The following is a 57,671-nucleotide window of genomic DNA, read 5'->3' as shown; positions in this document are numbered from 1 at the left end:
CCACCGGCAACGTGATCTTCGCAGGTCACCCGGGGTGTTCATCGCCGGGATCCTGGCCTGATCGCGGGGTTCGGGCGTGCCACGCCCGTACGGCTAGGCTGTCGGGTATGCGCATCGATGCCCGAGGTCTGCGGTTCGAGGTCACCAGCGGCGGCCCGGAGCAGGGTGAGCCGGTGCTGTTGTTGCACGGGTTCCCGCAGCACTCGGGCCAGTGGGCGGGCATCCGGCCGGCCCTGCACGCGGCGGGTCTGCGCAGCTACGCGCTCGACCAGCGGGGCTACTCGCCACAGGCCCGGCCCAGCCAGGTCGAGGCGTACCGGCTGGGTGAGCTGGTCGCCGACGCGGTGGCGGTGCTGGACGCTCTCGATGTCCCCGCCGCGCACGTGGTCGGGCACGACTGGGGTGCGGTGGTGGGGTGGGCGTTGGCCGCCGCCCACCCGGACCGGGTGCGCACGCTGACCGCGATCTCCGTGCCGCATCCGGCTGCCATGGCACACGCGCTCAGGCACGACCCGCAGCAGAAGGCACGCTCGGCGTACATGCTGCTGTTCCGGCAGCCGGGGGTGGCGGAGAAGACGCTGCTGGCGTTGGGCGCTGCCGGGCTGCGTCGGCTGCTGCGTGGCGTCGGTGACGGCGACCGGGTGGCCGGGTACGTCGATCCGATGCGTCAGCCGGGTGCGCTGACCGCCGCGTTGAACTGGTACCGGGCGATGTCGAAGGCGGACCTGGCGGCGACCGGACCGGTGACGGTGCCGACCACGTACGTCTGGAGCGACGGTGACGTCGCCATCGGCCGGGTCGCCGCGCAGGCGTGCGCCGCGCACGTGACCGGGGATTTCCGCTTCGTCGAACTGCCCGGGGTCACCCACTGGATTCCGGACGAGGCACCGACTCCGTTGGCCGAGGCGATCCTGGCCCGGGTCCGCCCATCGGCCTGAGCGGGTTCGCCGTCGTCCGCCGAGTGGGTTTCGGGTGGAACCCGTTGGGGCATCAGCGTTGCCGTCGGCAGCAACGGTCGGCGCAGCCCCCGGAGGTTTGCGGTGTCGAAGGAAACCGAGAGGCAACGCTGGCAGCGCAACTTCGCCGACCTGCTCCAGGAACTGCGGGTCGCGCAGACCGGCGTGCAGATTCTCTTCGCCTTCCTGCTGACCCTGCCGTTCAGTGCCGGCTTCGGCGAGACGACTCCGTTCCAGCGGGACGTCTACATCGTCGCGTTGCTCGCCGCGGCCGCTGCCACCGCGATGATCATTTCGCCGGTGGCCTTCCACCGGGCGCTGTTCCGGCAGGGGCGTAAGCCGGAGCTGGTGCGTTTCGCGCACAAGATGGCCAGCGGTGGCCTCGGCTTCATGCTGATCGCGATGATGAGTTCGGTGCTGCTGATCACCGACTTCGTGCTGCCCCGACCGATCTCCTTCCTGCTCACCGGGATCACCGGCCTGTGGTTCCTGACGTTCTGGACGGTCCTGCCGTTCGCCCGGCGCAGCTGGGGAGAGGACGTCGACGACGAGGAGGACCCGAGCGGCCTGGCCGAGGAGTGAGGCGACGCCGCTGCGGATATCCGTGGCTACCTTTGGGTAACGAACCCGGGTAGCCTGCTGAACAGGCGGAACAGTTCGACTGTCCGGATCGAGCCCGGGGGTTTGCCGTGGCCATCGCCGAGAACCGTCCATCAGCCACCGACAGCCGTAGCGGCGACCTGTCGTCGGGCCCGACGGGCCAGCCGTCCGAGCCCGACGCCACGGGCCAGGTGTCCGAGAGGGAAGCGCGTCGGGTTGCCGAGGCGGCCCGGCAGGCCGACTGGGACCGGCCCAGCTTCGGCAAGGAACTCTTCCTGGGTCGGCTGCGGCTCGACCTGATCGACCCGTGGCCCCGCCCGCAGCCGCAGGAGCAGGCTCGGGCCGAGGAGTTCCTCGGCCGGTTACGCGACTACCTGATTTCCGAAGTGGACGGCGCGGCGATCGAACGCGACGCGCGCATCCCCGACGAGGTGTTCCAGGGGTTGGCTCGGCTGGGCGCCTTCGGCATGAAGATCGGGCCGGAGTACGGCGGGTTGGGCCTGAGCAACCTGCACTACTGTCGGGCGCTGATGCTGGCCGGCTCGGTGAGTCCGGCGATCGGTGCGCTGTTGTCGGCACACCAGTCGATCGGTGTGCCACAGCCCTTGAAGATGTTCGGCAGCGAGGAGCAGAAGCGGCGGTTCCTGCCCCGGCTGGCCGCCGGGGAGGTGTCGGCGTTCCTGCTCACCGAGCCCGACGTGGGCTCCGACCCGGCCCGCCTGGCCACCACCGCGGAGCCGACGCCCGACGGCACCGGCTACCGGATCAACGGCGTCAAGTTGTGGGCCACCAACGGCACCGTGGCGACCCAACTCGTGGTGATGGCGCGGGTCCCGAAGGCCGAGGGGCGTCGTGGCGGCATCACCGCCTTCGTGGTCGACGGCGACGCCGAGGGCATCACCGTCGAACGTCGCAACGCCTTCGTCGGCCTGCGTGGCCTGGAGAACAGCCTCACCCGCTTCCACGATGTCTTCGTACCCAACGAGAACGTCATCGGTGGCGAGGGCAAGGGGCTGCGGATCGCCCTGAGCACGCTGACCACCGGTCGGTTGTCGCTACCGGCGATGTGCGTCGGTGCGGGCAAGTGGGCGCTGCACGTGGCCCGGGAGTGGTCGGCGGAGCGGGTCCAGTGGGGCCGGCGGGTGGGTGAGCACGAGGCGGTGGCCCAGAAGCTCGCCTTCATCGCCGCGACCACGTACGGCATGGAGACCATGCTCGACCTCTGCTGCCTGCTCGCCGACGACGATCGCAACGACATCCGGATCGAGGCGGCGCTGGTGAAGCTCTACGCCAGCGAGATGGCGTGGCGGATCGCCGACGAGCTGGTGCAGATCCGTGGTGGACGCGGGTACGAGACGGCGGACTCGCTCGCCGCCCGGGGTGAACGACCGGCAGCGGTCGAGCAGATGCTGCGCGACCTGCGGATCAACCGGATCTTCGAGGGCTCCACGGAGATCATGCATCTGCTCATCGCCCGCGAGGCGGTGGACGCGCATCTCTCCGTGGCGGGCGACATCATCGACCCGGAGGCCGGGCTGGCCCGCAAGGCGAGAGCCGGGGCGAAGGCGGGCGCGTTCTATGCGCGGTGGCTGCCGACGCTCGCGGTCGGCAAGGGCCAGCAGCCCACCGGGTACGGCGAGTTCGGCCCGCTCGCCGGGCACCTGCGACAGGTGGAACGCGCCAGCCGGAAGCTGGCCCGGTCGACCTTCTACGCGATGTCGCGCTGGCAGGGCCGGATGGAACGCAAGCAGGCATTCCTCGGCCGGGTGGTGGACATCGGCGCGGAGTTGTTCGCGATGAGCGCGGTCTGCGTACGCGCGCACGCCGAGCGCGACACCCGTCCGGAGAACGTCGAGCTGGCCGACCTGTTCTGCCGGCAGGCGCGGGTCCGGGTCGAGGCGTTGTTCACCGCCCTGTGGGAGAACACCGACTCGATCGACGTGACCGCCGCCAAGCGCCTCCTCGACGGCCGTTACGTCGCGCTGGAGCAGGGCGTCATCACCCCGCCCGCCGAGCTGCCCTGGGTGGCGACCTGGACACCGGGCCCCTCCACCGTCACCGCCGACGCCCGCCGCCGTGTCCCCCCGCCCACCCCCGACGTGTCCGGTTGACCACCACGTCCGGGCGTGCGCTTCTCGATCAGCTCGGCGGGTTGGGGCTGCGCAGGCCCAGGCGACGCAGTTCGAGGGCGGCGAGGGCATCGACGGTGGCCTCGTCGCCTTGGAGCCACGCCTCGGCGACGTCGGGTGAGATCCGGGTGAGTTCGCGCAGCGGTTGACCGGCCAGGGCACGCAGGGCCAGCAGGTCCCGACCGGCGGGCGCGGTGGCCAGTGCCGCCGCCGACCCCGCCCGCCGTATCCAGCGGATCCGCAGCGGCAGCCAGCCGAACACCACGAGTGCGAGCGGCACGATCAGCAGTCCGACGGCCAGCGCCAGCGCCAACTGGTCGACCAGCTCCTGCTGGTCGCGGCCCGCCTCGGCGAGCGAACGGGCAGCGCTCGCCGCCCGTTCGAAGGGCGCGGTCAACTCGTCGCCGACCAACGGCACCCGGCCGACCTTGCCACCGGCCTCGGCCAGGTTGTCGGCCAGGCCGCCGCCCGCGCCCTCCAGCTTCTGCCCGGGTACGGCGAGCTTCTGCACCAGGTCGTGCAGCCAGAGCGCACCCCGGATCGCCGCGTACACCCAGGCGACGACGAGTAGATCGGTGAGTAGCTGACGTAGCGCGGTCGGAAAACGATCAGCGTAGATCTTCACGCCGGACAGCCTGCCACGGACTCCGCCACCCGGCACTCGGGCCGAAGCCCCGTCAGATCGCGCCGGTCGGACCATGGCGGCCGAGGTGCTCTCGCCGTCGACAGCCAGGCGAGGCGGGGTCGGTGGCGGTGGCGGTGGCGGTGGCGGGTCAGGGGGCGCAGGTCGGGCAGGTGCCGAAGATCTCCAGGGTGTGGCTGACGTCGGTGTAGCCGTGCTGGGCGGCGACCCGGTCGGCCCAGTTCTCCACCGTGGGACCGGCGACCTCGACCGTACGCCCGCAGCCCCGGCAGACCAGGTGATGGTGATGCCCCTCGCTGCACCGGCGATACAGGTGTTCGCCGCCCGGCGGGCGCATCACGTCGATCTCGCCCGCGTCGGCCAGGCCCTGCAACGTCCGGTAGACCGTGGTCAGGCCGACCCGCTCGCCCCGCTCGCGCAGCATCGCGTGCAGTTCCTGGGCGCTGTGGAAGCCCTCCACCTGGGCGAGCAGCGCACTCACCGCCGTACGCTGACGGGTGTTGCGCAGCGCCGCACCACGCTCGCTCATGACACCTCCCCTGCGTGGCTGACCGCGTCGGCCACGATGTGCGCGACGTGCTCGTCGACCAGGGTGTACGCGATCTCCCGCCCCCGCCGGGAGCCCCGGACCACGCCCGCCCCACGGAGCACCCGCAGATGCTGGGAGACCAGCGGCTGGGCCACGCCGAGCTTGTCCACCAGCTCGTGCACGCAGCGGTCGCCGTCGGCCAGCTCGCTGACGATGGCCAAGCGGATCGGTGCCGAGAGGGCGCGCAGCAACTCGCTGGCACCCTCGTACGCGTCATAGCCGGATCCGCTGGTCACCTTGCAACGGTAACCAATACCGATGCCCCACCCATGGTCAGGACCCGTTCAGGACGACCTCGTGGGGCTCCGGCGTCGGCGCGGGGTGGGGCCGGACCCGGCGGATCCGACGCCAGCCGACGGCCAGCACGGTGACCACCACGAACGAGGCGATCGCGACCACCACCACCGAGGCGCCGGGCGCGGTGTCGGCGAGCGCCGCCATCCAGATACCCGCCCCTCCGGCGAACAGGCCGAGGGCCATCGCCGCCGCCATCGTGCTGCGGAACCCTCGGGTGACCTGTTGCGCGGTGGCCACCGGGACGACCATCAGCGCGCTGATCAGCAGCACGCCCACCGCGCGCATCGCGATCGTCACCGTGATCGCCGTGGTGATCGCGAGCAGCAGGTTGAGCGCGCGTACCGGCAGGCCGGAGACCCGGGCGTACTCCTCGTCGTGGCAGATCGCGAACAGCGCGGGCCGCAGCCCGATCATCGTGAGCAACACGGCCGTGCCGAGCACCACGATGGTGACGACATCCCCCCGGGACGTCGTGCTCAACGCGCCGAACAGGTACGCGTTGAGGTGGGCGCTGGTGCTGTCGGAGAGCCCGACCAGCACCACCCCACCGGCGATGCCGCCGTAGAAGAGCAACGCGAGGGCCAGGTCGCCGGAGGTCCGGCCGCGTTCCCGGATCAACTCGATGAGGATCGCGCCGATGGTGGCCGCGATCACCGCCATGATCACGGGGGAGGTCTGGAAGAGCAGCCCGGCACCGACCCCGGTCAACGCCACGTGCCCGATGCCGTCGCCGATCAGCGCCAGCCGCCGCTGCACCAGGTAGATGCCGAGTGCGGGCGCGGTCAGCCCGATGACCAGCGCGCTGAGCAGCGCGAGCTGCATGTACTCGTACTGGAAGAGGCTCACTGTGCGCTCCACAGCCCGGCGGGCTCCTCGGGACCGTGCGGGTGCACATGGTCGTGGTCCGGCGCGGCGTGGTGTCCGGCCGGCTCCGGCACGGCGCCGTCGTGCACCACGAGTCCCTGGTGCACGACGATCGCTCGGCTGATCAGCGGGCGCAGTGGACCAAGTTCGTGGGCGACGAGCAGGACGGTGCCCCCGCTGTCGGTGAACTCACGCAACGCGTCGGCGAACGCCTCCTGGCTGACCGCGTCCACGCCCGCCGTCGGCTCGTCGAGGATGAGCACCTCGGGTCGCCCGGCCAGGGCTCGGGCGATCAGGGTGCGCTGCTGCTGCCCGCCGGAGAGGGTGGTGACCGGGTCCTTCGCCCGGTCGGCCAGGCCGACGGCGCGCAACGCCTCGGCGACGGCCGCCCGGTCGACGCGACCGGGCGGGCGCAGGATCCCCCGGCGGGACAGCCGCCCGGCGGCGACCACCTCGGCGACGGTCGCCGGTACGCCGCTGCCGGCACCGAGACGCTGCGGGACATACCCGACGCGGTGCCACTGCCGGAACTGGCGTATCGGCCGGCCGAAGAGGGTCACCTGGCCGGCGCTCAGCGGGACCAGGCCGAGAATGGCGCGGATCAGGGTGGACTTGCCGGAGCCGTTGGCACCGAGCACCGCGACCACCTCACCGGTGGTCACGTTCAGCGATACGTCACGGAGCACGGGACGGCCGTCGTAGCCGACCACCCCGTGCGTGACGGTGATGACGTCAGGTGTCACGAGCAGCTCAACGCCGTCCTCAAGGTCCGCAGGTTGGTACGCATCACCGAAAAGTAGTCGCCGTCGCCCTCGGCAGACATGCCTTCGAGGGGATCCAGCACCGCAGTCCGGGCACCGACCTCCCGGGCGATGGTCTCGGCCACCTTCGGGCTGACCAACGTCTCGAAGAAGATGGTGGTGGCCTGGTGCTCCCGGGCCTCCTCGGCGACCGCCGCCAGCCGCCGAGGGGACGGCTCGTCCTCCGGGGTGAGCCCGCTGATACCGATCTGCTCCAGATCGTACTTGCTGGTCAGATAGCCGAACGCGGTGTGGCTGACCACGATCTCCCGACGTTGGCAGGTCTTCAGCCCTTCGGTGAACTCGTTGTCGAGCTGCTCCAGCTCGGTACGCAGGGCGGTGGCCCGCTGGGTGTACTCGGCGGCGCGGTCCGGGTCGATCGTGCCGAGCCGCTCGGCGAGCTTGTCGCCGATGGCGGCCAGCCGGGTCGGGTCGAGCCAGACGTGTGGGTCCTTGGCGCCGTCGGACACCTGCTCGGCCTCGTGGCCGTGGTCGTCGCCGTCGTGGTCGTGACCACCGGCGGTGACGTCCAGCAGGGGTGCCACGGTCGCCACGTCAAAGACGCGGTCACCGGCGCCGCGTTCGACCGCCTCGTCCACGGCGGGCTGGAACCCGCGCAGCACGAGGACCAGCTCCGCCTCGCTGATCTGGCCGACCTGGCGTGGGTTCAGCTCCAGGTCGTGCGGCTCGGCTCCCGGGCGGGCCAGGTTCGTCACCACCACGGCGTCGCCGCCGACCCGCTCGGCGAGGAACTGCAACGGGTAGAAACCGGCCACCACGTCGACCCGCTGGGGGTCGGCGCCGACGCTGCCGTCGTTCGAACAGGCGGTGACGCCGGTCAGGGCGAGCAGGGCTGCCGCAGCGGTGACCAGGGCGCGCGGAGTCGAGCGGAACGTCATGCCCTCGACTGTCCGTGACAACGACAATGATTGTCAAAAACGCATGCTTGCATGTTCAGAGCAGCTTCACCAGGCCCGCGGTGACCAGCAGGGTCAGCACGATCAGCCGGATCGCCCGGTTCTGCGGGGTCTGCACCGCCCAGGTGGTCACCAGCAGGGCCGCCAACGCTCCGGCCAGCAACAGGGTGAACAGGCCGCCGACCACGCCCGGGGTGAAGAACGCGACCAACGCGAGGAGGAGGGTGACCAGGAACACGGTCGTCGGGTTGGTCCGGGCCAGTCGGTCGGCGATGCCAGGCTGCGTACGCTGCATTCCACAGACTCTACGAGGAGGAGGGCCGGTGCTGGTCACCAACCGGTTCGTGGTCGACGAAGACGTCGCGGAGGCATTCACCGCCCGGGCCCACGCGGCCCTCGCCGCGCTCGCTGCCCGGCCCGGCTACCAGCGCGGCCAGTTGGTCCGGGCGCTGGACGACCCCCGGCACTGGTGCCTGGTCACCGAATGGGAGTCGGTGGGCACCTACCGCCGAGCGCTCGGCGGGTTCGACGTGAAGATCACCGCCGTGCCGTTGCTCGCCGAGAGCCTCGACGAGCCGTCCGCCTACGAGCCGTTGGCGACCGCGGCGCCGGACGGGGACGTGGTCACGGTCGCCAGCGACCGGGCTGCGGGTCCTTACCGCTGAGTCTCCTGGCACTACGCTGGCTCCTATGACCGCCCACGGACCGGCAGCCCCACCACCAGATCCCTCGCTGCCCGGCCAGCAGGCACCGCAGAGCCCCGGCGACAGCGGCGTGCCGCCGGCCGCCTCCGGCCCGCCAGCCAACGCCGGCACCGGACCGCCGCCCGCCTTCGGTGCCCCCGGACCTCCACCCCCCGGACCCCCACCTGTCGGTCCGCCGCCCGCCGGTCCGCCATCGGCCGGTCCGCCATCGGCCGGTCCGCCATCGGCTGGGTCGCCATCGGCTGGGTCGCCGCCCGCCGGACCCCCACCCGCCGGTCCGCCGCCCGCCGGTCCGACCGCGTCGGCCGGTAGCGACGGGCCGCCGCCCGGGCCCGGGGTCGCGCCGCCGTTCGCGGCACCGCCGACCGAGGGCGGGCGGTCACGGCTCTGGCTCGGTCTCGGGGCGGGGGCGCTGGCCCTGCTGCTCTGCTGCGGCGGTGGCGGCACCGCGGTGGTCGGCCTGCTGGTCAGCGGCGTGCAGGCGATCGAGGAGCAGGGGCGTACGGTCTCCTCCGAGTACTACCGGGCCCTCTCCGACGGCGACTACGGCCGTGCCTACGACCAGCTCTGTGACGACGCCCAGCGGCGCGAATCCCGGCAGGAGTTCGAACGCCGCTCCGCCGCCGAGCCGCAGATCTCCTCGTACCGGGTCGGCGAGGTGGACATCGAGACGTTGACCGTGCCGGTAGAGGTGACCTACCGCGGTGGCGGTCAGGAACATCAGCAGGTCGTGCTCGCGCAGGATCCGCAGACCGGCGGCATGGAGGTCTGCGGAGTCAACTGACCGGCCGCGGGTAATGTGCTGGGTTCGGGACCCGACGGGTCGTACCGTGGTCCCGAGTCATCCCCGCCGACCATCACGTCCCCGCCGACCGCCAGTCGGCGTAGGAGGAAAAATGCCAGCCGACCGTATCGACGCCGTCGTCAGCCTCGCCAAGCGCCGGGGCTTCGTCTTCCCCTCCAGCGAGATCTACGGGGGTACCCGGTCGGCGTGGGACTACGGTCCGCTCGGCGTGGAACTGAAGGAGAACGTCCGCCGGCAGTGGTGGAAGACCATGGTCCAGCAGCGCGACGACGTGGTGGGCCTGGACTCCGCGGTGATCCTCTCCCGGGAGGTGTGGGCCGCCTCCGGGCACCTGGAGGCGTTCGTCGACCCGCTGACCGAGTGCCAGTCCTGCCACAAGCGGTTCCGCGCCGACCATCTCGAGGAGGCATACGAGGCCAAGCACGGCCGCCCGCCGACCTCGTTGGCCGAGCTGAACTGCCCCAACTGCGGCAACAAGGGCACCTTCACCGAGCCACGGATGTTCAACGGCCTGATGAAGACCTACCTCGGCCCGGTGGAGAGCGAGGAGGGTCTGCACTACCTGCGGCCGGAGACCGCCCAGGGCATCTTCGTCAACTACCGCAACGTGGAGACGGTCGCCCGCAAGAAGCCGCCGTTCGGCATCGCGCAGACCGGCAAGTCGTTCCGCAACGAGATCACCCCCGGCAACTTCATCTTCCGTACCCGTGAGTTCGAGCAGATGGAGATGGAGTTCTTCGTCGAGCCCGGCACCGACGAGCAGTGGCACGAGTACTGGCTCGCCGAGCGCTGGAACTGGTATCTCGACCTCGGTCTCTCCGAGAACAACCTGCGCTTCTACGAGCACCCCAAGGAGAAGCTCTCCCACTACTCGAAGCGCACCGTCGACATCGAGTACCGGTTCCAGTTCGGCGGCACCGAGTTCGCCGAGTTGGAGGGCATCGCCAACCGCACCGACTTCGACCTGTCCACGCACAGCAAGCACTCCGGCGTCGACCTGTCGTACTTCGACCAGAGCAAGGGCGAGCGGTGGATCCCGTACGTGATCGAGCCGGCCGCCGGTCTCACCCGCGCGGTGCTGGCCTTCCTGCTCGAGGCGTACGACGAGGACGAGGCGCCGAACACCAAGGGCGGGGTCGACAAGCGCACCGTGATGCGCTTCGACCCACGCCTGGCCCCGATCAAGGCGGCGGTGCTGCCGTTGTCGCGTAACGAGGCGCTCTCGCCGAAGGCGAAGCAGCTCGCCGCCGATCTGCGCAAGCGCTGGGTGGTCGAGTTCGACGACTCGCAGGCGATCGGTCGCCGCTACCGCCGGCAGGACGAGATCGGCACCCCGTTCTGCGTCACCGTCGACTTCGACACGCTGGACGACAACGCCGTGACGGTGCGGAACCGGGACACCATGGCCCAGGAGCGGATCGGTCTGGACCAGGTCGAGCGCTACCTGATCGACCACCTCCCCGGCTGCTGAGGTGTAAGGAAGGGCCCCTTCTTAACGCCTGGCGTAGAGAAGGGGCCCCTTCTTAACTCGCACGCACGCCAAGCTGCGGCTGCACCCGGATCCGGCTGGTGGCGCCGTAGCCGCGCCGAGACTCGTACGCATCGGTCACTGTGCGGCGCACTCGGTGCGGATCGCGCCGGATCTGGGCCGGCGTGAAGTGCAACACCAGGATGCCGTGCCGGCTCAGCTCGTTGTGCCGGTCGAGCGTGCGCGCCCAGTCAGCAGGACTGAAGTGGTACTCCTGCGAATCGACCTCCAGCGCCACCGCCGCGTCGGGCAGATAGCCGTCCGGCGACGGCAGGGAACTGCCGTCCGCACCGATCAGGCGCGGATTCCAGTGGATCTCCGCCAGCACCGCACTCTCCGCCAGGCACTCTCTCAGCTCGGCTTCGGGTGCCGACCGCGTGCCCTGCATCACCTCCGAGAACGCCTTTCTGACCAGCGCCGTCCGACTGCGCCGGGCCCGTCGAATCTCCTCGTCGAGGGACGCGAGGTCCGCGTACCCCCGCTGGATGGCCTCGGCGACGAGCGCCCGCACCGGGCGCAGCTGGCGCAGGTCGCGGGCCGCGTCGACCACCGCGCGGGCGGGTGAACACACCGGGTACAGCGGCGTGGCGCGGGCCCGGCTGTCCAGGGCGAGGGCCCGCGAGATCACCGCGTAGCCGGCGGACCTGCGTCGTGCGTGATGTGGCACGACGAGGTGTACGGCGTCGGTACGCGGGCTTTGCCGGAAGCCGTACCAGGCCAGCGCGGCCAGGCCGGTGAGCTGCGCCTCGGCGCCGGCGTAGAGGACTGCTGCGATTCGCCGCTGCTCGTCGGTCAAGGTGCCGGTGACCAGGGCGTACGTCGCGGGTAGCGTCCGCTGCCACAGGCCGCGCCGGGTCTGTCGGTACAGGTACATGTCGTCGAAGCCGGCGGCCAGGAGTTGACCACGGCTGACGATCTGGTGCTGTCGTTCGGCCAGGTCGGAGAAGTCGGGTGGGGGCGTACGCATGAGGCGCAGCATCGGTGACGCGGTGCTGTCGTGTCCGGCCCGGAGCGGCTGCCTGTGGAGGGCCGCGCACGCTGTGGACAACGCTCTGCTCGACGCTCGGATGTGGTATGCGTCGCGTTAGCAGGGGGCCCTTCCTATGCACAAGGCGATAAGAAGGGGCCCTTCCTTACACTTGGGCGGTGCCGATGACGACTGCCGCTGCGGGCCCGCTGAGCATCGGAGCGCACCAGGTGTGGCCGCCGGTGGTGCTCGCCCCGATGGCCGGCATCACCAACGTCGGCTTCCGGCAGCTCTGTCGGGAGCAGGGCGGCGGGATCTACGTCTGCGAGATGATCACGACGGTCGCTCTGGTCGAGCGGAACCCGAAGACGCTCCGGATGATCGCGTTCGGGGCGGACGAGCACCCGCGTAGCCTCCAGCTCTACGGCACCGACCCGGAGACCACCGCCGCCGCCGTCCGGATCGTGGTCGAGCGGGATCTCGCCGATCACATCGACCTCAACTTCGGCTGCCCGGTGCCGAAGGTGACCCGTCGCGGTGGCGGTGCGGCGCTGCCCTGGCGGCGGCGCCTCTTCGCCCGCCTGGTGAGGGCCGCGGTGGAGGCCGCCGCACCCGCCGGGGTGCCGGTCACGGTCAAGATGCGCAAGGGCATCGACGACGACCACCTGACGTACGTCGAGGCGGGGCTCGCCGCCCAGGAGGCCGGGGTCGCCGCGGTCGCCCTGCACGGGCGTACGGCCGCGCAGCGGTATTCGGGCCTGGCGGACTGGGACGCCATCGCCACCCTCAAGCAGGCGCTCGACGTGCCGGTGCTCGGCAACGGCGACATCTGGGAGGCCGACGACGCGCTGCGGATGGTGGCGCACACCGGGGCCGACGGGGTGGTCATCGGCCGGGGCTGTCTGGGGCGGCCCTGGCTCTTCGCCGACCTGGAGGCGGCGTTCGACGGCTCGCCGCAGCGTCGGCTGCCCACCCTCGGCGAGGTGGCGGTGACCATGCGCCGGCACGCCGAGCTGCTGGTCGAGCAGTTCACCGCCGGTGCCCGCAATCCGGCTCGTGGTGAACGCGACGGCTGCACCGACTTCCGTAAGCACGTCGCCTGGTATCTGAAGGGCTTCCCGGTCGGCAGTGAACTGCGCCGCTCGCTGGCGATGATCGACAGTCTGGCCCAGTTGGACGACCTGCTCGGCAAGCTCGACCCGGCGGTGCCGTTCCCGGTGGAGACGTTGGGTCAGCCGCGTGGTCGTACCAACTCACCGGGCAAGGTCTTCCTGCCCGACGGCTGGCTGGCCAGCCGCGACGACGACACCGTTCCCGAGGGCGCCGAGTTGGCCGACTCCGGCGGCTGACCACGGCACCATCCCTCGGGTCGCCGAGGGGAAGACGACGAAGGGCCGGCCCCCGTGGGGGCCGGCCCTTCGCGGTACGGGTGTCAGCTGGTGGCGGTGTAGCCACGGGTGGCGATCCAGTCGGCGAGCGTGTCGATGCTCATCCGGTAGGAGGCCTGGGCGGGGTCGGCGGAGTCGGCGATGGTGACGACGTTGCCGTTGTCGCGGTAGCCCACGACGCTGATGTAGTGGCCGCCCTCGAAGCTGTGCGCGATGCCGTCGGTGTCCGTGGCGGTGCCGGCGATGTTGGCGACCACGGCACGGCCGTCGTCGACGGTGCGGACCACGTCGGCGCGCAGCTTGTCGGTCTGCTTGTCGTCGGCCTTGGCGCCGGAGATCTCGACCGACTTGTAGACGTCCTTACCGGTCTCCTTGTTCAGTACCGGGGTGATGTCGTTGATCGAGTTGGTGCCGGCCTCGGTGGTACGCATCTCCTTGGCCATGGCGTCCACGTCGATGTTCTTGCCCTGCACGCTCAGGGCGTTGCGGGCGGCGGCGGGGCCACAGTAGTAGAAGTTCGGCTGCGCCTCGTAACGCACGTCGAGTTCACGCTCGCCGCCGGGCTTGCGGTCGGCCACCATGGCGGCCTGCACGCCCGGGGTGGCCTGGGCGGCGATGGCGGGGCCGGCGATGCCACCGGCGGTGGCGGCGGCAGCGGCGATGGTCAGAGCGGTCTTGCGCAGGATGGTGTTAGCCATGATGATCCACACCTTTCGTTCGGGGGTGCGCGCGACTGCCCGCGAGAAGGAGAAACGCGGGTGGGTCGTGCGTGAAGGGGGATGTGCTAACGAATCGTCCGGGCGCTCGGTGCCGGGGGAGGCGGCGTCCGGGAGGGTGTAACGCCGGAGGGGTCGCCGGTCATTCCGGGGTGCCTCGCGGGGGAGGCGGATGACCCGTGTCCGGGGGATGTAACGCCCGGCGGTGGGGGGTCATTCCCGCCGGGGGGCGGCGCTCGGAGGCGCTCGTGGTTACGTCATGTACAACGACGGGGCCCGTCCCGTCATTCCGCCGGTGGGGTGGCCCCGGTCACCGGATATCGGACATAACGCCTAAACGATCAAATATCAAATATCCCGGCAAAAAGGATGAAGCGGTCATCCGGGTAGGTTCGCGGGCGGCGCGTGCCCGGTCGACGGGTCGCGCGGCGCGGGGACCGGCCCCGCCGACGTCGGCCAGGGCAGCTCGGGAGCGCGGTGGTACGCGATGCCCGCGGTGGCCCAACGCGGGCCGTGCCCCGCCAACCGTACGCGGAACGCCTCCCAGTCGTGCGTCGACCGGGGTGACCAGCCCAGCTCGGCGATGGCGGGCAGCCGGGGGAACATCATGAACTCGACCTCGGCGAGGGTGGTCACGTACTCGGTCCAGAGCGGCGCCTCGACGCCGAGCACCGCCTCGGCCGGTACGCCGACCAGGTGGTTGGCGGGATCCCAGTCGTACGCCCGGCGTACGTCGATCAAACCGGCCCAGTCGTGCCCGATCGGGGTGTCCGGGGCGTATTTCATGTCGAGGTACGCGTGGTTGGCCGGGGAGAGGACCAGCCGGTCCCCCCGACGCACCGCCTCGGCGGTCACCGGATCGTCGCCGGTGGTGCCCCACCACTGGAGGATCCTCGGGTGGGTATGGGCGGCGGGGGCGATCTGGTGCCAGCCGACCACCTCCCGGCCCAGCCCGGTGACGATGTGCTGCACCCGTTCGACGAAGGTGGCGTACACCTCGGCGGGCACCTTGAACGCCTCGTCGCCGCCGATGTGCAGCCAGCGCCCCGGGGTGAGCGCGGCGATCTCGCCGAGCACGTCGGCGACGAAGTCGTACGTGCGCTGGCTGGTCGGGTCGACGTAGCTGAAGCCGACGTCGGTGCCGGTGTACGGCGGTGGTGCGACGCGGTCGGGGGACAGCTCGCCGTACGCGGTCAGCGCGGCGTGGGTGTGGCCGGGCAGGTCGATCTCGGGGATCACGGTGACGTGCCGGTCGGCGGCGTACGCCACGATCCGCTGGTAGTCGGCCCGGGAGTAGTAGCCGCCGGGGGCGTCGCCGACCGCGCCGGCCCCGCCGACGGTGGCCAGTCGGGGCCACGAGTCGATCGCGATGCGCCAGCCCTGGTCGTCGGTGAGGTGCAGGTGCAGTCGATTGAGCTTGTAACGGGCCAGGTGGTCGATCACCCGCAGCACGTCGGTGACCCCGAAGAAGTGCCGGGCCACGTCGAGCATCGCCCCTCGGTGCGGGTAGCGGGGGCGGTCGAGGATCGACCCGCCCGGCAGCACCCAGCGTTCGTCGACCGCAGTGGTGTTCTCGACGGCGGCCGGTAGTAGCTGGCGCAGCGTCTGCACGCCGTACCAGAGTCCGGCGGCGGTGCCGGCGGTGACGCGTACCCCGTCGGTGGTGATGTCGAGCCGGTAGCCCTCCGCGCCCAGGGCGGCCTCGCCGGTCAGGGCGAGGGCGATGCCGCCCGCCGGGGCGGGTGTGGCGGCATCGGTGACCGGCAGCGGGTAGCCGGTGGCCGGGCGCAGCAGCGCGGCGAGTTCGTCGGCGACCGCCAGGGCGGCCGGATCGGCGCTGGCCCGGATCACCGTGTCGGCGGTGAGCAGGTAGTCGGCCGTGGCGTCCGGTTCGACCCGTTCCGGAGCGGGCACCACATCACCCAGCCGGATCGGTGCCGGCGGTGCGAGCAGCGCCGCCGCCGCTTGCTCCGCCGCCCTGGCCAACTCCCCGGCGGTACGCCCGACGATCAGGGCCGCGTCGTCGGCCGGCGCGGCGGCGGTGGCGCGGGACGGGTCGAGTGGCTCCGGTGTGCTGCTGGGCGGGGCGGACAAGGGGACTCCCGAGGGGTGTATTCGCGGCGGTTGTGGCAATGGTGCGAGGTGGTCACACAACGTGCCGTCAAGCGTACGGGGAGGCTGGCGATTGCGTGAATGTGCGCGTGGAATCGTTCCCAAAAACTGTCATGAACGCGGACAGTCGTGATTGCTGTGCCTATTGTCACCGGATGCTCCCAGGTCACGCGTTGTTCGCTTAGCCTTCGCCCACCGATCGGCACGACTTCCGGATTACCAGGTGATGGGTCCGGGGTACCTGAGAACTGAACCTTCGTTAAGTGTCAATCCGGGCGCGTGGGAGGCTCTGGTGACAGCGCAAGAGACGGTTGAGCACAAGTACGTCTACGACTTCGCCGAGGGCAACAAGGACCTCAAGGACCTGCTCGGCGGCAAGGGAGCGAACCTGGCCGAGATGACCAATCTCGGCCTGCCGGTGCCGCCCGGCTTCACCATCACCACCGAGGCGTGCAAGGCATACCTCGCCACCGGTGCGGAACCGGCCGGACTGGCCGAGCAGATCGCCAACCACCTCGCGTCGCTGGAGCGGGCGATGGGCCGCCGCCTCGGTGACCCGGACGACCCGCTGCTGGTCTCCGTACGCTCCGGGGCGAAGTTCTCGATGCCCGGAATGATGGAGACCGTGCTCAACGTCGGGCTCAACGACCGCTCGGTGGTGGGCCTGGCGGCGCAGGCGGGAGGCAACGAACGGTTCGCCTGGGACTCCTACCGGCGGCTGATCCAGATGTTCGGCAAGACGGTCTGCGACGTGCCGGGTGAGGAGTTCGAGCACGCGCTCGACGAGGCCAAGCACGCCCGGGGCACCACCGACGACCTCGACCTCGACGCGGGTGACCTGCGCGAGCTGGTCGACGCGTACAAGAAGATCTTCAGCAAGCACACCGGGCGGGACTTCCCGCAGGAGCCGCGCGAGCAGCTGGACCTGGCGGTACGCGCGGTGTTCGACTCGTGGAACGCGGAGCGGGCGGTGGTCTACCGCCGTCAGGAGCGCATCCCGGCCGACCTCGGCACCGCGGTGAACGTGGTGGCGATGGTCTTCGGCAATCTCGGGGCCGACTCCGGCACCGGCGTCGCCTTCACCCGCGACCCGGCCAGCGGCGCCCAGGGCATCTACGGCGACTACCTGGCCAACGCGCAGGGCGAGGACGTCGTCGCCGGTATCCGCAACACCGTGCCGTTGCAGGAGCTGGAGCGGATTGACAAGAAGTCCTACGACGAACTGCTCGACTACATGGCCCGGCTGGAACGGCACTACCGGGACCTGTGTGACATCGAGTTCACCATCGAGCGCGGCAAGCTGTGGATGCTCCAGACCCGGGTCGGCAAGCGCACCGCCGCCGCCGCGTTCGTCATCGCCGGTCAGCTGGTCGACGAGGGCCTGATCGACCTCGACGAGGCGCTGCACCGGGTCAACGGCGCCCAACTCGCCCAGCTGATGTTCCCGCGCTTCCAGCTCGACCACGAGTTCCAGCCGGTCGCCACCGGCATCGGTGCCTCGCCGGGCGCGGCCGTCGGCAAGGTGGTGTTCACCTCGGCCCGCGCGGTCGAGCTGGCCGCCGAGGGCGAGGCCGTGATCCTGGTCCGCCGGGAGACCAACCCGGACGACCTCAACGGCATGATCGCCGCCAGGGGCATCCTCACCTCACGAGGCGGCAAGACCAGCCACGCCGCCGTGGTGGCCCGGGGGATGGGCAAGACCTGCGTCTCCGGCGCGGACGAGTTGACCATCGACGTGCCGAAGCGGCGCTTCATGGTGGCCGGGCAGACGGTCGGCGAGGGCGACGTCGTCTCCATCGACGGCACCACCGGCAAGGTGTACCTGGGCGAGGTGCCGGTCAGCCCGTCGGAGGTGGTGCGCTACTTCGAGGGCGAGGTCGACCCGGAGGCCACCGACGACGCCCTGGTCAAGGCGGTGCACCGGATCATGTCGTACGCCGACGCCAGCCGACGCCTGGCGGTGCGCACCAACGCCGACACGGCCGCCGACGCGGCCCGCGCCCGGCGGTTCGGCGCCGAGGGCATCGGCCTGTGCCGCACCGAGCACATGTTCCTCGGTGACCGCCGCGAACTGGTGGAACGGCTGATCCTGGCCCGCGATCCGGCGGAACGCGACGAGGCGCTGGCCGCACTGCTGCCGTTGCAGCGGGCGGACTTCGTGGAGATCTTCCGGGAGATGGACGGGCTGCCGGTCACCGTACGGTTGATCGACCCGCCGCTGCACGAGTTCCTGCCGCCGTTGGAGCAGCTCGCGGTCAACGTGGCGGTCGCCCAGGAACGCGGCGAGGACGTCGCCAAGGAGGAGGCGCTGCTCGCGGCGGTACGCCGGATGCACGAGGAGAACCCGATGCTCGGGCTGCGCGGCGTACGCCTGGGGCTGGTCATCCCCGGCCTCTTCGCGATGCAGGTCCGGGCGATCACCGAGGCCGCCGTGGAGTGCGCCCGCCAGGGAATCCGGTCCTGCCCGGAGATCATGGTCCCGCTGGTCGGCGCGGTCCAGGAGTTGGAGACGGTACGCGCCGAGGCCGAACGGATCATCGCCGAGGTGGTCGGCGGCAGCGAGGTTGACGTGCTGATCGGCACGATGATCGAGGTGCCCCGGGCCGCGCTGACCGCCGGGCAGATCGCCGAGGCCGCCGAGTTCTTCTCCTTCGGCACCAACGACCTGACCCAGATGGGCTGGGGTTTCTCCCGCGACGACGTGGAAGGGGCCTTCTTCTGGCGCTACCTGGAACTGGGCATCTTCGGCATCTCGCCGTTCGAGTCCATCGACGCCGACGGCATCGGGCGGCTGGTACGCATCGCCACCGAGGAGGGCCGGGCGGCCCGTCCGGGGCTCAAGATCGGTGTGTGCGGCGAGCACGGCGGTGACCCGGACTCGGTGCACTTCTTCCACTCCGTCGGGCTGGACTACGTCTCCTGCTCACCGTTCCGGGTGCCGGTCGCACGGCTGGAGGCCGGCCGGGCCACGGTGGTCACCACCGGCTCCGACAGCCGCTGACCACACGCCCCGCCCCCTGGGGTTCCCCAGGCGGCGAACGTCGGGGATGGTGCTGTGTCGAGCCGCCGTGCGGCAGCACCTCCCCGACGTTGGGTGGTCAGATCGGAGGGCGACGCCACGAGGTGGACGGTTCGCGGCGGGGACGTTGGTTCGGCATCGTGGCCATGGGCGTACGCACCGCCAGCGGGGCGTGCGGATCCGGCTGCTGGGGCAGCAGCGTCGGACGCCGACAGGAGGCGAGGGCCGGGCCGGCGCGGCGGACCACACCACGGGCCTCCTCGCGCAGAGCCGCCAGATCGGCTCCGGGGTTGGCGACCAGGGTCAGCAGCGCGTCCCGCCCGGCCGGATAGGTCACCACGCAACCGGCTGCGGTGTGCACCACGGACTCGTGGAACTCACCCTGCCGTACGGTCGCCGCCATCCGGTGCCCGAGGCCGAAGCTGGCTGCGGCCAGCGCCGCCAGGTGGGTGGCGTCGGTCGCGGGCAGGTCGCTGGAGATGAGCAGGCCGTCGGTGCCGGCGAGGACCATGCCGGCGACCTCGGGACGGCGTCGGCGCAGCCCGCGTAGTTCGGTACCCATCATCGTTTCCGCGTTCACGAGCGTGTCTCTCCCACCGGTCGTGTCTCCGCCGCAACAGTGACGTTCCGCGATGGCGACGCTACCCGTGGATGTCGACAAGTGCGATCCTCTCACCGTCGGCAATCGGGCGACAACTCTCGTCTGATCGGAGGATGTGGACCCGCCGGGCCCACGTCGTCGGCGCGCCGAACCCGCGCTGCGGGCGTAACCTGACTTCGCCCATGGACCGTCTTTCGCGAAGGGGTGGCCGGATGGAATCGCGTGCCGAGTTGTCGAAGGCTGTCGGTGCCACGGCGGTGTCCGCATGACCAGCGTGTGGGAGAGCCTGACCGTCGACGCCCGCGATCCGGGCCGGCTGGCCCGCTGGTGGGCCGAGGCGCTCGGGTACCAGGTGGTCCAGGAACGACCGGACGAGGTGGAGATCCGGCAGAGCGTCGACCGGTTGCCCGGCATCGTCTTCGTGCCGGTGACCGGCGTCAAGGAGGGCAAGAACCGGCTGCACCTCGACCTGCGTCCGACCAACCGGGAGGCCGAGGTGGAACGGCTGGTCGACATGGGTGCCCGGCACGTCGACATCGGCCAGGACGGTGATGACTGGACGGTGCTGGCCGACCCGGAGGGCAACGAGTTCTGCGTCCTACGGCAGCGTGGAGATTGACCGCTGCCTCCGGTGAGCCGGACGCGGCGCGTCGGGTGGCGGAGCCGGTCAAGGACTCGGAGCACGGTCGGTCGCCGTACGAGCGGGACCGGGCGCGGGTGCTGCACTCGGCGGCGTTCCGGCGGCTGGCCGCTAAGACCCAGGTGCACACGGCCGGCACCGACGACTTCCTGCGTACCCGGCTGACCCACTCGCTGGAGGTGGCCCAGATCGCCCGGGAGATGGGTGCCCGGCTGGGCTGCGATCCGGACGTGGTGGACACCGCCGGCCTGGCCCACGACCTCGGTCACCCGCCGTTCGGGCACAACGGGGAGAGTGCGCTCGACGAGTTGGCCGCCGACTGCGGCGGGTTCGAGGGCAACGCGCAGACGCTGCGCGTGCTGACCCGACTGGAGGCCAAGGTGTACGCCCCGGACGGGACGTCCGTCGGGCTGAACCTGACCCGCGCCTCGCTCGACGCGGTCGGCAAGTACCCGTGGACCCGGCAACCCGGTCGGCGCAAGTTCGGGGTGTACGCCGACGACCTGCCCGCCTTCGCCTGGGTCCGGCAGGGTGCCCCGGCCGGCCAGCGGCGGTGCCTGGAGGCGCAGGTCATGGACTGGGCGGACGACGTGGCGTACTCGGTGCACGACGTCGAGGACGGCATCCACGGCGGATACCTGACGCTGGAGCCGCTGCTCGCCGACGCCGACGAGCGGCGGGCGCTCTGCGCCGACGTCGCCGCCGTCTACTCGACCGAGCCGCCCGACTACCTGGGGCAGGCGCTGGCCGAACTGCTCGCCGACCCGCTGCTCGCCCCGCTGGTCGGCTACGACGGCAGCCACCGGGCCCAGGCCGCGCTCAAGGCGACCACCAGCGCGCTGACCGGTCGGTTCGTGGCGACCGCCGTCGCCGCCACCACCGAGCGGTTCGGCCCGGGACCACATCGACGGTACGCGGCCGACCTGGTCGTGCCCCGGCCGTTGCGTGCCCGGTGTGCCCTGCTCAAGGGGATCGCCCTGCGGTACGTGATGCGCCGACCCGGCGCACAGGGCCGTTACCGGCGACAGCGGGAGATCGTCGCCGGGCTGGTGGCGACCCTGGCCGCGCGGGCACCGGAAGCGCTCGACCCGGTGTTCGCCCCGCTGTGGCGGGACGCACCCGACGACGCCGCGCGGCTGCGGGTGGTGATCGACCAGGTGGCCTCGCTGACCGACCCGGCCGCCGTGGCCTGGCACGATCGCCTGATCGGGAACTGACCCGGACGGGGTCGACAGGCGAGGCGCTACTGAGGTTAGCCTAACCGAATGACGGATCGCCCGAAGAAGGTCACCTCCGCCCGCGTCCTGCGCACCTGGCGGCCCACGCCGCACGTGGTCCGGTTGGTGCTCGGCGGTGAGGAGCTGACCGGTCTGCCGATCGGCGAGTTCACCGACCACTACATAAAGATCGTCTTTCCGGTCGCCGGAGTCGACCACCCGCGCCCCCTCGACCTCGCCGCCATCCGCCGGGAGCTGCCCCGCGACCAGTGGCCCCGGCTGCGCGCCTACACGGTGCGTGCCTTCGACGCGGCGGCCGGGGAACTGACCGTCGACGTGGTGCACCACGGTGACGAAGGGCTGGCCGGCCCGTGGGCGGCGGCGCTGCGGCCCGGCGACGAGGTGCTGTTCGTCGGCCCGGGCGGGGCGTACGCGCCGAGCCCGGAGGCCGACTGGCACCTGCTGGCCGGTGACGAGAGCGCGCTGCCGGCGATCGCCGCGTCCCTGGCCCGTCTCCCGGTCGGTGCGCCCGCGTACGTCTTCGTCGAGGTCGACGGCCCGGCCGACGAGCAACCACTGCCCAGCCCCGGCGCGGTGCGACTGACCTGGCTGCACCGGGGCGCCCGCCCGGTGGGCGAGGCGTTGGTGGCCGCGGTGCGCGAGTTGGACTTCCCGTCCGGCACCGTGCACGCCTTCGTGCACGGCGAGGCGTCCTTCGTCCGCCAGTTGCGCCGGCTGCTGCGGGTGGACCGGTCGGTGCCCCGCGAGTGGCTGTCCATCTCCGGCTATTGGCGCAAGGGTTTCGACGACGAGGGCTGGCGGGCCACCAAGCCTGACTGGAATCGCCAGGTCGAGGCCGACGAACAGGCACGCGTCCCCGTGCCGCTCGCGTGACCGTCGCAGCGACAACCACCTCTTCGCCCCGCGCCTTGGATGTTAGGAAGGGCCCCTTCCTATACCGGAGGCGTTAACAAGGGGCCCTTCCTTGCGCTGGGGGCGGGCAGGGCAGGATGTAGGTCGAGGAGGTGGCGGTATGGCGGGGCGGATCCGGGACGAGGACATCGCGCTGGTCCGTGAGCGTACGTCCATCGCCGAGATCATCTCCGAGACGGTGACGCTCCGGTCGGCGGGTGGCGGCAACCTCAAGGGGCTCTGCCCCTTCCACGACGAGAAGAGTCCCTCGTTCAACGTCTCGCCCGCCCGTAACGTCTGGTACTGCTTCGGCTGCGGTGCCGGCGGCGACGCCATCAAGTTCCTGATGGACGCCGAGCACCTCAGCTTCGTCGAGGCGGTGGAGCGGCTCGCTGCCCGCGCCGGTCTGCAACTGCGGTACGTGGAGGACGACCGGTCCACGCCCCGGCCGCACCGCCCGCAGCAGGGGCAGAGGCAGCGGCTGGTCGCCGCGCACACCGCCGCCGTCGAGTTCTACACCGCGCAACTGGCCACCGCCGGTGCGCGTCCGGCCCGGGAGTTCCTGGCCGAGCGCGGCTTCGACCGGGCCGCCGCGCAGCGGTACGGCTGCGGTTTCGCCCCCGACGGGTGGGACCTGCTCACCAAGCACCTGCGGCAGCGTGGCTTCAGCCACGACGAACTGGTCACCGCGGGGCTGTCCCGTCCGGCCCGCTCGGGCAGCCTGATCGACCGGTTCCGTCGTCGGCTGCTCTGGCCGATCCGGGACCTGACCGGCGACGTGGTCGGCTTCGGCGCGCGCAAGCTCTTCGCCGACGACGACGGCCCGAAGTACCTGAACACCCCCGAGACGCCGATCTACAAGAAGTCCCACGTGCTCTACGGCATCGACCAGGCCAAACGGGAGATCGCCAAGCAGGGGCGGGTGGTGGTGGTCGAGGGCTACACCGACGTGATGGCGTGCCACCTGGCCGGCGTACCGACCGCAGTGGCGACCTGCGGCACCGCGTTCGGCGCCGACCACATCGGCGTACTGCGGCGGCTGCTACTGGACACCGACGCGGTCGCCGGTGAGATCATCTTTACCTTCGACGGGGACGCGGCCGGGCAGAAGGCCGCGCTGCGCGCCTTCGACGACGACCAGCGCTTCGTCGGGCGTACCTTCATCGCGGTCAGCCCCGACAACATGGACCCGTGCGAGCTGCGCCTGGCCAAGGGCGACCTGGCCGTGCGTGACCTGGTCGCCCGCCGTGAGCCGCTCGTCGACTTCGCGCTACGTCACGTGATCAGCCGGTACGACCTGGACACCGTGGACGGTCGGGTCGAGGCGATGCGGCGTGCCGCACCCCTGGTGGCGAAGCTCAAGGACCGGGAGAAGCGCCCGGAGTACGTCCGCAAGCTCGCCGGTGACCTCGGCATGGAGATCGAACCGGTGCAGCGGGCGGTGCAGGCCGCCGCCTCGGGTCGACCCGCCGACGGCCCGGCGGCCCGCCCCGCGCAGCGGACCGAGCCGAGTGTGGACAGCCCGCAGTCGATGGTCGAACGCGAGGCGTTGAAACTCGCCCTCCAGGAGCCGGTGCTGGCCGGTCCGATGTTCGACGCGGTCGAGGCCGGCGACTACCGGCACCCGGTGCACGTGGCCGTCCGGGCGGCGATCGCCGCAGCCGGTGGGGCCGCGTCGGCGGCCGGTGGCGCGGTGTGGATCGAATCGGTACGCGACGCCTGCGAGGACCTCGCCGCCCAGGCGTTGGTCGGCGAACTGGCCGTGGAGCCGCTGCGGATCGACGGCGAGCCGGATCCGCGCTACGTCTCGGTCACCATGGCCCGGTTGCAGTGGGGGTCGGTCACCGCGCGGATCCGGGAACTGAAGTCACGGATCCAGCGGATCAATCCGGTCAACAACAAGGACGAGTACTTCGCCGCCTTCGGTGAGCTGCTCTCGTTGGAGCAGCATGCCCGTGCCCTGCGCGAGCAGGCGGCGGGAGGGTTGTAGGGATGCCACTGTTCCGCCGCCGGCCGAAGCTGCCGCCAGCCGACCGGCCGCCGCTGGAGCGCGACGAACGGGTGCTGGCCTGGGCCGCCGCCGGCAACGGCGAGGGTGACGGGGTGGTCGTCGCCACCAACCTCGGGCTCTGGCTGCCGGGCCGGGGTCACCGGATCGGCTGGCACGACGTGGTCAAGGCCGTCTGGTCGGGCCGGGAACTGACCGTCACCGCGGGCGAGCAGGTCGCCGAACGGGACGGCTACCTGGTGGTCGCCGACCTGCCCGCCGAGCGGTACCTGCTGCTCGACCCGGGTGACCTGCCGCACCAGGTACGCGCCCGGGTCACCCGCTCCGTCGCGTACACCCAGCACCACGCCCTACCCGGGGGGTCGGGTCGGATCGTCGGTCGCCGGGTCTCCGGCCGCGACGGGCTGACCTGGATGGTGCACTACGACCCGGGTACCCCCATCGACGACCCCGACGTCCTCGCCGAGACCGACCGCCTCGTCGCCGCCGCCCGCACCGCCACCACCCCCGCCGACCTCTGAGAGCGTCGATCCGCGAGGACCGCCACGCGTGAGTAGGCCGATCGTGGACGGCCCCGTCACCGGAACCGTCCACGATCGTGGGACCGGTCAGCCGCCCTGGTAGTAGCGGGCGGCGCCCGGATGCAGGGGGATGGGGTCGGTGGTGGCGGCGGACTCCCGGTCGAAGTTGCGCGCCTCGGGGTGCGCCAGCGCCAGGTCGGCCTGGTAGGTGAAGAGCAGGCGGGTCAGGTCGTACGCCAGGTCGTCGGGCATCTCCGCGCTGACCAGGATCACGTTGGCGACGGTCACGGTCGGGGTGCCCGACGGTGTGTCGTAGGCGTCGCGGGGCAGTTCGCCGGTGGTGTAGACCGCGCCGTGCGTGGCGCTCAACGGCTCGATCAGGTCGGCCACCGGCAGCAGCCGGAACCGGCCCGGCGCGTTGGTGAGCAGGTCGGCGATGCCCGGCGTGGGTAGCCCGCCGGAGAAGAACATCGCGTCGAGGGTGCCGTTGCGCATCCGGGCCACCGTTTCCGGCAGGGACAGCCGGGCCCGGCGTACGTCCCGTTCCGGATCGAGACCGGCGGCGGCGAGCATCCGGGCGGCGATGACGTCGGTGCCGGACTTCGGTGATCCGGTGGAGACCCGTTTGCCGCGCAGCCCGGCGAGGTCGGTGATCTGCGCGTTGGCCCGGACGATCACGTGGGTGTAGTTGCTGTAGACCCGGGCCAGCGCGCGGACCGGTTGCGGACGGCCGTTGAACGCGCCGCGTCCGGCGACGGCGTCCGCCGCGGTGTCGGCCAGGCTGAAGGCGATCTCCATGTCCCCGTCGGCCAGCCGGGTGATGTTCTCACCGGAGGCCCCGGTCGGCTCGGCACGAGCCTCGTAGCCGGGCAGGTGACGGCTGATCACGTCGGCGTAGCCGCCACCGAGTTGGTAGTAGACCCCGGTGGTGTTGCCGGTGGCGAGGAAGATGCGCCCGTCGTGCCATGGACGCGACTCCGAGTCGCCCTCGGCGCCGCAGGCGGTGAGAAGCGCGACCGCCAGCAGCCCCGCCACCAACCGCCGACCCCGACTCATGCCGGTACCTGACCGGGTTGCTGATCCGCCCAGGAGCGGGCGGACGGTTCGAGAGCCTCGGCGACCCGCTGCACCAGCGTCGCCGTCTCGTACCCGATCTGGCCCAGGTCGCATCCGGCGGACGCCAGCACGCCGATCAGGGCACGGTCACCGACCGCCATCACCAGCAGCACACCGCCGTCCATGTCGACGATCTGCTGACGGACCCGACCGGCGGACATCAACCGGGCCGCGCCGATGGTCAGGCTGGCCAGGCCGCTGATCACGGCGGCGAGCTGGTCCGCCTGGTCGGTGGAGAGGTGCGGTGAAGCGGCCAGCCGCAGCCCGTCCCCGGATACGGCGAGGGCATGCGACACGTCCGGCACCTGCTCGGCGAAGTTCGCCAGGAGCCAGTCGAGGCCGGGGCTGCCGTTGGACGTCATCTAAGGTCTCCCGTTCGTCTGCTGGTTTCGTCGCATCGCGTGGGCCACTCCGGCGGAGAGCGCGGACAGCCGCGCGCGTACCACCTCGGGGTCGAGCAGGTCCGGCGCGGACTGCGGGGGCGGCACGTCGTGCAGTTCGGAGGCGAGGCCGCCGCCGCGTACCCGCCGGGGCAGGCCGACCGAGGTGGCCTCTGCGGGGCGGGCGGCACCGGGCCGCCAGTCCGACGCGGGCGCGGTGTGCGGCGCGACGTTCACCGGCGGCACAGGCGTCCAGGCGGTCGCGCCGTTGCCCACCACCGGCAACGTCATCGTCGGCGCCCGGTGCACGTCGAAGTGATCCACGGCGGCTGCCGCCGGAGCGGCCTGCCCGCCCCGGAACCAGGATTGCGCGGTCGGCGCGGTCGGGCGGCCGGTGACCTGCTCCACCCGGGTCAGCAACGCCTCGGGCACGTCGACCTGGGCCACCGTTCCGGCCCCGGCGCTGTGCAGCCGCACCTGGATCCCGTGCCGGGCCGCCAGGTGCGCCACCACGTGCAGGCCCATGCTGCCGGCCGCCGCGCTGGAGAGCGCGGCCGGGGCGCGCAGCCGCTCGTTGATCTCGACCAGCCGGCTCTCGCCGATGCCGATGCCCTGGTCGTGTACGCGCAGGGTCAGCCCGTCGACGGTGCGTCGACCGTCCACATGCACCGGGGTGTGCGGCGGGGAGTACGAGGTGGCGTTCTCCAGCAACTCGGCCAGCAGGTGCACCAGGTTGCCGACCGCCGATCCCTGCACACCCGCGGTGGGCACGTCGATCTCGACGCGGGCGTACTCCTCGATCTCGGAGGCGGCACCACGGACGACGTCGGCCACCAGGTGCGGCCCGTCCTGCGACCGGCCGGGCTCGCCGCCGGCGAGGACCAGCAGGTTCTCCCCGTTGCGTCGCATCCGAGCGGCGAGGTGGTCGAGGGCGAAGAGTCGGGCCAGCGCGTCCGGATCCGTCTCCTCCTGCTCGAACTCGTCGAGCAGCCGCAACTGCCGGGTGATCAGCGTTCGGATCCGGCGGGCCAGGGCCTCGACCATCCGGGTCACGTCCATCCGCAGTTCGGCCTGCTCACCGGCGAGCCGCAGCGCCGCCCGGTTGACGGTGTCGAACGCCTCGGCGACCTGGGCGATCTCGTCGCGTCCACGGCTGATCCCGGCGGTGAGCTGCGAAGCCGAACTCTCGGTGGGCCTGCTGTCGCCGGTGGAGATGGCGGTGATCCGCTCGGGTAGTTCCCGATGTGCCATCGCCAGCGCCGCCACCCGCAGTCGGCGTAGCCGACGGCTGGTGCGTACCGCCAGCAGCGCGGCGGTGACCAGCGAGACCAGGGCCAGCGCGGCGGTGGAACCACCGGTGGCCAGCGCTCGTTGACGTGCGTCGGTGGCCAGTTCGGCGGCGCGCCTGTCGAGTTCGTCGGAGAGGTCCCGGCCGAGCAGGTTGAACCGGCGGATGGCACCGCTCTGGGCGACGTACCAGGCGTCGCCGTCGGCGGCGAGCGCGGCCGGTTCGCTGTCGGCGTTCAACGCGCTGTCGCGCATCCGCCGCGCGGTGGAGACGTCACCACCGGCGATCAGCCGCGTGTACGCGTCGGTGGCGCGTTCCCCGGCGATCCGGGAGAACTCGGCCTGGCGCTGTTCCTGCGCCCCGCGTAGCCGACCCAACCGGGCCAGCTCGCCCTGGACCAGCTCACCTCGAACGAAGATGGCCCGCAGCAGGTCACGTTCCAGCGAGGCCAGGTGCTCCTGGGCCGTGATCGCGGCCACCTCACGGGCCCGGTTGGCCAGCTCGGGATCGCGTAGCTGGGCGGGGAGCGCGTCGGCGACGGCGAGCAGCGACTCCACGAGTGCCACATACGTACCGTCGGCGTTGTCGGTGGTGAGCGCCGCCGACCGGGCCTCGTCGAGCTGGTCGAGGTGCTCGGTGACCTCGTCGAGGGCGCGGCCGAGGTCCGGCGCGGTGCGGCGGGCCTCGGAACTGGCGTTCTGGTAGCGCACGCTGGCCTCGTCGACCCGCCGCCGCTGGGCGTCGACCAACTGGCGACCGGAGGTACCACCGCGCTGACGGAGGGCGGCCGTCTCGCCGAGTTCCCGTTCCAGCTCGTGCACCAACGAGACGGTGGTGGTGGCGGTGCCCGCCAGCACCCGGGCCCGTTCGGCGTCGGTGGAGGCGGCCAGGGCGTCACCGGTCTGGATGGCACCCAGCACGAGCAGACCGGCGGTGGCGATCAGGATGGGTGCGAGCAGTTGGGTACGCACAGACCACAACCGGTCCGTGTGACCGGACGGACGGTTGTGGCGGCGTACGCGAGCCAGCGAGGGCAGCGGCACGGGGGGCTCCCGAGGTCTGGGCGGCCGGGCCGGGTGCTGACCCGACCCGGCCGCTGGTGGTTCAGCTCGCGCCGAGGTCCTGCAACGCCTTGGCCGCGCCCCGGTGCAGACCGACCGGGTCGGTCTTGCGGGCGGTGTCCAGGGCGATGCCCTTGGCAGCGGGGTTGGCCTGGGCCAGTGCCTCGCGCTTCTCGAACACGGTCCGAGTGATGGCGCAGGCCACGTTGGCGTCGAGGTCCTTGCGGACGAGCAGAACGTTCGGGACCACGATGGTCGGGGTGTCCGCCTCGGTGGAGTACACGTCCTTGCCGATCGTGCCGGCCTGGTACGCGGGGTTCAGCTCACTCATCTTGGGCAGCAGCGGGGTGACGTCGATGAACTTCACCTTGTCACCGGCGGTGGTGAACAGGTCGGTGACACCGCCGGTGGGCAGGCCGCCGGACCAGAAGAAGCCGTCGATGGTGCCGTCCTTGACGCCCTCCACGGTCTTGGTGAGATCGAGCCGCTGGGCCTGGACGTCGGTGGCCGGGTTCAGGCCGGCGGCCTCCAGCAGCCGGTGCGCGATGACCTCGGTGCCGGACTTGGGGGAGCCCGTCGAGATCTTCTTGCCGCGCATGTCGGCCACCGAGTTGATCCCCGAGTCGGCCCGGACGACCACCTGGGTGTAGTTGTCGTAGATCCGGGCCAACGCCTCCACCGGCTGCGGGGCGGAGAAGCTGCCCTTGCCCTGCACCGCGTTGACGGCGGTGTCGAACAGCGAGAACGCCACGTCGTACTGGCCGCCGACGAGCTGTTCGATGTTCTGGACCGACGCTCCGGTCTCGGCCGCCGTGCCGGTCAACCGACCGCCGGTGCTGTCCGAGAGCTGGCTGGCCAGGGCGTTGCCGACCACGTAGTAGACGCCGGTGGCGTTACCGGTGGCGATGCCCACCCGGGTGTTCTCGGCCACCTCACAGGTGACGGCACTCGCGGTGTCGTCCGTGGCGGCGGCACCCTGCCGGCCTCCGCATCCGGCGGTGCCGACGGCGACGAGGGCGAGGACTCCCACCCCGGCCACGAGCCGCACGTTGATCCGTCCCACGCTGTCTCCTTCCTGGTTCATGCCGGTGATCCGGCTCGCGTCCCGCCGGAGGAGCCGGCGAATCCGCGTCGTACGTAGACACCCACCGCCATGACGCCGGCCAGCACGGCGCCGATCGCGACGGGTACGGGTTGCAGCCAGAGCAGCGTCAAGCCGGCGACCGCACCGACCACGCGTTCCGGCACGCCGGCCGGGCCGACGCCGGGCAGCCATCCGCCGGCCGCGACGGCGAGCACCGCGACGCTGAGGGCGGTGACCCCGGCGGCGACGAGGATGCGCCGCGGCCCACCGATGCCGAGCAGGCCGAGGCCGGTCGGGGTGACCACGAACGCCAGCGGGATCAGGTACGCCGGCAGCGCGTACCGCAGGGTGTGCCACATGGTGGGCACCAGTCGCCCGCCGGTGACCGCGGCGGCGGCGACGGCGGCGAGCGCGGTCGGCGGCGACACCTCGGACAGCACCGCGAAGTAGAAGACGAACATGGCGGCGGCGGGAGCGGTGACCCCGAGGTCGAGCAGCGCCGGCCCGATGATCACCCAGCCGATCACGAACGACGCGGTCACCGGGATGGCCAGCCCGAGCAGGCTGAGCGCGACGGCGGCGAGCAGGGCGGTCAGGGCGAGCACCACGGCCGGCTCGGAGCTGGCCGCGCTCGCGGCATTGACCAGCAGCGCCGCGGCCTGCGGCCCGAGGCCGGTCTTGGTGGTGGTGGCGGTGATGATGCCGGCCGCCGCGCAGACGACGGTGACCGCGAGGACTCCGCGTACGCCGTTGGAGAGCGCGGCGACCAGCCGGGCCGGGGTGAGCCGGTGGGCCCGGTCCAGGAAGGACAGGACGACCGCCAGCAGGGTGGCCAGCACCACGGCGCGGGTGGCGGACAGCCCGACGGCGAGCAGCCCGATGATGGCGAACAGGCTGGCGAAGTGGTAGCCGGAACGGGCCAGCAGCCGCCAGACGGAGCTGGCCTCAAGAGCCGCCGGCCGTACCCCGGAGCGGCGTGCGTCGATCTCGACCGAGAGCACGATGCCGAGGTAGTAGAGGATCGTCGGCACCGTCGCCCAGCCGAGCACCTCCAGGTAGGACACGCCGAGGTACTCGGCGATGATGAAGGCTGCCGCGCCGAGCGTCGGCGGGGACAGGATGGCGCCCACGCCGGCGGCGGCGAGCATCCCCCCGGCCCGTTCCGCCGGGTACCCGGCCCGGCGCAGGATCGGCCAGGTGACCGCGCCGATGCTCACGGTGGTGGCCGCGCCGGAGCCGGACACGGTACCGAGCAGGAAGCCGGAGGCCACGGCGGTGCGACCGGCGGCGGTACGCGAGCGCCGGAACGCCGCTGCGGACAGGTTCACGAAGAAGCGCCCGGCACCGGAGAGGTCGAGCACCGCCCCGTAGATGGTGAACAGCACGATGTACGTGGCGGCCACGTCCAGTGGGGTGCCGTAGAAGCCGCTGTCGGAGTTGTAGAAGGCGTCGACCAGCTGCCCGAAGTCCAGCCCGGCGTGGGCCACCGCCCAGTTCTGCGGCAGCAGCCCGCCGTAGTAGCCGTAGCCGAGGAAGACCACGCAGACGGCGGGCAGGATCCATCCGGTGGTGCGCCGGCAGCCCTCCAACAGCAGGAGCAGCAGCACGGTGCCCATCGCCACGTCCATCCCGACCAGCAGTCCCTGCCGGTCGAGGAAGGCGTCGTAGCCGCCGCCACCGCCGGCCAGGGCGACCGGCAGCACCGGGTACAGGCAGGCGGCCAGCGCCGCGACGGCCAACAGCCAGTCGATCCGGCTGGGGCCGCTGCCGGACCCGGTGGTGTCGAGGTCAGGCGTCGCCGGAGCCCGACCGGTGACCAGCGCCCGCAGGCGGCGCGGCAGCCGCAGGTCGGCCGGGTAGGCGAGGAAGACCAACGGGAGTACGCCGGCCAGGAAGAAGATCAGGTAGTACTTGCTGCCCTGCGCCAGCGGACGGAACACCTGCCAGAGCGCGAGCAGGCCGATCACCAGCGTGGCAGCGGTCAGGACGACGGCGACCGGCCCGGTCAGCACCCGGCCGGGCTTCTCGTCCTCGAACCGGCTGGCGAGTTCGCGCGGGTCGATGGAAGCTGGAGCGGGCCGGTCGGCGGGTAGGTCCGCCTCCGCCACTCGGCCGTGTCCGCCGCGCTCAGGTCCGGAATCATCGGTGAATCGGATAGGCGACACGAGGGGGGACGATACGCGAATCGACTCCGCGTTGGGGGGCATTGTCAGGCATCGCTTCGTTGAGTGACTTCGCATTCCCTGGGAACTGCTCGCGTCAATGATTAAGGGCGACCCCCGTGATCGGCCTGAATGCGCCGATAGGGGCGGTGCGGGGGCGCGGATGGAACCCGCAGAGTGATGTCTGCTATGCCGAGATAAATACTGCTTTGGTCCGAATTAGGTCGGGGACGAAAATCCCCCGCCATGACTACGCTCCGTATGCGAAAACACGGTGGGTGGTTCGACGAATCGCCAGGGTCGCGGTGGTGCCGACGACGCTCGCCCGATCGTCAGGCCGCTTCCGGGTGCGCCGTTGGCCGTTCCGTGACCTTGTCGGGCGTGCGCGGACCATTCCCGTGGTGTACGTATTCGGCCCGCAATCGTTGGTCTGACGGAAAGGCTGAAGGTGCATTTCCCACAATCGGGGAATGAACCTTGAATCAGTGCGGGGTGGCGGGCGATCTGCTCGGCGGCAGCGGGCGACGGCGGAGACACCGCGACGGTGACGGTTCGAGCGACCGACGGGGGGGTTACTCGATGTCCCTGGCTGGGCATGTGTCCTGGACCAGCACCGCGAGCGGAACCGAGGGGAGGGGGCGATGGCCTCCGAGGAGTCTTCCCGTCCTGACCGGCGTGACCCGGCGCGGGAGTCCGCGTCCATCGGGCGGCGGGACGCCTCGGGCGCGGACGGCGCGTCACCGGGGACGGTCGACGACGACGCGCCGTCGCATCCGGGTCGGCTCTCCCGCCGCGAGTGGGCGGCGGCGATGCGCCGGACGGTGCGCGAGTTCGGCGACGACAGCCTGACCGACTGGGCCGCCGCGCTCACCTACTACGGGGTGCTCTCCATCTTCCCGGGCCTGCTGGTGCTGGTCTCGCTGGTCGGGCTGCTCGGCCCGACGGCCACCCGGACGGTACGGGACACCGTCGCGGAGTCGGTTCCGGAGCAGAACATCCGGCAGATCCTCGACGCCGCCATCGAGCAGGCCCAGCAGAGTGGGGGACTGGCCGGCGTCGCCGCGATCATCGGTCTGCTCGCCGCCTTCTGGTCGGCCTCCGGTTACATCGCCGCCTTCATGCGCGCCTCGAACGCGATCTACGACGTGCCGGAGGGTCGGCCGATCTGGAAGACCCTGCCGATCCGGGTGGGCGTCACCGCGGTGATCGGCGTGCTGCTGCTGGCCAGCGCGGTGATCGTGGTCTTCACCGGGCGCCTCGCCGAGCAGGTCGGTGGCGCGCTCGGGGTGGGGCGTACGGCGGTGACGGTGTGGGACATCGCCAAGTGGCCGGTGCTGCTGGTCCTGGTCGGCCTGATGTTCGCCATCCTCTACTGGGCGTCGCCGAACGCGCGGCAGGGCGGCTTCCGCTGGGTGAGCCCCGGTGGGATCCTGGCGGTGCTGATCTGGCTGCTGGTCTCCGGCCTGTTCGCGTTCTACGTCGGCAACTTCGGCTCGTACAACAAGACCTACGGGGCGCTGGCCGGGGTGATCATCTTCCTGGTCTGGCTCTGGTTGAGCAACATCGCGATTCTGTTCGGCGCGGAGTTCGACGCCGAGTTGGCACGGGCGCGGGCGATCAGCGGTGGGCTCCGGCCGATCGACCGGGAGCCCTACGTCGAGTTGCGCGACGACCGCAAGCTGCGCACGAAGGGTGGTGAATCGCCTTCTCAGTGACCTTCCGGGAGCATCTCCATCTAACTAGCTGCCGAGTGCCGTCGAAACTTTTGCTAAACCAAGCGAAAGTTGTCGCGAAGGCGGCCTAAGCTCTGGACAGCGCGGCTTGAAGCCTCCTACTGTGTCGGGCACCACGCATCGACAGTTCGTCAATGCGTACATCCCCGGTGGGAGAGGTGAGCCGTGCCCAACGCCGACCCCCTGCACGTCCGGCTGCTGCGGTTGTTACGCGACGAGGGAGCGCTGTCGCGGGCCGAACTCGCCGACCGGTTGGAGATGCCCCGGCCCCGGCTCCTCGCCGAGCTGGAACGACTGGTCGCCCTGGGCTACGTGGCGGAGGCGGGCAAGGCGGCCTCCCGGGGCGGACGACGGTCGACGCTTGTCGAGTTGAGTCCACAGTTGCGCTTCGCGGCCGTCGACCTCGGCGCCAGCTCGATCGACGTCGAGGTGGTCAACGGCAGGCTGGAGCCGGTGGCGGCGTACGCGGAGGCGGCCGACATCCGGTCCGGCCCGAAGGCGATCCTCCAGCGGGTCAACGAGCTGCTGCACAAGGCCCGGGTCGACGGGGTCTACGAACGACTCGACGCGGTCGGCATCGGGGTGCCCGGTCCGGTCAGCTTCCGCGACGGGGTGCCGGTCTCGCCACCGATCATGCCCGGCTGGGACCGCTTCCCCGTCCGTGAGCTGCTGACCCGAGAGCACGGCTGCCCCTCGGTGGTCGACAACGACGTGAACATCATGGCCATCGGCGAGCGGCACGGCGGGGTGGCCCACTCGGTCGACGACTTCCTCTTCGTCAAGATCGGCACCGGCATCGGCTGCGGGATCTACCTCAGCGGCGACGTCTACCGGGGCATCGACGGCTGTGCCGGCGACATCGGCCACATCCAGGTCGATCCACACGGGCCGGTCTGCTCCTGCGGCAACGCCGGATGCCTGGAGGCGATCTTCAGTGGCGCGGCACTGGCCAAGGACGCCACCTCCGCCGCGCGGGCCGGCACCTCTCCCGCCCTGGCCGAACGGCTGGAGGTCAACGGCGAGGTCACCGCCGTCGACGTCGCCGCCGGTGCCCTCGAAGGGGACCTGACCTGCATCCAGCTGATCCGGGAGGGGGGCCGACGGCTCGGCGGCGTGCTCGCCGGACTGGTCAGCTTCACCAACCCCTCGATGATCGTGATCGGCGGTGGGCTCGCCCAACTGGGGCACGTCCTGCTCGCCGAGATCCGCAGTGTCGTGTACCGCCGATCGCTGCCGCTGGCCACCGGCAACCTGCCGGTGGTCCTCTCCGAACTCGGTCCACGGGCCGGTGTGGCCGGCGCGGCCGTGCTCGCCAGCGACCTGGCCTTCGGGGAGGCGGCGTGAGCGGGCACGACGCGACGAACGAGGCGACCACCGGCGAGGTGGTGCTGCGCCTGACCGACGTGGTCAAGACCTTCCCGGGCGTACGCGCCCTGGACGGGGTGCAGCTGGAGGTGCGGGCGGGCGAGGTGCACTGCCTGCTCGGGCAGAACGGTGCCGGCAAGTCCACGCTGATCAAGGTGCTCGCCGGGGTGCACCGGCCGGACTCGGGGCGCGTGGAATGGCGTGGTGAGCCGGTCAGCTTCGCCAACCCGCAGGCCGCGATGCGCAGCGGGATCGCCACCATCTACCAGGAACTCGACCTGGTCGAGGACCTCTCCGTGGCGGAGAACGCCTTCCTGGGGCACGAGCCGCGTCGGTTCGGGTTCATCCGCCGGGGCCACATGGCCCGCCGGACCCGTGAGATCCTCGGCCGGCTCGGCCACGCCGAGATCCCACCGGGCCGGATGGTGCGGGCGCTGCCGGCGGCCGGCAAGCAGGTGGTCAGCATGGCGCGGGCGCTGTCCCACGAGGCCCGGCTGATCATCATGGACGAGCCGAGCGCGGTGCTCGCCCATGACGAGGTGGGAAACCTCATCCGGATCGTGCGGGAACTGACCGCCCAGGGCATCGCGGTCATCTACATCTCGCACCGGTTGGAGGAGATCCGCGAGATCGGCGACCGGGTGACCGTACTCAAGGACGGCCGGACCACCGCGGCGAACCTGCCGGCCCGCGAGACCCCGACCAGCGACCTGGTCTCCCGGATGACCGGCCGGACCATCGAGTACGTCTTCCCGGACCGTCCCGCCGGGACCGAGGTCGGCGGCGAGCTGCTCCAGGTCGAGGGGTTGACCCGCGCCGGTGAGTTCGCCGACGTGTCGCTGACCGTCCGAGCCGGAGAGATCGTCGGCATCGCGGGCCTGGTGGGCTCCGGCCGCTCCGAGGTGCTGGAGACGATCTACGGCGCGCGGACGGCCGAGGCCGGTTCGGTGCGGATGGCGGGCCGGGAACTGCGGCCGGGCAGCGTGGGCGCGGCGGTGCGGGCCGGCATGGGCATGGCCCCCGAGGAGCGCAAGAGCCAGGCGTTGCTGCTCGGTGAGCCGATCTACCGCAACGTCACCCTCGCCACCTTCGGGCGCTACGCCCGCTTCGGCTTCACCAACGCGTCCCGGGAACGGGCGGAGGCCGACCGGATCGCCGAGGACCTGGAGATGCGCCCGCGTGACGTCCGGCGGGCGGTGGGCACCCTCTCCGGCGGTAACCAGCAGAAGGTGGTGGTCGGTCGCTGGCTGCTCGGCGACACGAAGCTGCTGCTGCTCGACGAACCCACCCGAGGGGTGGACGTCGGGGCCCGGGCCGAGCTGTACCAGGTGATCCGGCAGCTCGCGGCCCAGGGGGTCGGGGTGCTCCTGGTCTCCAGCGAGGTACCCGAGGTGCTCGGCCTGGCCGACCGGGTGCTGGTGATGCGGGAGGGACGGGTCGTCCGTACGGCCCCGGCCGGCGAACTCGACGAGAACACCGTGCTCGACCTCGTCATGGCGGGGTCTCTGATGGAAGGCGCACCGGCATGAGCCAGGGTACGCAACCTACTGCCACGCAGCCGCCACCGGTTGACCCGGCCGAGACCGCGACGGTCGGCCACCGGACGCCGACCGCCACCGGCCGGCTCTCCTGGTGGCACGGTGACGGTGGCGAGGGTGCCAAGCGGAACCTCGCCCTGATCGGGGTGCTGTTGGCCCTCTTCGTGATCGGCGCGGCCACCCGCTCCGACCTGTACTCCAACCCGGACTGGGTCTGGGCGAACATGCTCAGCATCCTCAAGCTCGCCTCGGTGGTCGGCGTGGTCACCGTCGGGATGACCTTCGTGATCATCGGGGGTGGTATCGACCTGTCGGTCGGCGCGATCGTGGCGCTGGCCGGGGTCTGGTGCACCACGGTGGCGACCCAGAACTTCGGCGCCGGTGGGATGATCTTCACCGCGATCGTCGTCGGGGTGGCGGTCGGCCTGGTCAACGGGACACTCATCGCGTACGGGCGGCTGGTGCCGTTCATCGCGACGCTGGCCATGCTGGTCGCCGCTCGGGGCTTGGCCGCCGAGATCTCCGACAAGCAGACCCAGATCTCGCACAACGGCACCATCAACGGCATCGCCAGCACCAACCTGCTCGGCATCCCGCTGCTGGTCTACATCCTGGCCGCCGTGGTCGCCGCGGGTTGGGTGCTGCTCAACCGCACGACCTTCGGTCGGCGCACCGTCGCCGTCGGCGGCAACCCGGAGGCCGCCCGGTTGGCGGGCATCAACGTCAAGCTGCACACCCTGCTGCTGTACGCGCTGTCCGGGCTGTGCTGCGGCATCGCCGCCATCATGCTCACCGCCCAGGCCACCTCGGCCCAGGCGGCGATGGCGAACCTCTACGAGCTGGACGCGATCGCCGCCGTGATCATCGGAGGCACGCTGCTCAGCGGCGGGCGGGGCACCATCGTCGGCTCCCTGCTCGGTGTGATCATCTTCGCCACCATCACCAACCTCTTCGCCATCAACGGCCTCTCCACCGAGGCGCAGAACATGGTCAAGGGCGGCATCATCGTCGCCGCCGTCCTGATCCAGCAGGTCCAGTTCGGCAGCATCACCCAGTTCTTCCGTCGTAACCGACTCACCACGAGCTGAACACACGCACCGCAGGCCACCCGGGCAACCGAGGGTGGCTGGGCTTCGCACACCCAAAATCCCCACCACGTGAATAACCAGGAGGTCGTCATGACCCAGCACAGTCGCGACATGTCGCGGCGCCGGCTGCTCTTCGGCGGGGCGGCCGTCGGAGCCGGCGTCCTGCTCGCGGGTTGCACCAGCAACGAGCAGACACCGACCGATGCGCAGACCAAGGCGGCCGACGGCAACGCCAACGCCGAACCGGGCAAGCAGGTGACCATCGGCTTCTCCGCTCCGGCCGCCGACCACGGCTGGATCGCCGCCATCACCAACAACGCCAAGGCGCAGGCCGCCGCGTACTCCGATGTGGAGTTCAAGACGGTCGAGGCGGGCGCGGACGCGGCGGCCCAGCGGGCGGCGCTGTCGACCCTGATCTCCCAGAAGCCGGACGTGATCGTGCTGCTGCCGCACGACGGCAAGGAGCTGAACTCCTTCGGCCTGGAGGCGATGCAGGCCGGTATCCCGGTGGTCAACCTGGACCGGGCCTTCCCGGACGCCAAGGCGTACCGGTTGCAGATCAAGGGCGACAACTACGGCATGGGCGTCTCGGCGGCCACCTTCATCGCCGAGCAGCTGAAGGCCAAGGGCGTCAGCAACCCGGTGATCGCCGAGATCGCCGGAATCGACTCGCTGGAGCTGACCCAGGAGCGGACCCAGGGCTTCAACGACACCCTCGCCCAGCACGGCTTCAAGGTGACCAACCGGCGCGCCGCCGAGTTCACCGCGGACACCGGGCAGCGGGAGGCGGCCCAGCTGCTCCAGGCGCTGCCGAAGATCGATGCGATCTGGAACCACGACGACGACCAGGGCATCGGTGTGCTGGCCGCGATCAGCCAGGCCAACCGCAGCGAGTTCTTCATGGTCGGTGGCGCGGGATCGAAGAAGGCCATGGAGGACATCCAGGCCGACAACACGGTGTTGAAGGCCACGGTGACCTACAGCCCGTCGATGGCCTCCTCGGCGATTTCGCTGGCCCGCCTCATCGGCCAGGGCAGGGGCATGTCCGATCTGGTGGAACTCCAGGTTCCCAAGGAGATCGTCCTCGCCTCGGAAACGATCACCAAGGAGAACGCGGGCGACTACCTCAAGCTCGGGTTCTGACACAACGGGGGGAGACCCACTTTGTCCACGACAAACAACGAACTGCGGGTCGGGATGGTCGGCTACGCGTTCATGGGCGCCGCGCACTCGCAGGCATGGCGGACCGTGAACCGGGTGTACGACCTGCCGGCGCGGGCCCGGATGGCGCTCGTCTGCGGCCGGGACGCCGGGAAGGTGGCCGAGGCCGCCGACCGGCTCGGCTGGGAGGGCCACACGACGGACTGGCGGGAACTGGTGAACCGGCCGGACATCGACGTGGTCGACATCTGCACGCCGGGTGACAGCCACGCCGAGATCGCACTGGCCGCGCTCGCCGCGGGCAAGCACGTGTTGTGCGAGAAGCCGTTGGCCAACACCGTCGCCGAGGCCCGGGAGATGGCTGCCGCGGCGGCCACCGCCCAGGCCGGCGGGGCGCGGTCGATGTGTGGTTTCAACTACCGGCGGGTGCCCGCGGTGGCGCTGATGCGTCAGCTGGTCGCCGACGGGCGGCTCGGCGAGATCCGGCACGTCCGGGCCACCTACCTGCAGGACTGGATCGTGGACCCGCAGTTCCCCCTGGTCTGGCGGCTCCGTAAGGAGGTGTCGGGCTCCGGTGCGCTGGGTGACATCGGTGCGCACATCATCGACCTGACCCAGTACGTCACCGGGCAGCGGATCAGTGGTGTCAGCGCGGTCACCGAGACCTTCGTCAAGCAGCGGCCACTGCCGACCGAGTCGAGCGGACTCGCGGCGCAGGCGGACGGTGCCGGTGCCGCCACCGGCGAGGTCACCGTCGACGATGCGGCGATCTTCGTGGCTCGGCTCGACGGCGGGGCGCTGGCCACGTACGAGGCGACTCGGTTCGCCACCGGCCGCAAGAACGCCCTCCGCGTGGAGATCAACGGATCGTTGGGCAGTGTCGCCTTCGACCTGGAACGTCTCAACGAGCTGGAGTTCCTCGACGCCACCCGCCCCGCCGCCGAGCAGGGCTTCAACCGGATCCTGGTGACCGAGGCAGACCACCCGTACCTGTCGGCCTGGTGGCCGCCGGGACACATCATCGGGTACGAGCACTCCTTCACCCACCAGATGCGCGACTTCATCGAGGCGGTGGCGACCGGGGTCGACCCGTCACCCTCCTTCGCCGAGGCGTTGCAGGTGCAACTGGTGCTGGACGCGGTTATCCGCTCGGCCGAGCAGGGCTCCTCCTGGGCCGAGGTGGAGCCGTCGCTGGCGACGGCCACCGCCTGAACCACCTCCGGAGCCGACCGGCGAGGGACGGCCACGGTTGCGCCCCGTGGCCGGTACGGGTCGGATCCGGAGGTCGTGTCCACGGGCCACCCGGTCCGGCGGCACGAGCAATGCGGTTCCTCCGGTGCCGCCGGACCGGGATTCCCCGGCAGCACCGGAGGGCCGCCGCCCACTGACCAGTTCATCGACCAACGGTCCACCAGGGACTCCCGCCGTCAGGCGGACCGCGTCCGACGAGTCGTCCGGTCGGGACACTGTCGTCCCGATCGGGCCGGATGCGGGGGAGGTAGGGGCGAGACGCCGACTGCCCCTGCCTACCAGCCCCGTCCGTCCGACCCATCCGGTACGCCGGGCCGACGTCGTCGCCGCCGACCTCGGCATCGGCCGGGCGAGTTCCACCGGAATAGGCGGCGGGCGGGGCGCATCGGCTTAACACGTATCTTTTTCAGGTTTAACCTGATATCAAGATTGAATCGATGTACGTCGGTTTCTGGACACCGGAGGGAGCGCTATGCGTACAGGTGTCTGGCTGGTGGGAGCGCGTGGCTCGGTCGCCACCACCAGCATCGTCGGAGCGCTCGCGCTGCGTGCCGGGCTCACCGGGCCGACCGGCTGCGTCACCGAACTGCCCGGGGTCGCCGGCCCCGCCCTACCGAGCTTCGCCGACCTGGTATTCGGCGGCCACGACGTGGTCGCCACGCCCATCGCCAAGCGTGCCGAGGCGCTCGCCGACGCCGGTGTGGTGCCGGCCCGCCTGGTGTCCGCGCTGACCGAGGAACTGGCCGCCGTGGAACGGGAGCTGCGCCCCGCGCCCACCAACGGCACCCAGGCCGACCGGGCCGCCGCGATCGTCCGCGACCTCACCGCCTTCCGGCAGCGACACGGACTGTCCCAGGTGGTGGTGGTCAACGTCGCCGCGACCGAACCGGTGCCCCGCCCGCACCCCGGGCACGCCGACCCGGACGCGCTGCGGGCCGCCCTCACCGGCCCCGACGAGGTGCTGCCGCCCAGCGCGTTGTACGCGTACGCGGCTGTGGTGGCGGGCTGCGCCCACGTCGACTTCACCCCGTCGACGGGCCTGCGGCTGCCGGCGTTGACCGCGCTGGCCGACCGCCACGGGGTGCCGTACGCCGGCCACGACGGCAAGACCGGGGAGACCCTGCTCAAGTCGGTGCTCGCCCCGATGTTCGCGATGCGTCACCTCACCGTGCGGTCCTGGTCCGGGCTCAACCTGCTCGGCGGCGGCGACGGCGCCACCCTGGCCGACCCCGACGCCAACGCCGCCAAGGTGCGCAGCAAGCAGCGGGTGCTCGGCGAGACCCTCGGCTACCTGCCGCAGGGCGACACCCGGATCGACTACGTGGAGGAACTCGGCGACTTCAAGACCGCCTGGGATCTGATCACCTTCGCCGGGTTCCTGGGCACCGGGATGCGGCTGGAGTTCACCTGGCACGGCTGCGACTCGGCGTTGGCCGCCCCACTCGTGCTCGACCTGGCCCGGCTCACCGCCGCCGCGCACGCCGCCGGTCACACCGGACCGCTCACCGAACTGGCCTTCTTCTTCAAGGATCCGCTCGGCACCGCGACGCACTCGCTGGCCGACCAGTGGACCCGGCTGTGCGCGTTCGCCCGTGGTCTGGACCCCGGAGGCACCGATGCCGCGCGTGGCTGACCTGGCCGAACTGGTCCGCGCCCCGGCCGCGCTCTCGGTGCCCGGGGACGTGGTCGCCGGTGCCGCCGCAGCGGGTGCGCTCGGTCCGCGTACCCCCGCCATCGCCGCCGCCTCGGTGCTGCTGTACTGGGCCGGCATGGCCGCCAACGACTGGGCCGACCGCGAGCTGGACGCCGTGGAACGCCCGGAGCGCCCGATCCCGAGTGGCCGGGTCGGCCCCGGCCTCGCGGTCGGCCTCGCCGCCGGTCTCACCGCCGCCGGTGTCGGTCTCGCCGCCGCCGCCGGAGGTCGGCGGGCCGCCGCCGTCGCGGTGCCGCTGGCCGCCGCCGTCTGGGGGTACGACCTCGCGGCCAAGAACACCGCCGCCGGTCCGGTGGTGATGGCCACCTGCCGAGGGCTGGACGTGCTGCTCGGCGCCGCCGGAGGGCGGCCGATGCGGGCGTTGCCGGCGGCGGTCACCGTCGCCGCGCACACCTGGACGGTCACCGCGCTGTCCCGCCGGGAGGTCAGCGGCACCGACCGGGCCCTGCCGCTGCGTACCCTCGCCGGCACCGCCCTGGTCGCGGCGAGCGCCGCGCTCCCGCCCGCACGGCGACCGCGACCCGCGACGCAGGTCGTCCCGACGCACCCGGCGCGGTCGACTCGCTCCAGCACCCGAGCCGGTCGGCGCGTACTCGGCACCGCCGCGACGGCCCTGCCCGGCGTCCTCGCCGCCTGGTACGCCGCCCGATACGGCACCGCGCAGGCGCGGGTGGTGGCCGAACCCACCGCCGGGCGGGTCCGCACGGCGGTCGGCACCGGGATCACCGGACTGCCCGCGTTGCAGGGGGCGCTGACCGCCCGATCCGGGGCCGGTCTGCTCGGACTGGCGGTGGCGGCGGCGGCCCCGCTGGGCCGTCGGCTGGCCCGGAAGGTCTCACCGACATGACCGCCGCCGACACCGCCCCACCACCCCTCCGGTTCGGTTACGGGACCAACGGCTTCGCCAACCACCGCCTCGACGACGCGCTGGCGGTCATCGCCGACCTCGGCTACGCCGGTGTCGCGCTCACCCTGGACCACGACCACCTCGACCCGTTCGCCCCCGGGCTGGCCGGGCGGGTCGACGCCGTCGCCCGTCGGCTGGCCGCACTCGGACTCGGCCTGGTGATCGAGACCGGCGCGAGATTCCTGCTGGACCCGTGGCACAAGCACGCCCCGACACTGCTGCACGACGACCCCACGCTCCGGATCGAGTTCCTGTGCCGTGCGGTGACGATCGGTGCGGACCTCGGCGCTGAGGCGGTCTCGTTCTGGTCCGGTGTCCGGCCGGATTCGGTCACCCCGGCGGTGGCCTGGGAGCGCCTGATCGCCGGCTGCGCCACGGTGGTCGAGGCGGCCGAGGCCGCCGGGGTGACGCTCGGGTTCGAACCGGAGCCGGGAATGCTGGTCGAGGACATCGCCGGCTGGCGGCGGCTGCACCACGCCCTCGGCGCACCGGCTCAACTGGGCATCACCCTCGACATCGGACACTGCCGGTGCCTGGAGCCGTCGCCGGTGCCCGAGTGTGTCCGGGACGTCGCCGCGCACCTGGTCAACGTGCAGATCGACGACATGCGGCGGGGCGTGCACGAGCACCTGGAGTTCGGCACGGGCGAGATCGACTTCCCCCCGGTGCTGGCCGCGTTGCGCGAGATCGACTACCGCGGCCTGGTGGCGGTCGAGCTGCCCCGGCACTCGCACGCCGCGCCCACCATCGCCGCCCGTTCGCTGGACTTCCTGCGCGCCGCCGCAGCGGCCGGCACGCAGGCGCGGAGCAACGGACACAGGTGGCACCACCGCCACGGACATTGACGGCGGCGGAGGAGGAAGGAGACGCGATGACAGTGGAGAAGCTGCGGGCCGCCCTGCGGGGCGTACCCGATCCGGACTGGTTGGCGACGGCGCTCGACCGCATCGCGGCCGACCCCACCGCCATCGCGCGCTACTTCCCGGCCGCCCGGCGCCGCTGCGGCCGACACGATCTGCCCGACCTGCCCGGTTGGAGCGCCGACGAGGCGGCCCGAGCGCTGATGCTGGCCAGCCTCCGCACCGACCACGTCGGGCAGGTCGAGACGCTCTACCGCACCGGGGACGCCGCCGAGAAACGGGCCGTGCTCAAGGCGTTGCCGTTGCTGCCGATCGGCGCGGCCGGGGTGCCGCTGCTGCTCGACGCGATCCGCACCAACGACACCCGGCTGGTCGCCGCGGCTCTCGGCCCGTACGCCCGGCACCTCGACCCGTCGGCCTGGCGGCAGGCGGTGCTCAAGTGTGTCTTCGTCGGCGTGCCGCTGGCCGCGGTGGCCGACCTCGACGACCGCGCGGACGCGGAACTGGGCACGATGCTCGCCGCGCTGGCCGACGAACGCCGCGCCGCAGGCCGGGCCATGCCCGCAGACGCCACCGAACTGCTGGATCGGCTCACCGCCGCCGGCCAGCTCCAGCCCAGGGAGGTGTGATGCGGATCTTCGACCCGCACATCCACATGACGTCGCGCACCACCGACGACTACGAGCGGATGGCCGCCGCCGGCGTCCGGGCGGTGGTGGAACCGGCGTTCTGGCTGGGCCAGCCGCGCACGAACGTGGGCTCGTTCACCGACTACTTCGACTCGCTGGTCGGGTGGGAACCCTTCCGCGCCGGGCAGTTCGGGATCCGCCATCACGCCACGATCGCGTTGAACCCGAAGGAGGCCAACGACCCCCGGTGCCGATCGGTCCTCGACGAGCTGCCCCGTTACCTGGAGAAGGACGGCGTGGTGGCGGTCGGCGAGATCGGGTACGACTCGATGACACCGGAGGAGGACGACGTCTTCGCGGCTCAACTCGCCCTGGCGGTGGCGCACGACCTGCCGGCGATGGTGCACACCCCGCACCGGGACAAGGCCCGGGGCGTCCAGCGCAGCCTGGCCGTGGTCGCCGAGTCCGGCATCGATCCGGGTCGGGTGGTGCTCGACCACCTCAACGAGATGACCGTGGAACTGGTCCGCGACACCGGCTGCTGGCTCGGTTTCTCCATCTACCCGGACACCAAGATGTCGCCACCGCGGATGGTCGAGCTGCTCAAGGCGTACGGAACCGAACGGGTGCTGGTCAACTCGGCCGCCGACTGGGGACGCTCCGATCCGCTGCTGACCCGGGCCACCGGCGAGGCGATGCTGCTCGCCGGCTTCACCGACGACGACGTCGACCGGGTGCTCTGGCGTAACCCGGTCGAGTTCTACGGGCAGTCCGGCCGGCTCGACCTGACCGACGACGACCTCGCCGAGCAGACCTTCGCCGGCAACTCGATCCTGCGCGGCGGCAGCTGATGCGCCTGCGGCACGCCGGGGGGAGCACCGTCCACCTGGGGTACTGCACGAACGTGCACCCCGCCGAGGACCTCGCCGGCATCGTCGCCCAACTGGACACCTACGCGGTGCCGGTCCGCGAGACGCTCGGCGTCGACCGACTCGGGCTGGGTCTGTGGTTGGCCGCCCCGGTCGCCGCCGCGTTGGCCGCCGACCCGTCCGCCCGTCGCCGGTTGCGCGCCGAGCTGACCGTACGCGGACTGGAGGTGGTCACCCTCAACGGCTTCCCGTACGCGGCCTTCCAGGCGCCCGTGGTCAAGCAGGCGGTGTACCACCCGGACTGGACCACCGACGACCGTCTCCGTTACACCCTCGACCTGGCCGGGGTCCTGGCCGACCTGCTGCCCGACGACGCGGTCCGTGGCTCGGTCTCCACCCTGCCGCTGGCCTGGCGCGCGCCCTGGGACAGCGCTCGGGCCGACGCCGCCCGACGCCGCCTCGACCAGCTCGCGACCGGGCTCGCCACCGTCGAGCGGGACACCGGACGGCCGGTGCGGGTCGGCTTCGAACCGGAACCCGGGTGCGTGGTGGAGAGCACCCCGCAGGCGGTCGCCGCGTTGTCCGGGATGGACACCGAGCGGCTGGGGATCTGCCTGGACCTGGCCCACCTCGCCTGCGCCTGGGAAGAACCGGCCGTGGCCCTGGACCGGCTGGCCGCCGCCGGGCTACCGGTGGTCAAGGTGCAGGTGTCCGCCGCGCTGGAGGCCGCCGACCCGGCAGGTGACGCCGCCGCGCTGCGTCGCTGGGTCGAGCCGCGTTTCCTGCACCAGACCCGGGCCGCCGGGTGCGCCGCACCGAGTGCCGGGCCGGAGGTGACCGACCCGGCGGACCCGGGCTGGGCGGCCGACGACCTCGACGCCGCCCTCGACGCCGCACTCCCCGGACCGTGGCGGGTGCACTACCACGTGCCGCTGCACGCCCCGCCCGAACCACCGCTGCGCTCGACCGTGCCGGTGTTGCGCACCGCGTTGGCCGCGCTCTTCGCCGGTGCCGACGCCGGCTGCGACCACCTCGACGTCGAGACGTACACCTGGGGGGTGCTGCCGGTGGCGCGACGCCCGCGCACCGACGCGGAGCTGGCTGCCGGGATCGCCGCCGAGCTGGCCTTCGCCCGCGACGAACTGGTCGCCCTCGGGCTGACCCCGACCGTGCCGGCGGCGACCCGGTGAGCGCGAGGAGCGAGTCGGCCCGACGAGCCCCGCAGCCGTGGACCAGGGGAGTGTGAACATGAAGCGACAGCTGGTGGTGCTCGACGTGGTGGGGCTGACCCCCCGGTTGCTGACACACATGCCCCGGCTGCGCGCGGTCGCCGAGGCCGGGTTCCGCGCCGAGCTGGGCACCGTGCTGCCGGCGGTGACCTGCTCGGTGCAGTCGACCTTCCTCACCGGCGCGTTGCCGGCCGAGCACGGCATCGTCGGCAACGGGTGGTACTTCCGGGACCTCGGCGAGGTGCTGCTCTGGCGGCAGCACAACGCGTTGGTCGGCGGGGAGAAGCTCTGGCAGGCGGCCCGGCGGGTGCGGCCGGACTACACGGTGGCCAACGTCTGCTGGTGGTACGCGATGGGCGCGGACGTCGACTGGACCGTCACCCCGCGACCGGTCTACCACGCCGACGGGCGCAAGGAGCCGGACTGCTACACCGACCCGCCGGAGCTGCACGACGCGCTCACCGACCGGCTCGGCACCTTTCCCCTCTTCACCTACTGGGGGCCGGGTGCGGGTCTGCCGTCGTCGCGTTGGATCTGCCGGGCGGCCGAGCAGATCCTCGCCGAGTTCTCACCCGATCTGACCCTGGTCTACGTCCCGCACCTGGACTACGACCTGCAACGTTTCGGCCCGTCCGCATCCCGCTCCGCCGCGGCGGCGGCGGAGTTGGACGGCGTGCTCGCGCCGCTGCTGGACGCCGCGCAGGCCCGCGACGCGACGGTGGTGGTGCTCTCCGAGTACGGCATCACCGAGGTGTCCCGGCCGGTGGACGTCAACCGGATGCTGCGCGCCGAGGGGCTGCTGCGGGTGTACACCCAGGCGGGCATGGAGTATCTCGACCCGTGGACCTCCCGGGCCTTCGCCGTCGCCGACCACCAGGTCGCCCACGTGTACGTGCGTGACCCGGCCGACGTGTCGGCGGTGGCGAAGCTCTGCGCCGGGCTGCCCGGGGTGGCCGAGGTGCTCGACGCCGACGGCCAGGCGGCGCACGGGCTGAACCACCCGCGCGCCGGTGAGCTGGTGCTGGTGGCCGAGCCGGACGCCTGGTTCACCTACTACTACTGGCTCGACGACGCGCGGGCGCCGGACTTCGCCCGGCTGGTGGAGATCCACCGCAAGCCCGGGTACGACCCGGCGGAGCTGTTCTTCGACCCGGCCGCGCCGGGGGCGGCGAAGCGCCGTGCCGCGCTGGCGCTGGCCCGCAAGAAACTCGGGATGCGGTACCTGATGAACGTGGTCGGGCTGGATGCCGGCGCGCGGGCGGTCCGTGGTTCACACGGGCGGTTGCCCACCGATCCGGCCGACGGGCCGGTGCTGCTCTGCTCCGACGGGTCGGTGGCCCGGGACCGGATAGCGGCCACGGAGGTGAAGGGGCTGCTGCTGGAGCTGGCCGGGATGGAGGGGCGGTGACGGTAGCCGAGGCGGCTGTCGACTCCGCCGGTTTACGGGCCCGCTTCGACGCCGAGCTGTCCGCGTTCCTCGACCGGCAGGACCCGGACTGGCCGGACGGTGCGCCTCGGGGCGTCTTCACCACGCTGCACCGGTTCGTGTTGGCCGGGGGCAAGCGCCTGCGACCGCTCTTCTGCTACTGGGGCTGGCGGGGTGCGGGCGGCCCGGACGGTACCCCGATCGTGACCGCCGCCGCCGCGTTGGAGCTGTTCCACGCCTTCGCGCTGATCCACGACGACATCCTGGACGGCAGCGACCGGCGTCGGGGAGAGCCCTCGGTGCACCGGATCTTCGCCGATCTGCACACGCAGTCGTCCTGGCGGGGTGACCCCGAGGCGTACGGGCGCAACACCGCCCTGCTCTGTGGTGACCTCTGCGCCGCCTGGTCGGACCAGATGTTCCACGAGTGCGGGTTGAGCCCCGAGCAGGTGCACCAGGGGTACGCCGTGTTCGCGCTGATGCGTACCGAGGTGATCGCGGGGGAGTACCTCGACCTGGTGTCGGGGGTGGGCGACGGCTCGGTGGCCAGTGCCCTCACGGTGATCCGGATGAAGGCCGCCCGCTACACGGTCACCCGACCGTTACAGATCGGCGCGGCGTTGGCGGGCGCGTCGGCCGAGCTGCTGGACGCGCTGGCCGAGTTCGGTGATCCGCTCGGGGACGCCTTCCAGCTCCGTGACGACGTGCTGGGGGTCTTCGGTGACCCGGCGGTCACCGGCAAGTCCGTGCTGGACGATCTGCGCGAGGGCAAGCCGACGGTGATGATGGCGTTGGCCCGCGACGCCGCCGACCGGGCGCAGAGCGCTCGGCTGCGCGAGCTGTTCGGCAACCCCGACCTGGACGCCGAGGGCGCGGCCGAGCTACGCGAGATCATCGAGAGCACCGGAGCGCGCCGGAAGATCGAGCAGATGATCCAGGTCCGTGCCGAGGCCGGGCTGGCGGCGCTGGAACACGCCGAGGTGACTCCGGAGAGCCGGTCCGCCCTGATCGAGCTGGCCGCCCAGGCCGTCGACCGGGAGCACTGACGGCCGCCGCCCGGGGGCGTTGGACTGTCGGTGCCCTGTCGTACGGGCTTTTGATCGAACTGACGAAAGTCCACATCCGACCGGCGAAAGATATAGACACATCAACGTATGACGTTTAATGTCTGTGCCAAGTCCTACTTGTTTCGTCGAACCGGTGGCACGGCATCCCCCTCGGCGTTCCCGTCAGGAAGGGACAGCACTCCCGCCCTAGCTGCAAGGAAGGGCACCTTATTAACGCCTAGCGTTGTACAAGGGGCCCCTCCTAACACGACGATCGTTTGGGAGAGCGAGATGCGCAGACTTCTCCGTTCCGTCCTCGGCGTGGCCACCGCCGCCTTCGCCGTCCTCGCCTGCACCACCCCGGCCACCCCCGCCAGCGCCGCCGACACCCCGTACGACGTGCTGGTCTTCTCCAAGACGGCCGGTTTCCGGCACGACTCCATCGCGGTGGGCACCCAGACCATCCGTGACCTGGGCGCGGCGAACAGCTTCACGGTCACCGCCACCGAGGACGCCGCCGCCTTCACCACCGGCAACCTCTCGCAGTACGGGGCAGTGGTCTTCCTCAACACCACCGGAGACGTGCTCAACTCCAGCCAGCAGGCTGCCTTCGAGTCGTACATCGGCTCCGGCGGCGGCTACGTCGGCGTGCACGCCGCCGCCGACACCGAGTACGGCTGGTCCTTCTACGGCAACCTGGTCGGGGCGTACTTCCGCTCCCATCCGGCCGTCCAGCAGGCCACCGTCCGGGTGGAGGACCGGGCCCACGCGGCCACCGCCCACCTGCCGCAGAACTGGGTACGCACCGACGAGTGGTACGACTTCCAGAGCAACCCCCGCGCCAGCGCACGGGTGCTGGCGAACCTCAACGAGTCGACGTACTCCGGCGGGGCGATGGGTGGCGACCATCCGATCGCCTGGTGCAAGACGTACAACGGCGGTCGGTCCTTCTACACCGGCGCTGGGCACACCCAGGCGTCGTACGCCGACCCGGCCTTCCGGGCGCACCTGCTCGGCGGCATCCGGTACGCGGCTGGTCGCACCAACGCCGACTGCCGACCGGAGACCGGCTACACCACCCTCTACAACGGATCCACCAACGGCTGGTCCCAGGCCGGGCCGGGCAGCTTCACCAACTCCGACGCCACCCTGACCTCGGTCGGTGGCATGGGACTGTTCTGGTACAGCGCCAAGCAGTTCACCAACTACTCGCTCAAACTGGACTGGCGGCTGGCCGGGGACGACAACTCCGGCGTCTTCGTCGGCTTCCCACCGTCGAACGACCCGAACTCCGCCATGAACAACGGCTACGAGGTGCAGATCGACCCCACCGACGCCGCCGACCGGACCACCGGCGCGATCTACGGCTTCCAGGCCGCGAACCTCGCCGCCCGGGACGCCGCGCTGAACCCGGCGGGGGAGTGGAACACCTACGAGCTGCTGGTGGAGGGGGAGCGTCTCCAGGTCTTCCTGAACGGGGTGAAGATCAACGACTTCACGAACACCGACCCGGTCCGGTCGCTCGCCGGGCACATCGGCATCCAGAACCACGGCACCGGCGACGACGTGTCGTTCCGCAACATCCGGATCAAGGAGTTGGGTGGCACGAACCCGCCGCCGACCGGCGACCGGACCGGGCGGATCACCGGCCTGGGCGGCAAGTGCCTGGACGTGCGTAACGGCTCGTCGGCGGATGGCACGCAGATCCAGATCTGGTCCTGCCACGGCGGCGCGGCGCAGACCTGGACAGTGACGCCGAACTCGACGATCCGGGCGTTGGGCAAGTGCCTGGACGTCAACGGTGCCGGCTCGGCCGATGGCACGAAGATCCAGTTGTGGACCTGTCACGGTGGTGCTGCGCAGGTGTGGTCGGCGCAGTCGAACGGCACGTTGCGTAACCCGAACTCGGGCAAGTGCCTCGACGTGTCGAACAACAGCTCCGCCGACGGGCAGATCGTGCACCTGTGGACCTGCCACACCAACGCCAACCAGCGCTGGGTCCTGCCGTAGCCGACCAGCGGGACCGCCCCGGTGCGACGGTCACCCGTCGCACCGGGGCTCTTTCCTACCGCCGGTCGCCCGCCTAAAGTGAAAGACGGCGACCGCGAGGTGGCCGGTGAGTCGACGGGAGGCGCAACCCGTCGACCCCAGGCGCTACCGCGCCCACCGGCACATCGTCGGGCTGCCCACATCCGGTCATCCCTCGCCCCGGTCCCGCAGGTAACGGAATCCCCCACACGACAGGGGAAAAGGACACATGGCGCGACCGATCACGCTGTTCACCGGCCAATGGGCCGACCTTCCGTTCGACGAGGTGTGCCGGCTCGCCGCCGAGTGGGGCTACGACGGTCTGGAGATCGCCTGTTGGGGCGACCACTTCGAGGTCGACAAGGCCCTGGCCGACGAGTCGTACGTCGAACGCAAGCGGGAGACGCTCGCCAAGCACAACCTGAAGGTCTTCACCATCTCCAACCACCTGGTCGGTCAGGCGGTCTGCGACCACCCGATCGACGAGCGGCACCAGGGCATCCTGCCCGCCCGGATCTGGGGCGACGGCGAGCCGGAAGGGGTACGCCAGCGGGCCGCCGAGGAGATCAAGGACACCGCCCGCGCGGCGGCGAAGCTCGGCGTCGACACCGTCGTCGGTTTCACCGGCTCGTCGATCTGGCACACCTTGGCGATGTTCCCGCCGGTGCCGCCCGAGATGATCGAGCGCGGCTACCAGGACTTCGCCGATCGGTGGAACCCGATCCTCGACGTCTTCGACGAGGTCGGGGTGCGCTTCGCCCACGAGGTGCACCCCAGCGAGATCGCCTACGACTACTGGACGACGAAGCGCACCCTGGAGGCGATCGGGCACCGGCCCGCGTTCGGGCTGAACTGGGACCCGTCGCACTTCGTCTGGCAGGAACTCGACCCGGTGAACTTCATCTTCGACTTCGCCGACCGGATCTACCACGTCGACTGCAAGGACGCCAAGGTCCGTACCGGCGACGGTCGTCGTGGCCGACTGGCCTCCCACCTGCCCTGGGCGGACCTGCGCCGGGGCTGGGACTTCGTCTCGACCGGCCACGGCGACGTGCCCTGGGAGGACTGCTTCCGGGCGCTGAACGCCATCGGCTACTCCGGGCCGATCTCCGTCGAGTGGGAGGACGCCGGGATGGACCGCCTGGTCGGGGCCCCCGAGGCGCTCCAGTTCGTCCGTCGGCTCGCCTTCGACGCACCGTCCGCCGCCTTCGACGCGGCGTTCAGCAGCAAGGACTGAACGCACGGCCTGCCGGGGGTCGGCCGCCAGCCGACCCCCGGCAGCCTGTCACCTCACCCGGCCCCTGCCGCAGCTGCGCCTCGACCGCCGGAATCCGGCCCGCGAACCGCCCGGTCAGCCGGCGGTGAAGACGTGTTCGCTGGCCAGGCGGGCCGCGCCCACCAGAGCGGCCCGGTCCGCCAGATCGGACAGGACGATCGGCATGGTGCCGGTGGCCAGCGGCGCCGACCGCCGGTAGACCACGCCCCGGATCTCCGAGAGCAGGATGTGCCCCAGCCCCTCGGGTGCCCCGCCGATCACCACGATCCCCGGGTTGAAGAAGCTGACCAGGCCGACCAGCACCCGACCGAGGCGGCGGGCGGCCTCCCGGACCAGCACCTGGGTGGCCGGGTCACCCACGGCGGCGGCCGACACCACGTCCGCGACGGTCAGGCTGCCCGCCTCGGCCAGCCGTGCGGCCAGCACGGGGGAGCGGCCCGACCGGGCGACCGCCAGCGCCGCCCGGACCAACCCGGCGTCCCCGCAGTACGCCTCCAGACAGCCGGTCTCCCCGCAGACACAGGGCGGCCCGTCCTCGCCCAGCGGCAGGTGCGCGATGTCACCGGCGCTGCTGGTCGCGCCCCGGTAGAGCGATCCGCCGAGCACCAGCCCGCAGCCGATCGACGTGCCGAGCTTCAGATAGAGGAAGTCCTCGACGGTACGACCGATGCCGGCGTGCCGCTCACCCAGAGCGAGCACGTTCGCGTCGTTGTCGACCAACACCGGACAGCCCAGTTCGGCGGCGAACGCGTCCCGGACCGGGAAACGCTGCCACCGGGGCAGCACGGCCGGTGCGGTCGAGGTGCCGCCGTCGACCGGCCCGGGAAGGGCGACCCCGACCCCGGTGAGCTCGGTGACGCCCAGCTCGGCGCGAAGCTTGCCGACCAGTTCCACGGCACGGCCGATCATCGGCTCCGGTCCGTCGCGTACGTCGGCGGCCTCGGTCATCTCGGCCAGCACGTTCAACTCGCCATCGGTGATCGCGACCGTGAACCGGTCGGGGGCCACCACCACACCCGCGAAACGCACCCCGGCGGAGAGGCGGAGCAACGACGAACGCCGCCCGCCTCGGGAGGCCGCCGGGCCGGCGGTCTCGACCAGCCCTCGGGCGACGAGACGGTTCAGTTCGGTGGTCAGGGCCGTCCGGGACAGACCCAGCAGATCGCCCAGTTCGACCCGGGAACGGGCACCCTCGTCCCGCAGCAGCCGCACCAGCCTTGCCTGCTGCGGATTCTCCGGCCGAACCAGGGCCATCGCCATCACCTCCGTGCGGAGTCTTCCACGGCGGTGTTTCAGACCGGTGGCCGGCCGAAGCCGGAGCTGTCAACACCTGCTGACGGTGCCCGCCCGCCCACCGGCGGACGCACGGACGGGCCCGGCCATCAGTGCGTGGCCGGGCCCGTCCGGGTTGCTCAGACCGTGCTGCCGTTGGCTCCGGAGCCGGACGGCTTGGTGCGGGGGGTGGCCGACGTCGAAGCGGAACTCGACGAACCGGAACCCGACTTGCTGCCAGCGGTGGCCGGCGTGCCGGCGAACGTGTCGTCGGCGGGGGTGAGCTTCTCCTTGCCATTGCCATTGCCGTTGGCGTGCAGCTTCTCGCCCAGCTTGGAGTTGCCGAGCTTGTCCTTGCCCTCGTGGTAGAGACGGTTCGCCTGGGCCTGCGCGACCCCGGCCGCCTCCTGGACGGTCGGGTGATCGAGCACCTTGCGGCCCCGGACCACCAACTCCTCGTACTTCTCCCGGCCGGCACGGGCGCCCAGGACGAACCCTGCAGCCAGCCCGCCAAGGAACATGATCTTTCCGCGCATGGCGGCTCCTCTCGTACCTGACGCGCCGTCGGTCCCGCTCCCCGAAGCCCGGGGCGGCGGGACTGACCGATTCGCGCCTGCGTCCTGTCGTCGGCAGCTAACTACCCATCCTGCTCTCCGCTCATACCTCCTTGTGCCAGGATGACGATTTGTCCGGTCAACCGCCCGCAAAGCGCCCGATGGACGACCCACGAACCCCCTGGACCAACACCCCCCGGAGTCCTGTACTCTTGTGCCCGGCGCGCGGTGCGGAGCGATCCGCTCCGGGCGTTGTTGCAGTCCCCCGTAGCTCAATTGGCAGAGCAGCCGGCTGTTAACCGGCAGGTTTTTGGTTCGAGTCCAAACGGGGGAGCTTCCTCACCACGACGCCCACCGGCACGACCGGTGGGCGTCAGCCGTTTGTCCCCTCGAACGTGCCGACCAGCCCGCACCCGGCAGCCGCGCGCACGCCGCGGACGGGCGGAAATCGGGGCCACCGGGCAAGTGATGATCACTTATGATCCTCGCCATGCCCGCACCCCCCGCGCCGCCGGTCCTCGACGCTGCGGCCGCGTACCCTCAGGTGGCCGCCGCCCGTGGCGCGCTGGCCGCCGGTGACTGGCCGGCGTTGCGCACCCTCGTCGAGGACCAGGACGCCCACGGTCGCACGACCCTCGTCAGCGAGATCGGCGGCGCACCCCACGCCGAGGCGTTCCTGCCCAAGGCGTTCGCCGAGCAACCGGACGACCCGGTGGCCGCCGCCATGCTGGGAGCACACCTGATCATCGCCGGATGGCGGATCCGGACGGGCAGCCGGGCGCAGGACGTCAGCCGGGAGCAGTTCGTCCAGTTCTTCGACCACCTGCGCCGGGCCGAGCAGATCCTCATCGAGGCCACCGCCCGCCACCCGCAGGACGCGGCGGCCTGGACCCAGCGCGTCACCAGCGCCCGCGGCCTGGAACTCGGCCAGTCCGAGGCCCGCCGCCGCTACGATCGGCTCGCCGCCGGGCACCCGCACCACCTGCCGGCGCAGAGCTCCCTGTTGCAGCAGCTCTGCCCGAAGTGGAGCGGCAGCTGGGAGAAGGCGTACGCCTTCGCGTGGGAATGCGCCGACGCGGCACCCGCCGGCGCGCCCAACGCCGTCCTCATCGTCGAAGCGCACCTGGAACAGGCATTCGACCACGACAGCCTGGCCGCCGGGCGGGCATTCCTGCGCACCCCGCAGGTGCGCAGCGCGATCCACGACGCGGCGCAGCGCTCCGTGTGGCACCGCGAGTTCCGCCACGACTGGGGCTGGGTCGAGGTCCGCAGCACCTTCGCCCTCGCCTTCTGCCTCATGCACGAGTGGACGTCGGCGGCACAACAGTTCGCCGCCCTCGGCGACCTCGGCGCCGAGTCGATGTTCGGCTACTTCGGCGACCCGGCGGAGGAGTTCCAGCGGTTCCGCAAGAAGGCGTACGCGAAGGGCGGCCGGCCGTGATCCAACACCTGGAAACCGACGGGGTGCCGACCCTGCTCGCACCCACCGGCGGCCCGATGCGCGCCGGGCTGACCTTCCGGGTCGGCACCGCCGACGAGACGTTGGCCCGCCACGGCATCACCCACCTGCTCGAACACCTCGTCCTCGCCCCGTTGGGCAGCGCCGACTACCACTTCAACGGCGCTACCGGGCCCACCTTCACCACCTTCCACATGCAAGGCTCGGCGCCGGACATCGCCACCTTCATCACCTCCGTCTGCGCCAACCTCACCGACCTGCCGACCGGCCGGTTGGAGGTGGAGAAGGACATCCTGCGCACCGAGTGGAGCAGCCGGGGAAGCGCCGCCATCGACGACATCCCGTTGTGGCGTCACGGCGCCCGTGACCACGGCCTCAGCAGCTACCCGGAGTGGGGGCTCGCCAGGCTCACCGCCGAGGACCTGCGCCAGTGGGCCGCCCGCTGGTTCACCCGGGAGAACGCGGTGCTCTGGATCGCCGGTGACCGGGTGCCCGAAGGACTGCGGCTGGAGTTGCCCACCGGCACCCGCCAGCCCGTACCCACCGCCTCGTCGGCACTGCCGACCACCCCGGCGTACTTCGTGCACGGCTCCCGTGCGGTGATCCTCGACGCGGTGGTGCGACGACGGACCGCCGCGGGCATCTTCGCCGAGGTGCTGGAACGCGAACTGTTCCGGGCGTTGCGGCAGGACGCCGGCCTCTCGTACACCATCAGCAGCGGGTACGAACCGCGCGGCGACGGGCAGGCACACCTGAGGGCCCTCGCCGACGCGCTGGCCGAGAAGCAGGACGCCGTACTCGGCGGCTTCATCGACGTGCTGGCCAAACTACGGGTGGGCCGAATCGAGCAGAGCGACCTCGACGCCGCGGTGGCCAAGCGGATCGACGTCTACTCCACCGCCGAGGCCGACGCCGCCCGGCTGCCCGCGTACGCCCTCAACCTGCTCACCGGCGAACCGAACCACACCATCGACGAGCACCTCGCGCTGCTGAAGGCGGTCACCCTCGCCGACCTGCACGAGGTCGCCCACGAGACGTACGCCTCGGCACTGCTGATGGTGCCGGAGGGGACCCGCGCCGACTGGGCCGGCTTCACGGCCGCACCGACCTCGTCCCAGTCGTCCGTGTCGGGCACCACCTACCACGCCCGTGACGACAACAGCCGCCTGCTCGTCGGCACCGAAGGCGTCAGCCTCGTCCGTCCCAACAGCATCCTCACCGTCACCTACGCCGACTGTGCGGCGATGCTCGCCTGGCCGGACGGCGCGAGACAGCTCATCGGCCACGACGCGCTCGTGCTGCACATCGAACCGACCCTGTTCGACCTCCGCCCGGCGGCGACGAACGTCATCGACAGTGGGGTACCGGCCGACCGGCAGATCATGCTGCCGCCCCGCAGCCCGGAGGAGATCCCGCAGTCGGGTGCCGTACGCCAGGCCCACGAGCATCTGAACCGGCCGAAGCGGCCCGGGTGGGAGACCCTGCTGATCACGATCAGCGGCCTCGCCGCGCTGGTGGTGGGCGGGTTCACCCTGCTGCTCACCATCGGCCTGTTGATCGAGCCCACCGCCGAGGAGGACGTCGCCGTACTGTGGGGTGCGGTCGTGGTCGGATGGCTGCTCACTGTTATTCTCGCGTTGCCCGTCGTGCTGCTCACGCGAGGGCGACGCCGGTAAGGAGAGGCCGTCGGGATAAGATCCGGCCCGGTGCCGGGGCGGTAGCTCAGCCGGTTAGAGCAGGGGACTCATAATCCCTCGGTCGCGGGTTCGAGTCCCGCCCGCCCCACCAGATGTGGCGGTACGCGAACCGTACCGTCGGTGGATTGTTGATCTAGGGCTAGCTCTAGGGCTGGCCCTTGATCGTTTGTGGCGGTCGGGATGCGGAAGCGGGGGACGACGCTGTCTTCAGCCAAGATCTCGATTTCCTCGATCAGGGCCTCGAAGAGAGCCTTCTTCGCCTTGTGTCCGCCGGTAGTGATGATCTCCGCGATCTGACTTCTGATCGTCGCTAGGTCCTCAGCCGTTGGCCCGACGGGTGGCTGATCAAGGTCGAATTCGAGGCGGGCCTTGTCCGCTCGCAGTTGCTTGGATTGCTTGCGCAGGTTCGTCAGCCGGGCTTGGATCTCGGGGTCTTCGTCGTCGAGGTTGCCTCGTTCGAAGGCGGTGAGTGCGTGTTTGAGATGAGGTTGGTCAGGTCCGGTTGAAGGTGCGGCGGGCTTGTCGGTGTGCCGGTTGACCACGGG

General features: G+C 71.4%; 48 protein-coding genes, 2 tRNA genes and 1 pseudogene. 33 read left to right on the top strand and 18 right to left on the bottom strand.

What is annotated here, in order from left to right:
• The first annotated feature begins 107 nt into the window (after nt 1–107).
• The 3 genes from FF096_RS19965 (at nt 108) to FF096_RS19955 (ending at nt 3,667) form a co-directional block, all read left to right on the top strand.
• Complete coding sequence (locus tag FF096_RS19965; protein WP_155220732.1) at nt 108–938, top strand: alpha/beta fold hydrolase; 831 nt, start codon at nt 108–110, stop codon at nt 936–938.
• A 102-nt stretch (nt 939–1,040) separates the two neighbouring features.
• Entirely contained in the window at nt 1,041–1,538 is a 498-nt protein-coding gene (locus tag FF096_RS19960) for a DUF6328 family protein (protein WP_309223629.1), read from the top strand.
• A gap of 158 nt (nt 1,539–1,696) precedes the next feature.
• A complete protein-coding gene (locus tag FF096_RS19955) occupies nt 1,697–3,667 on the top strand; it encodes an acyl-CoA dehydrogenase family protein (RefSeq protein ID WP_155220844.1) in 1,971 nt (656 codons plus the stop codon).
• 28 nt (nt 3,668–3,695) lie between these two features.
• Here FF096_RS19955 and FF096_RS19950 read toward each other — a convergent pair whose 3' ends face one another.
• The 7 genes from FF096_RS19950 to FF096_RS19920 all read right to left on the bottom strand — a co-directional run bounded on the left by FF096_RS19950 (nt 3,696) and on the right by FF096_RS19920 (nt 8,090).
• Nucleotides 3,696–4,310 carry a hypothetical protein gene (locus FF096_RS19950; protein WP_230462789.1) on the bottom strand — a complete coding sequence of 205 codons (615 nt, stop codon included), beginning with the start codon at nt 4,308–4,310 and terminating at the stop codon, nt 3,696–3,698.
• A gap of 148 nt (nt 4,311–4,458) precedes the next feature.
• The gene (locus tag FF096_RS19945) at nt 4,459–4,857 is read right to left on the bottom strand and encodes a Fur family transcriptional regulator (protein WP_155220730.1); all 399 of its coding nucleotides are present in this window, start codon (nt 4,855–4,857) and stop codon (nt 4,459–4,461) included.
• On the bottom strand, nt 4,854–5,153 hold the full coding sequence (locus FF096_RS19940; RefSeq protein WP_309223628.1) for a metalloregulator ArsR/SmtB family transcription factor: 300 nt from the start codon (nt 5,151–5,153) through the stop codon (nt 4,854–4,856). The genes FF096_RS19945 and FF096_RS19940 overlap by 4 nt, the downstream gene beginning before the upstream one ends.
• 37 nt (nt 5,154–5,190) lie before the next feature.
• Nucleotides 5,191–6,060 carry a metal ABC transporter permease gene (locus FF096_RS19935; RefSeq protein WP_309223649.1) on the bottom strand — a complete coding sequence of 290 codons (870 nt, stop codon included), beginning with the start codon at nt 6,058–6,060 and terminating at the stop codon, nt 5,191–5,193.
• The gene (locus FF096_RS19930; RefSeq protein WP_309223627.1) at nt 6,057–6,821 is read right to left on the bottom strand and encodes an ABC transporter ATP-binding protein; all 765 of its coding nucleotides are present in this window, start codon (nt 6,819–6,821) and stop codon (nt 6,057–6,059) included. Before FF096_RS19930 ends, FF096_RS19935 begins: the two co-directional genes overlap by 4 nt.
• Nucleotides 6,818–7,777 (bottom strand): metal ABC transporter substrate-binding protein, encoded by a 960-nt coding sequence (locus FF096_RS19925; RefSeq protein ID WP_155220726.1) that lies wholly within the window; start codon nt 7,775–7,777, stop codon nt 6,818–6,820. Before FF096_RS19925 ends, FF096_RS19930 begins: the two co-directional genes overlap by 4 nt.
• Before the next feature lie 55 nt (nt 7,778–7,832).
• Nucleotides 7,833–8,090, bottom strand: a complete 258-nt coding sequence (locus FF096_RS19920; protein ID WP_155220724.1) for a hypothetical protein — start codon at nt 8,088–8,090, stop codon at nt 7,833–7,835.
• 28 nt (nt 8,091–8,118) lie between these two features.
• Here FF096_RS19920 and FF096_RS19915 point away from each other — a divergent pair, with 28 nt between their 5' ends.
• The 3 genes and pseudogenes from FF096_RS19915 (at nt 8,119) to FF096_RS19900 (ending at nt 10,775) form a co-directional block, all read left to right on the top strand.
• Nucleotides 8,119–8,460: an antibiotic biosynthesis monooxygenase gene (locus tag FF096_RS19915; RefSeq protein WP_309223626.1), complete on the top strand. Its 342-nt coding sequence runs from the start codon at nt 8,119–8,121 to the stop codon at nt 8,458–8,460.
• Between the two features lie 358 nt (nt 8,461–8,818).
• Nucleotides 8,819–9,283 (top strand): annotated as a pseudogene (locus tag FF096_RS19905) (hypothetical protein); the annotation flags it as partial.
• A 112-nt stretch (nt 9,284–9,395) separates the two neighbouring features.
• On the top strand, nt 9,396–10,775 hold the full coding sequence (locus FF096_RS19900) for a glycine--tRNA ligase (RefSeq protein WP_155220720.1): 1,380 nt from the start codon (nt 9,396–9,398) through the stop codon (nt 10,773–10,775).
• 52 nt (nt 10,776–10,827) lie between these two features.
• Here the strand turns inward: FF096_RS19900 and FF096_RS19895 are convergent, their stop codons facing one another.
• Nucleotides 10,828–11,799 (bottom strand): type IV toxin-antitoxin system AbiEi family antitoxin domain-containing protein, encoded by a 972-nt coding sequence (locus FF096_RS19895; protein ID WP_155220718.1) that lies wholly within the window; start codon nt 11,797–11,799, stop codon nt 10,828–10,830.
• Between the two features lie 179 nt (nt 11,800–11,978).
• Here FF096_RS19895 and dusB point away from each other — a divergent pair, with 179 nt between their 5' ends.
• The gene (gene dusB / locus FF096_RS19890; protein ID WP_375335360.1) at nt 11,979–13,148 is read left to right on the top strand and encodes a tRNA dihydrouridine synthase DusB; all 1,170 of its coding nucleotides are present in this window, start codon (nt 11,979–11,981) and stop codon (nt 13,146–13,148) included.
• An 83-nt stretch (nt 13,149–13,231) separates the two neighbouring features.
• Here the strand turns inward: dusB and FF096_RS19885 are convergent, their stop codons facing one another.
• Together FF096_RS19885 and FF096_RS19880 are read right to left on the bottom strand one after the other, a co-directional pair.
• Nucleotides 13,232–13,885, bottom strand: coding sequence for a C39 family peptidase (locus tag FF096_RS19885; protein ID WP_155220716.1), 654 nt, complete (start codon nt 13,883–13,885; stop codon nt 13,232–13,234).
• A gap of 396 nt (nt 13,886–14,281) precedes the next feature.
• Nucleotides 14,282–16,018 (bottom strand): beta-N-acetylhexosaminidase, encoded by a 1,737-nt coding sequence (locus FF096_RS19880; RefSeq protein ID WP_375335362.1) that lies wholly within the window; start codon nt 16,016–16,018, stop codon nt 14,282–14,284.
• Nucleotides 16,019–16,307: 289 nt separating this feature from the next.
• On the opposite strand from FF096_RS19880, the gene ppdK reads away from it, so the two are divergent.
• Nucleotides 16,308–19,016 (top strand): pyruvate, phosphate dikinase, encoded by a 2,709-nt coding sequence (gene ppdK / locus FF096_RS19875; RefSeq protein WP_309223625.1) that lies wholly within the window; start codon nt 16,308–16,310, stop codon nt 19,014–19,016.
• Nucleotides 19,017–19,113: 97 nt separating this feature from the next.
• Here ppdK and FF096_RS19870 read toward each other — a convergent pair whose 3' ends face one another.
• Nucleotides 19,114–19,614, bottom strand: a complete 501-nt coding sequence (locus FF096_RS19870) for a roadblock/LC7 domain-containing protein (RefSeq protein ID WP_309223624.1) — start codon at nt 19,612–19,614, stop codon at nt 19,114–19,116.
• A 286-nt stretch (nt 19,615–19,900) separates the two neighbouring features.
• Here FF096_RS19870 and FF096_RS19865 point away from each other — a divergent pair, with 286 nt between their 5' ends.
• From FF096_RS19865 to FF096_RS19845, 5 genes are all read left to right on the top strand, one after another.
• Entirely contained in the window at nt 19,901–20,254 is a 354-nt protein-coding gene (locus tag FF096_RS19865; protein WP_155220712.1) for a VOC family protein, read from the top strand.
• The gene (locus FF096_RS19860; RefSeq protein WP_155220710.1) at nt 20,251–21,492 is read left to right on the top strand and encodes a deoxyguanosinetriphosphate triphosphohydrolase; all 1,242 of its coding nucleotides are present in this window, start codon (nt 20,251–20,253) and stop codon (nt 21,490–21,492) included. Before FF096_RS19865 ends, FF096_RS19860 begins: the two co-directional genes overlap by 4 nt.
• Nucleotides 21,493–21,540: 48 nt before the next feature.
• Nucleotides 21,541–22,386, top strand: coding sequence for a siderophore-interacting protein (locus tag FF096_RS19855; RefSeq protein ID WP_155220708.1), 846 nt, complete (start codon nt 21,541–21,543; stop codon nt 22,384–22,386).
• Between the two features lie 139 nt (nt 22,387–22,525).
• A complete protein-coding gene (dnaG, locus tag FF096_RS19850) occupies nt 22,526–24,394 on the top strand; it encodes a DNA primase (protein WP_155220706.1) in 1,869 nt (622 codons plus the stop codon).
• A 2-nt stretch (nt 24,395–24,396) separates the two neighbouring features.
• On the top strand, nt 24,397–24,933 hold the full coding sequence (locus FF096_RS19845) for a hypothetical protein (protein WP_155220704.1): 537 nt from the start codon (nt 24,397–24,399) through the stop codon (nt 24,931–24,933).
• An 87-nt stretch (nt 24,934–25,020) separates the two neighbouring features.
• Here the strand turns inward: FF096_RS19845 and FF096_RS19840 are convergent, their stop codons facing one another.
• The 5 genes from FF096_RS19840 to FF096_RS19820 form a co-directional block, all read right to left on the bottom strand.
• Nucleotides 25,021–25,989, bottom strand: coding sequence for a TAXI family TRAP transporter solute-binding subunit (locus tag FF096_RS19840; protein WP_155220702.1), 969 nt, complete (start codon nt 25,987–25,989; stop codon nt 25,021–25,023).
• A complete protein-coding gene (locus FF096_RS19835) occupies nt 25,986–26,411 on the bottom strand; it encodes a roadblock/LC7 domain-containing protein (protein ID WP_155220700.1) in 426 nt (141 codons plus the stop codon). Before FF096_RS19835 ends, FF096_RS19840 begins: the two co-directional genes overlap by 4 nt.
• Nucleotides 26,412–28,760, bottom strand: coding sequence for a nitrate- and nitrite sensing domain-containing protein (locus tag FF096_RS19830; RefSeq protein WP_309223623.1), 2,349 nt, complete (start codon nt 28,758–28,760; stop codon nt 26,412–26,414).
• Nucleotides 28,761–28,821: 61 nt separating this feature from the next.
• A complete protein-coding gene (locus tag FF096_RS19825) occupies nt 28,822–29,841 on the bottom strand; it encodes a TAXI family TRAP transporter solute-binding subunit (RefSeq protein WP_309223622.1) in 1,020 nt (339 codons plus the stop codon).
• Nucleotides 29,842–29,858: 17 nt separating this feature from the next.
• Nucleotides 29,859–31,970 (bottom strand): TRAP transporter fused permease subunit, encoded by a 2,112-nt coding sequence (locus FF096_RS19820; protein ID WP_309223621.1) that lies wholly within the window; start codon nt 31,968–31,970, stop codon nt 29,859–29,861.
• 695 nt (nt 31,971–32,665) lie between these two features.
• On the opposite strand from FF096_RS19820, the gene FF096_RS19815 reads away from it, so the two are divergent.
• The 16 genes from FF096_RS19815 to FF096_RS19740 all read left to right on the top strand — a co-directional run bounded on the left by FF096_RS19815 (nt 32,666) and on the right by FF096_RS19740 (nt 52,105).
• A complete protein-coding gene (locus FF096_RS19815) occupies nt 32,666–33,739 on the top strand; it encodes a YihY/virulence factor BrkB family protein (RefSeq protein WP_155220694.1) in 1,074 nt (357 codons plus the stop codon).
• A gap of 183 nt (nt 33,740–33,922) precedes the next feature.
• Complete coding sequence (locus FF096_RS19810; RefSeq protein WP_309223620.1) at nt 33,923–35,101, top strand: ROK family transcriptional regulator; 1,179 nt, start codon at nt 33,923–33,925, stop codon at nt 35,099–35,101.
• Nucleotides 35,098–36,651, top strand: a complete 1,554-nt coding sequence (locus FF096_RS19805) for a sugar ABC transporter ATP-binding protein (RefSeq protein ID WP_309223619.1) — start codon at nt 35,098–35,100, stop codon at nt 36,649–36,651. Before FF096_RS19810 ends, FF096_RS19805 begins: the two co-directional genes overlap by 4 nt.
• The gene (locus FF096_RS19800) at nt 36,648–37,748 is read left to right on the top strand and encodes an ABC transporter permease (RefSeq protein ID WP_155220692.1); all 1,101 of its coding nucleotides are present in this window, start codon (nt 36,648–36,650) and stop codon (nt 37,746–37,748) included. The genes FF096_RS19805 and FF096_RS19800 overlap by 4 nt, the downstream gene beginning before the upstream one ends.
• Nucleotides 37,749–37,838: 90 nt before the next feature.
• Nucleotides 37,839–38,891 (top strand): substrate-binding domain-containing protein, encoded by a 1,053-nt coding sequence (locus FF096_RS19795; protein ID WP_155220690.1) that lies wholly within the window; start codon nt 37,839–37,841, stop codon nt 38,889–38,891.
• A 54-nt stretch (nt 38,892–38,945) separates the two neighbouring features.
• Entirely contained in the window at nt 38,946–40,121 is a 1,176-nt protein-coding gene (locus tag FF096_RS19790) for a Gfo/Idh/MocA family protein (protein ID WP_375335361.1), read from the top strand.
• A 511-nt stretch (nt 40,122–40,632) separates the two neighbouring features.
• Entirely contained in the window at nt 40,633–41,793 is a 1,161-nt protein-coding gene (locus FF096_RS19785) for an inositol-3-phosphate synthase (RefSeq protein WP_155220686.1), read from the top strand.
• Nucleotides 41,777–42,721 carry an SCO3242 family prenyltransferase gene (locus tag FF096_RS19780; protein ID WP_155220684.1) on the top strand — a complete coding sequence of 315 codons (945 nt, stop codon included), beginning with the start codon at nt 41,777–41,779 and terminating at the stop codon, nt 42,719–42,721. Before FF096_RS19785 ends, FF096_RS19780 begins: the two co-directional genes overlap by 17 nt.
• Nucleotides 42,718–43,626, top strand: a complete 909-nt coding sequence (locus FF096_RS19775) for a sugar phosphate isomerase/epimerase (RefSeq protein WP_155220682.1) — start codon at nt 42,718–42,720, stop codon at nt 43,624–43,626. Before FF096_RS19780 ends, FF096_RS19775 begins: the two co-directional genes overlap by 4 nt.
• A gap of 26 nt (nt 43,627–43,652) precedes the next feature.
• Entirely contained in the window at nt 43,653–44,270 is a 618-nt protein-coding gene (locus tag FF096_RS19770) for an EboA domain-containing protein (RefSeq protein ID WP_155220680.1), read from the top strand.
• Nucleotides 44,270–45,121, top strand: coding sequence for a TatD family hydrolase (locus FF096_RS19765; RefSeq protein WP_155220679.1), 852 nt, complete (start codon nt 44,270–44,272; stop codon nt 45,119–45,121). Before FF096_RS19770 ends, FF096_RS19765 begins: the two co-directional genes overlap by 1 nt.
• On the top strand, nt 45,121–46,329 hold the full coding sequence (gene eboE, locus FF096_RS19760; protein ID WP_155220676.1) for a metabolite traffic protein EboE: 1,209 nt from the start codon (nt 45,121–45,123) through the stop codon (nt 46,327–46,329). The genes FF096_RS19765 and eboE overlap by 1 nt, the downstream gene beginning before the upstream one ends.
• 58 nt (nt 46,330–46,387) lie before the next feature.
• Nucleotides 46,388–47,776, top strand: coding sequence for an alkaline phosphatase family protein (locus FF096_RS19755; protein ID WP_155220674.1), 1,389 nt, complete (start codon nt 46,388–46,390; stop codon nt 47,774–47,776).
• Nucleotides 47,773–48,840 (top strand): polyprenyl synthetase family protein, encoded by a 1,068-nt coding sequence (locus FF096_RS19750; RefSeq protein WP_309223618.1) that lies wholly within the window; start codon nt 47,773–47,775, stop codon nt 48,838–48,840. Before FF096_RS19755 ends, FF096_RS19750 begins: the two co-directional genes overlap by 4 nt.
• Before the next feature lie 291 nt (nt 48,841–49,131).
• Nucleotides 49,132–50,850 carry a ThuA domain-containing protein gene (locus FF096_RS19745; protein WP_155220672.1) on the top strand — a complete coding sequence of 573 codons (1,719 nt, stop codon included), beginning with the start codon at nt 49,132–49,134 and terminating at the stop codon, nt 50,848–50,850.
• Nucleotides 50,851–51,097: 247 nt separating this feature from the next.
• Nucleotides 51,098–52,105 carry a sugar phosphate isomerase/epimerase gene (locus FF096_RS19740; RefSeq protein ID WP_155220670.1) on the top strand — a complete coding sequence of 336 codons (1,008 nt, stop codon included), beginning with the start codon at nt 51,098–51,100 and terminating at the stop codon, nt 52,103–52,105.
• A gap of 114 nt (nt 52,106–52,219) precedes the next feature.
• Here the strand turns inward: FF096_RS19740 and FF096_RS19735 are convergent, their stop codons facing one another.
• Nucleotides 52,220–53,398 carry an ROK family transcriptional regulator gene (locus FF096_RS19735; protein ID WP_155220668.1) on the bottom strand — a complete coding sequence of 393 codons (1,179 nt, stop codon included), beginning with the start codon at nt 53,396–53,398 and terminating at the stop codon, nt 52,220–52,222.
• A gap of 158 nt (nt 53,399–53,556) precedes the next feature.
• A complete protein-coding gene (locus FF096_RS19730; RefSeq protein ID WP_155220666.1) occupies nt 53,557–53,952 on the bottom strand; it encodes a hypothetical protein in 396 nt (131 codons plus the stop codon).
• Between the two features lie 279 nt (nt 53,953–54,231).
• On the opposite strand from FF096_RS19730, the gene FF096_RS19725 reads away from it, so the two are divergent.
• The 4 genes from FF096_RS19725 to FF096_RS19710 all read left to right on the top strand — a co-directional run bounded on the left by FF096_RS19725 (nt 54,232) and on the right by FF096_RS19710 (nt 57,217).
• A tRNA-Asn gene (locus FF096_RS19725) sits at nt 54,232–54,304 on the top strand.
• Between the two features lie 156 nt (nt 54,305–54,460).
• Nucleotides 54,461–55,411: a hypothetical protein gene (locus tag FF096_RS19720; protein ID WP_155220664.1), complete on the top strand. Its 951-nt coding sequence runs from the start codon at nt 54,461–54,463 to the stop codon at nt 55,409–55,411.
• Nucleotides 55,408–57,105 carry an insulinase family protein gene (locus FF096_RS19715; protein WP_309223617.1) on the top strand — a complete coding sequence of 566 codons (1,698 nt, stop codon included), beginning with the start codon at nt 55,408–55,410 and terminating at the stop codon, nt 57,103–57,105. The genes FF096_RS19720 and FF096_RS19715 overlap by 4 nt, the downstream gene beginning before the upstream one ends.
• A 35-nt stretch (nt 57,106–57,140) precedes the next feature.
• Nucleotides 57,141–57,217: transfer RNA gene (locus tag FF096_RS19710), tRNA-Ile, on the top strand.
• Nucleotides 57,218–57,671 lie beyond the last annotated feature (454 nt).

It is taken from the genome of Micromonospora sp. CP22 (assembly GCF_009712475.1).
Taxonomy (GTDB): Bacteria; Actinomycetota; Actinomycetes; order Mycobacteriales; family Micromonosporaceae; genus Micromonospora.
Note: the sequence above shows the minus strand (reverse complement) of the source record. Positions and strands in the feature narration are given on the sequence as shown.

Bases quoted from the DNA above. Each gene is read 5' to 3' on its own strand.
- FF096_RS19965 (WP_155220732.1), top strand. From the start codon at position 108: ATGCGCATCGATGCCCGAGGTCTGCGGTTCGAGGTCACCAGCGGCGGC.
- FF096_RS19945 (WP_155220730.1), bottom strand. From the start codon at position 4,857: ATGAGCGAGCGTGGTGCGGCGCTGCGCAACACCCGTCAGCGTACGGCG.
- FF096_RS19925 (WP_155220726.1), bottom strand. From the start codon at position 7,777: ATGACGTTCCGCTCGACTCCGCGCGCCCTGGTCACCGCTGCGGCAGCC.
- FF096_RS19920 (WP_155220724.1), bottom strand. From the start codon at position 8,090: ATGCAGCGTACGCAGCCTGGCATCGCCGACCGACTGGCCCGGACCAAC.
- FF096_RS19900 (WP_155220720.1), top strand. From the start codon at position 9,396: ATGCCAGCCGACCGTATCGACGCCGTCGTCAGCCTCGCCAAGCGCCGG.
- FF096_RS19895 (WP_155220718.1), bottom strand. From the start codon at position 11,799: ATGCGTACGCCCCCACCCGACTTCTCCGACCTGGCCGAACGACAGCAC.
- FF096_RS19885 (WP_155220716.1), bottom strand. From the start codon at position 13,885: ATGGCTAACACCATCCTGCGCAAGACCGCTCTGACCATCGCCGCTGCC.
- FF096_RS19865 (WP_155220712.1), top strand. From the start codon at position 19,901: ATGACCAGCGTGTGGGAGAGCCTGACCGTCGACGCCCGCGATCCGGGC.
- FF096_RS19855 (WP_155220708.1), top strand. From the start codon at position 21,541: ATGACGGATCGCCCGAAGAAGGTCACCTCCGCCCGCGTCCTGCGCACC.
- dnaG (WP_155220706.1), top strand. From the start codon at position 22,526: ATGGCGGGGCGGATCCGGGACGAGGACATCGCGCTGGTCCGTGAGCGT.
- FF096_RS19845 (WP_155220704.1), top strand. From the start codon at position 24,397: ATGCCACTGTTCCGCCGCCGGCCGAAGCTGCCGCCAGCCGACCGGCCG.
- FF096_RS19840 (WP_155220702.1), bottom strand. From the start codon at position 25,989: ATGAGTCGGGGTCGGCGGTTGGTGGCGGGGCTGCTGGCGGTCGCGCTT.
- FF096_RS19835 (WP_155220700.1), bottom strand. From the start codon at position 26,411: ATGACGTCCAACGGCAGCCCCGGCCTCGACTGGCTCCTGGCGAACTTC.
- FF096_RS19815 (WP_155220694.1), top strand. From the start codon at position 32,666: ATGGCCTCCGAGGAGTCTTCCCGTCCTGACCGGCGTGACCCGGCGCGG.
- FF096_RS19800 (WP_155220692.1), top strand. From the start codon at position 36,648: ATGAGCCAGGGTACGCAACCTACTGCCACGCAGCCGCCACCGGTTGAC.
- FF096_RS19795 (WP_155220690.1), top strand. From the start codon at position 37,839: ATGACCCAGCACAGTCGCGACATGTCGCGGCGCCGGCTGCTCTTCGGC.
- FF096_RS19790 (WP_375335361.1), top strand. From the start codon at position 38,946: ATGGTCGGCTACGCGTTCATGGGCGCCGCGCACTCGCAGGCATGGCGG.
- FF096_RS19785 (WP_155220686.1), top strand. From the start codon at position 40,633: ATGCGTACAGGTGTCTGGCTGGTGGGAGCGCGTGGCTCGGTCGCCACC.
- FF096_RS19780 (WP_155220684.1), top strand. From the start codon at position 41,777: ATGCCGCGCGTGGCTGACCTGGCCGAACTGGTCCGCGCCCCGGCCGCG.
- FF096_RS19775 (WP_155220682.1), top strand. From the start codon at position 42,718: ATGACCGCCGCCGACACCGCCCCACCACCCCTCCGGTTCGGTTACGGG.
- FF096_RS19770 (WP_155220680.1), top strand. From the start codon at position 43,653: ATGACAGTGGAGAAGCTGCGGGCCGCCCTGCGGGGCGTACCCGATCCG.
- FF096_RS19765 (WP_155220679.1), top strand. From the start codon at position 44,270: ATGCGGATCTTCGACCCGCACATCCACATGACGTCGCGCACCACCGAC.
- eboE (WP_155220676.1), top strand. From the start codon at position 45,121: ATGCGCCTGCGGCACGCCGGGGGGAGCACCGTCCACCTGGGGTACTGC.
- FF096_RS19755 (WP_155220674.1), top strand. From the start codon at position 46,388: ATGAAGCGACAGCTGGTGGTGCTCGACGTGGTGGGGCTGACCCCCCGG.
- FF096_RS19745 (WP_155220672.1), top strand. From the start codon at position 49,132: ATGCGCAGACTTCTCCGTTCCGTCCTCGGCGTGGCCACCGCCGCCTTC.
- FF096_RS19740 (WP_155220670.1), top strand. From the start codon at position 51,098: ATGGCGCGACCGATCACGCTGTTCACCGGCCAATGGGCCGACCTTCCG.
- FF096_RS19735 (WP_155220668.1), bottom strand. From the start codon at position 53,398: ATGGCCCTGGTTCGGCCGGAGAATCCGCAGCAGGCAAGGCTGGTGCGG.
- FF096_RS19730 (WP_155220666.1), bottom strand. From the start codon at position 53,952: ATGCGCGGAAAGATCATGTTCCTTGGCGGGCTGGCTGCAGGGTTCGTC.
- FF096_RS19720 (WP_155220664.1), top strand. From the start codon at position 54,461: ATGCCCGCACCCCCCGCGCCGCCGGTCCTCGACGCTGCGGCCGCGTAC.